This window comes from Enorma timonensis (assembly GCF_000321165.1).
GTDB lineage: Bacteria > Actinomycetota > Coriobacteriia > Coriobacteriales > Coriobacteriaceae > Enorma.
Map to the genome: position 1 here is coordinate 1 of NZ_CAPF01000022.1, position 55,445 is coordinate 55,445.

General features: G+C 54.3%; 39 protein-coding genes, 3 tRNA genes and 1 pseudogene. 15 read left to right on the forward strand and 28 right to left on the reverse strand.

The genetic code is table 11. The features are described from left to right. The 6 genes and pseudogenes from BN423_RS10625 to BN423_RS11080 all read right to left on the reverse strand — a co-directional run. A pseudogene (locus BN423_RS10625) lies at positions 1-194 on the reverse strand (CCA tRNA nucleotidyltransferase); the annotation flags it as partial. A gap of 110 nt (positions 195-304) precedes the next feature. Continuing rightward, entirely contained in the window at positions 305-1,654 is a 1,350-nt protein-coding gene (locus tag BN423_RS02610) for a C1 family peptidase (protein ID WP_019238720.1), read from the reverse strand. A 151-nt stretch (positions 1,655-1,805) separates the two neighbouring features. Further along, entirely contained in the window at positions 1,806-2,729 is a 924-nt protein-coding gene (locus BN423_RS02615) for a 1-phosphofructokinase family hexose kinase (protein ID WP_019238721.1), read from the reverse strand. A gap of 180 nt (positions 2,730-2,909) precedes the next feature. Then, complete coding sequence (gene ptsP, locus BN423_RS02620) at positions 2,910-4,622, reverse strand: phosphoenolpyruvate--protein phosphotransferase (RefSeq protein WP_019238722.1); 1,713 nt, start codon at positions 4,620-4,622, stop codon at positions 2,910-2,912. A gap of 121 nt (positions 4,623-4,743) precedes the next feature. Next, positions 4,744-5,007: an HPr family phosphocarrier protein gene (locus tag BN423_RS02625; protein ID WP_019238723.1), complete on the reverse strand. Its 264-nt coding sequence runs from the start codon at positions 5,005-5,007 to the stop codon at positions 4,744-4,746. Positions 5,008-5,331: 324 nt separating this feature from the next. Then, a complete protein-coding gene (locus tag BN423_RS11080) occupies positions 5,332-6,090 on the reverse strand; it encodes an Abi family protein (protein ID WP_157196230.1) in 759 nt (252 codons plus the stop codon). 220 nt (positions 6,091-6,310) lie between these two features. Here BN423_RS11080 and BN423_RS02630 point away from each other — a divergent pair, with 220 nt between their 5' ends. The 4 genes from BN423_RS02630 (at position 6,311) to BN423_RS02640 (ending at position 8,122) form a co-directional block, all read left to right on the forward strand. Then, entirely contained in the window at positions 6,311-6,580 is a 270-nt protein-coding gene (locus BN423_RS02630) for a hypothetical protein (RefSeq protein WP_019238724.1), read from the forward strand. Beyond that, positions 6,573-6,656: a DUF4160 domain-containing protein gene (locus BN423_RS11910; RefSeq protein WP_143758282.1), complete on the forward strand. Its 84-nt coding sequence runs from the start codon at positions 6,573-6,575 to the stop codon at positions 6,654-6,656. Before BN423_RS02630 ends, BN423_RS11910 begins: the two co-directional genes overlap by 8 nt. A 58-nt stretch (positions 6,657-6,714) precedes the next feature. After that, positions 6,715-6,791, forward strand: a tRNA-Arg gene (locus BN423_RS02635). Between the two features lie 194 nt (positions 6,792-6,985). Then, positions 6,986-8,122, forward strand: a complete 1,137-nt coding sequence (locus tag BN423_RS02640; RefSeq protein WP_019238725.1) for an AAA family ATPase — start codon at positions 6,986-6,988, stop codon at positions 8,120-8,122. A 21-nt stretch (positions 8,123-8,143) separates the two neighbouring features. On the opposite strand, the gene BN423_RS02645 is transcribed toward BN423_RS02640, so the two are convergent. The 7 genes from BN423_RS02645 to BN423_RS02675 form a co-directional block, all read right to left on the reverse strand. After that, entirely contained in the window at positions 8,144-8,902 is a 759-nt protein-coding gene (locus tag BN423_RS02645; RefSeq protein ID WP_019238726.1) for an ABC transporter ATP-binding protein, read from the reverse strand. A 9-nt stretch (positions 8,903-8,911) separates the two neighbouring features. Next, a complete protein-coding gene (locus BN423_RS02650; RefSeq protein ID WP_019238727.1) occupies positions 8,912-9,727 on the reverse strand; it encodes an ABC transporter permease in 816 nt (271 codons plus the stop codon). Positions 9,728-9,820: 93 nt separating this feature from the next. Continuing rightward, on the reverse strand, positions 9,821-11,059 hold the full coding sequence (locus tag BN423_RS02655) for a glycosyltransferase family 4 protein (RefSeq protein ID WP_187367795.1): 1,239 nt from the start codon (positions 11,057-11,059) through the stop codon (positions 9,821-9,823). Positions 11,060-11,148: 89 nt separating this feature from the next. Beyond that, positions 11,149-12,165: a glycosyltransferase family 2 protein gene (locus BN423_RS02660; protein ID WP_019238729.1), complete on the reverse strand. Its 1,017-nt coding sequence runs from the start codon at positions 12,163-12,165 to the stop codon at positions 11,149-11,151. Between the two features lie 5 nt (positions 12,166-12,170). Beyond that, positions 12,171-13,262 carry a glycosyltransferase family 2 protein gene (locus BN423_RS02665; RefSeq protein WP_019238730.1) on the reverse strand — a complete coding sequence of 364 codons (1,092 nt, stop codon included), beginning with the start codon at positions 13,260-13,262 and terminating at the stop codon, positions 12,171-12,173. 59 nt (positions 13,263-13,321) lie between these two features. After that, on the reverse strand, positions 13,322-14,377 hold the full coding sequence (locus BN423_RS02670) for a glycosyltransferase family 2 protein (protein ID WP_019238731.1): 1,056 nt from the start codon (positions 14,375-14,377) through the stop codon (positions 13,322-13,324). A gap of 41 nt (positions 14,378-14,418) precedes the next feature. Then, positions 14,419-15,534: a glycosyltransferase family 2 protein gene (locus BN423_RS02675; RefSeq protein WP_019238732.1), complete on the reverse strand. Its 1,116-nt coding sequence runs from the start codon at positions 15,532-15,534 to the stop codon at positions 14,419-14,421. A 111-nt stretch (positions 15,535-15,645) separates the two neighbouring features. On the opposite strand from BN423_RS02675, the gene BN423_RS02680 reads away from it, so the two are divergent. Next, a complete protein-coding gene (locus BN423_RS02680) occupies positions 15,646-16,764 on the forward strand; it encodes a glycosyltransferase family 2 protein (RefSeq protein ID WP_019238733.1) in 1,119 nt (372 codons plus the stop codon). Here BN423_RS02680 and BN423_RS02685 read toward each other — a convergent pair. Genes BN423_RS02685 through rfbA form a run of 4 tightly spaced genes read right to left on the reverse strand, consistent with a single transcriptional unit; the run spans position 16,761 to position 22,699 of the window. Continuing rightward, a complete protein-coding gene (locus BN423_RS02685; RefSeq protein ID WP_232385476.1) occupies positions 16,761-19,229 on the reverse strand; it encodes a glycosyltransferase in 2,469 nt (822 codons plus the stop codon). The two genes, BN423_RS02680 and BN423_RS02685, sit on opposite strands and share 4 nt — an antisense overlap. Positions 19,230-19,253: 24 nt before the next feature. Continuing rightward, the gene (locus tag BN423_RS02690; RefSeq protein WP_019238735.1) at positions 19,254-20,729 is read right to left on the reverse strand and encodes a sugar nucleotide-binding protein; all 1,476 of its coding nucleotides are present in this window, start codon (positions 20,727-20,729) and stop codon (positions 19,254-19,256) included. Between the two features lie 23 nt (positions 20,730-20,752). Then, positions 20,753-21,775, reverse strand: coding sequence for a dTDP-glucose 4,6-dehydratase (gene rfbB, locus BN423_RS02695; protein ID WP_019238736.1), 1,023 nt, complete (start codon positions 21,773-21,775; stop codon positions 20,753-20,755). Between the two features lie 24 nt (positions 21,776-21,799). Further along, positions 21,800-22,699, reverse strand: coding sequence for a glucose-1-phosphate thymidylyltransferase RfbA (rfbA, locus tag BN423_RS02700; protein ID WP_019238737.1), 900 nt, complete (start codon positions 22,697-22,699; stop codon positions 21,800-21,802). An 859-nt stretch (positions 22,700-23,558) separates the two neighbouring features. Here rfbA and BN423_RS11500 point away from each other — a divergent pair. Then, entirely contained in the window at positions 23,559-25,997 is a 2,439-nt protein-coding gene (locus tag BN423_RS11500; protein ID WP_074431650.1) for a glycosyltransferase family 2 protein, read from the forward strand. A 573-nt stretch (positions 25,998-26,570) separates the two neighbouring features. Here BN423_RS11500 and BN423_RS11090 read toward each other — a convergent pair. Continuing rightward, entirely contained in the window at positions 26,571-28,634 is a 2,064-nt protein-coding gene (locus tag BN423_RS11090) for a DUF2142 domain-containing protein (RefSeq protein WP_157196231.1), read from the reverse strand. Between the two features lie 441 nt (positions 28,635-29,075). On the opposite strand from BN423_RS11090, the gene BN423_RS11505 reads away from it, so the two are divergent. From BN423_RS11505 to BN423_RS11515, 3 genes are read left to right on the forward strand one after another with little or no spacing between them, the layout of a single operon-like run. After that, positions 29,076-30,623, forward strand: coding sequence for a glycosyltransferase family protein (locus BN423_RS11505; protein ID WP_154820278.1), 1,548 nt, complete (start codon positions 29,076-29,078; stop codon positions 30,621-30,623). A 55-nt stretch (positions 30,624-30,678) separates the two neighbouring features. Then, positions 30,679-31,575, forward strand: a complete 897-nt coding sequence (locus tag BN423_RS11510) for a hypothetical protein (protein WP_154820279.1) — start codon at positions 30,679-30,681, stop codon at positions 31,573-31,575. Between the two features lie 36 nt (positions 31,576-31,611). Beyond that, the gene (locus BN423_RS11515; RefSeq protein WP_154820280.1) at positions 31,612-32,445 is read left to right on the forward strand and encodes a hypothetical protein; all 834 of its coding nucleotides are present in this window, start codon (positions 31,612-31,614) and stop codon (positions 32,443-32,445) included. A gap of 276 nt (positions 32,446-32,721) precedes the next feature. Here BN423_RS11515 and BN423_RS02730 read toward each other — a convergent pair whose 3' ends face one another. Next, positions 32,722-33,219: an ATP-binding protein gene (locus BN423_RS02730; RefSeq protein WP_187367796.1), complete on the reverse strand. Its 498-nt coding sequence runs from the start codon at positions 33,217-33,219 to the stop codon at positions 32,722-32,724. A 562-nt stretch (positions 33,220-33,781) separates the two neighbouring features. Between BN423_RS02730 and BN423_RS02735 the strand changes: the two genes are divergently transcribed. Next, complete coding sequence (locus BN423_RS02735) at positions 33,782-35,071, forward strand: IS30 family transposase (RefSeq protein WP_019238743.1); 1,290 nt, start codon at positions 33,782-33,784, stop codon at positions 35,069-35,071. A 457-nt stretch (positions 35,072-35,528) separates the two neighbouring features. On the opposite strand, the gene BN423_RS11915 is transcribed toward BN423_RS02735, so the two are convergent. The 3 genes from BN423_RS11915 to BN423_RS10990 all read right to left on the reverse strand — a co-directional run bounded on the left by BN423_RS11915 (position 35,529) and on the right by BN423_RS10990 (position 37,807). After that, on the reverse strand, positions 35,529-36,410 hold the full coding sequence (locus BN423_RS11915) for a DUF2142 domain-containing protein (protein ID WP_071784299.1): 882 nt from the start codon (positions 36,408-36,410) through the stop codon (positions 35,529-35,531). Positions 36,411-36,743: 333 nt separating this feature from the next. Further along, on the reverse strand, positions 36,744-37,109 hold the full coding sequence (locus BN423_RS02740) for a DUF2304 domain-containing protein (protein WP_019238744.1): 366 nt from the start codon (positions 37,107-37,109) through the stop codon (positions 36,744-36,746). 5 nt (positions 37,110-37,114) lie between these two features. Continuing rightward, on the reverse strand, positions 37,115-37,807 hold the full coding sequence (locus tag BN423_RS10990; protein WP_052317232.1) for a glycosyltransferase family 2 protein: 693 nt from the start codon (positions 37,805-37,807) through the stop codon (positions 37,115-37,117). A gap of 230 nt (positions 37,808-38,037) precedes the next feature. Between BN423_RS10990 and BN423_RS11100 the strand changes: the two genes are divergently transcribed. Beyond that, complete coding sequence (locus tag BN423_RS11100) at positions 38,038-39,009, forward strand: glycosyltransferase (protein WP_071784298.1); 972 nt, start codon at positions 38,038-38,040, stop codon at positions 39,007-39,009. A gap of 58 nt (positions 39,010-39,067) precedes the next feature. On the opposite strand, the gene BN423_RS11105 is transcribed toward BN423_RS11100, so the two are convergent. Together BN423_RS11105 and BN423_RS11110 are read right to left on the reverse strand one after the other, a co-directional pair. Beyond that, positions 39,068-40,315, reverse strand: a complete 1,248-nt coding sequence (locus tag BN423_RS11105) for a lipopolysaccharide biosynthesis protein (protein WP_074431651.1) — start codon at positions 40,313-40,315, stop codon at positions 39,068-39,070. Then, complete coding sequence (locus tag BN423_RS11110) at positions 40,312-41,328, reverse strand: glycosyltransferase family 8 protein (RefSeq protein ID WP_071784296.1); 1,017 nt, start codon at positions 41,326-41,328, stop codon at positions 40,312-40,314. The genes BN423_RS11105 and BN423_RS11110 overlap by 4 nt, the downstream gene beginning before the upstream one ends. A 170-nt stretch (positions 41,329-41,498) precedes the next feature. Here BN423_RS11110 and BN423_RS11115 point away from each other — a divergent pair, with 170 nt between their 5' ends. Then, positions 41,499-42,542, forward strand: a complete 1,044-nt coding sequence (locus BN423_RS11115) for a glycosyltransferase (RefSeq protein ID WP_074431652.1) — start codon at positions 41,499-41,501, stop codon at positions 42,540-42,542. Positions 42,543-42,660: 118 nt separating this feature from the next. Here BN423_RS11115 and BN423_RS11120 read toward each other — a convergent pair whose 3' ends face one another. Together BN423_RS11120 and BN423_RS11520 are read right to left on the reverse strand one after the other, a co-directional pair. Beyond that, a complete protein-coding gene (locus BN423_RS11120; protein ID WP_154820281.1) occupies positions 42,661-46,545 on the reverse strand; it encodes an N-acetylmuramoyl-L-alanine amidase in 3,885 nt (1,294 codons plus the stop codon). 143 nt (positions 46,546-46,688) lie between these two features. After that, on the reverse strand, positions 46,689-49,910 hold the full coding sequence (locus tag BN423_RS11520; RefSeq protein WP_187367797.1) for an NlpC/P60 family protein: 3,222 nt from the start codon (positions 49,908-49,910) through the stop codon (positions 46,689-46,691). A 363-nt stretch (positions 49,911-50,273) separates the two neighbouring features. Between BN423_RS11520 and BN423_RS02760 the strand changes: the two genes are divergently transcribed. Continuing rightward, on the forward strand, positions 50,274-52,019 hold the full coding sequence (locus BN423_RS02760; protein WP_019238746.1) for a glycosyltransferase family protein: 1,746 nt from the start codon (positions 50,274-50,276) through the stop codon (positions 52,017-52,019). Between the two features lie 11 nt (positions 52,020-52,030). On the opposite strand, the gene BN423_RS11525 is transcribed toward BN423_RS02760, so the two are convergent. Next, positions 52,031-52,708, reverse strand: coding sequence for a hypothetical protein (locus BN423_RS11525; protein ID WP_154820283.1), 678 nt, complete (start codon positions 52,706-52,708; stop codon positions 52,031-52,033). A gap of 457 nt (positions 52,709-53,165) precedes the next feature. Between BN423_RS11525 and BN423_RS02765 the strand changes: the two genes are divergently transcribed. After that, positions 53,166-53,239 (forward strand) — tRNA-Gln (locus BN423_RS02765). A gap of 4 nt (positions 53,240-53,243) precedes the next feature. Then, positions 53,244-53,320: transfer RNA gene (locus BN423_RS02770), tRNA-Glu, on the forward strand. Between the two features lie 259 nt (positions 53,321-53,579). Here BN423_RS02770 and BN423_RS02775 read toward each other — a convergent pair. Beyond that, positions 53,580-55,196: a VgrG-related protein gene (locus tag BN423_RS02775; RefSeq protein WP_019238747.1), complete on the reverse strand. Its 1,617-nt coding sequence runs from the start codon at positions 55,194-55,196 to the stop codon at positions 53,580-53,582. Between the last annotated feature and the right edge of the window lie 249 nt (positions 55,197-55,445).

Consider the following 55,445-nt stretch of genomic DNA (forward strand, 5'->3'; position numbering starts at 1 on the left):
CAGCAGATGTCGACGTCGTGGCTCGGCGCGCCGAGGAGCGCGTCGCGCACCCAACCGCCCACGATCCACGCCTCGAGCCCGGCGCCCTCGAGGGCGGCGAGCGCGGCGAGCGCGCCCGCGCTCGGACGGGTTCCGTTCAGCGCGGGCGCCGGCACGGAGGCGGCCCCGGCTGCCTGCTCGAGCTTCGCATCCATCGCGCGCCTCCTTACCTCTCGCGGCGACCTGGCACCCGCGCCGGCCAGCCGCCTCCACAACCTGCAAGATGGCAGCCAGGCATGCGTCCGGGCCGCCGGCCACGCCCGTGCTAGCAGGCGAGCGTGCCCATCGGATCCCACGGCGCGAGCACGGTGGGCTCGGCCTCATAGGCCGCCAGCTCCTCGTCCGTGAGGTACTTCTTATCGACGACGACCTGGTAGACGTACTCGTCGAACCAGGCATCGGACGCGACGTCGTAGCCCTTCTTGCCGTGCTCGTCGCTCCAGCTGTTCTCGATGCGCCAGCGCGTGGGCACGCCGGCCTCGTTCAGGTTCACGCCCTGCAGCGTCATGGCGTGCGTCATGACGGACTCGCCGTAGTCCAGGCGGGCGGCCTTGTCGAGCCCCGTCTCGATCGGCAGGCCGAAGAGCGTATCCACGTCGAGCGCCGCGGGGTCGAGCACGCCGTCGGCGGAGAGGAAGCCCTGGTCCACGTCGGAGCCGAACCACACGGGCAGCCCGTCCTTCAGCTGAGCCACCGCCACGCGCTTGAGCGCGTCGATGGGCAGGTTCACGTAGCGCACCGTGCCGTCCTCGACCACGTTGCCCAGGTACTTGACCGTGTACGAGCGCAGGTAGGGCTTATCGGCCGTGGGCGCGCTGATGATGGAGACGTAGTCGTCGAGGTTCATGTCGACGAACTCCGCGAAGAACTGCTGGGGCGTGTAGGTGCCGCTCGCCTTGAGCTCGTTCTTCTCGTCGCGGATGCGCACCTCGAAGCTCGCCGGCGGCTCGCCCAGGCAGATGGCGAGCATGCGGTAGACGCCCTCCATGAGCTCCTGCTTCACCGCTCGCGCCTCGTCGGCGGTCGCGGCGGCGGCGAGGGCGTCGCGCAGCCGCTTGGCGCCCGCGCGCAGGTAGCGCGTGAGGTACTTGTTCATGTCGCCCGTGTTGCTCGAGCAGACGGTCTCCGGCATGGCCTCCTTCGGCACGACGCCGTACTTCTTCACGAGCGAGCGGAACATGTCCCACTGGCCGCCGTCGCAGAGCGGATCGGCGAGCAGGTAGGCCACCTCGCGCGAGGTGAGCTCCTCCCCCGCCGTGGCGATGATGTTCTCGAAGAACCAGTTCGCGCGCTCGTACTTGTCCCAGAAGAGCGGGTAGGCCTGGGAGAGCTCGAAGGTCTTGATGCCGAGCTTCTTCATGATGCGGTAGCGCATGGTGTTCAGGCTCGCGAACATCCAGCAGCGGCCCGAGCGCTTCTGATCGGTGATCTCGCCCTGCTCGAGCTGAATGTCGAACGTCGTGGTGGCAAGCGCCGCCACCTCGGCGTCGCGGGCTGCGGCGCGCACGCCAGAGGAGGTCACGGCGTTGCGGGCGATGCGGGCGCAAACATCCGCCTCGAGCGCCTCGCGGCAATCGGCGGTGAACTCAGGCGTCAGAGAAACACGTTGATCCATAGGAGCTGGTTCCCTTCCTTGCTCGAACGTACATATCGACCCCGCTAGCATACCCTCATTGGGCGCACAGCGACAGCAAAAAAGCGCCGCGCCCCCGAATCGAGGAGCGCGGCGCCCGTCTTCGGCATTGAGCCGAGGCTACCCAGCGGAACTAGAGCTTGCGCACCGTGACGCGCTTGCTGTACTCGTCGACGTGCGCGAAGTCGCCCAGGCCGACGCTCTCGGCCACGTTGGCGCCCGTCGCCATGGCGAGCTTCATGGCCTCCTCGACGTTGTCGCGGTCGTGGTACCACTTGAGCAGGAACGCGGCGAGCGTGCAGTCGCCGGCGCACACGGAGGACACGAGCTTGATGTTGAAGTCGCGCTTCGCGTACCAGATGTCCTCGCCGTTCGAGAAGTAGGCGCTGCCGCGGCTGCCCATGGTGAGCAGCACGTTCTGCACGCCGGCCTCATGCGCGAGCGCGAGCGCGCGGCGGGCATCGTCGTCGGTGTCGATCTGCACACCGAAGATCTCGCGCATCTCGTGGTGGTTCGGCTTGATGAGCAGCGGGTGCGTGGCGCAGAGCGTCTTGAGCTTATCGCTCGAGAGGTCGAGCACCACGTCGGCGCCACGATCCTGGGCGTGCTTCACGACCTGGTCGAGGAAGTCCTTCGAGGCCTTGCGCGGCAGCGAGCCGGAGACGATGAGGCACTCGAGGTCGCCCGTGGTGTCGAGGATCTTGTAGAGCTCCTGCTCGCCCTGGGGCGTGAGCACGGGACCGGGGTTCAGGATGCCGTACTCGTTCTCGCCGTCGTTGAAGTAGGAGTTGATGCGCGTGACGCCGTCGATCCAGACGGGGCGGCACAGGCAGCCGGAGTTCATGGTCTCATCGACCACGTACTTGCCGGTAAAGCCCGCGAAGAAGCCGAGCGCCACCGAGTCGACGCCGAACTTCTTGAGGGCGAACGACACGTCGAGGCCCTTGCCGTTGGCGGTGTAGCTCGCGGACATCGAGCGGACGTTCTCGTTCGGGACGAGCGAAGGGCAGGACACGGTCATGTCGACGGCGGGATTAGCGGTGAGCGTGTAGAACATGAACAGCCACCTTCCTTTCACAAGAAAACTGCACGGCGCAAAGGATAGACGCGCCGTGCAGCGAATGCAAGCGAAGTTGCGAGAGCTTTCCATTCGCTAACAAAGGAAATGCCCTCGCTCAGAACCGGGGCGCGGGCCGAACAACCTGTCCGCGCCCCGGTCGCGAAATGCGCTGAACGCCTACTTGCGCGCGGCCTCCTCGAGCGCAGCCTTGACCTCTTCGGCGGTCTTGAGCTGCATGACCTTCTCCTCGAGGGCGTCGGCGTCGGCCTTCGTCCACTGCGAGATGGTCTTGCGCGTGCGCAGGACGCTCGGGGCGGAGACGGAGAACTCCTCCATGCCCCAGCTGATGAGCAGCGGCGTGAGCAGCGGGTCGGCCGCGGCCTCGCCGCACATGCCCACCATGATGCCCTTCTCGACACCGCTCACGATGATCTTCTTGATGGCGCGCAGCACCGCCGGGTAGTACCAGCTGTAGAGGTAGGCCACCTTGTCGTTGCCGCGGTCGGAGGCCATGGTGTAGCCGGTGAGGTCGTTCGTGCCGATGGAGAAGAACGCGGCCTCGTCGGCGAGCAGGTCGGCGATGTTGGCGGCGGCGGCCGTCTCCATCATGACGCCGACCTCGATGTCCTTGTTGTAGTCCACGCCCTCGGCGTCGAGCTCGGCCTTGCACTCCTCCACGAGCGCCTTCACCTGGCGGAGCTCCTCCATGCAGGTAACGAGCGGCACCATGATCTTGATGTCGCCGAACGCGCTCGCACGCAGGAGCGCGCGGAGCTGGACCTTGTACTCATCGGGGTTATCGAGGCAGTAGCGCACGGCGCGGTAGCCCATGAAGGGGTTGTCCTCCTTCTGGAGCTTCAGGTACGGGATCTCCTTGTCGCCGCCCACGTCGAGCGTGCGGATGATCACCGGGGCGCCCTTGAGGGCGAGCGCCACGTTCTGGTAGGCCTGGAACTGCTCCTCCTCGGTGGGCAGCGAGGTGGCGTCCATGAAGAGGAACTCGGTACGGAAGAGACCGATGGCCTCGCCGTCGTGCTCGAGCGCGGCGGGAACGTCGCCCGGACCGCCGATGTTCACGGCGAGCACCTTGTGCACGCCGTCGGCCGTGGTGGTCTCCTTGCCGCGGAAGGCCTCGAGCGCGGCCTTCTCGGCCGCCATGGTCTCGGCCTTGGCGGTGTAGTCGGCGAGCGTGGCCTCATCGGGGTCGAGGATGACCTGGCCATGCGTGCCGTCGACGATGGCGCGGGCGCCGGGGCGCATGGCGGCGCAGCTGTTCACCACGGAGAGGACGGCCGGGATCTCGAGGGCGCGGGCGATGATCGCGGAGTGCGAGGTACGGCCGCCGACCTCGGTCACGATGCCGGCGACGTTGTCCTTGTCGATGGTCGCGGTCATGGACGGGGTGAGGTCGTGCACCACGATGACGGACTCGGGCGGGAGCGTGGAGAGGTCGACGACCTCCTTGCCGAGCAGCTCGCACAGAAGGCCGGTGCGGATGTCGGCGATATCGGACGCGCGCAGGCGGAACATCTCGTCATCCATGGCGAGGAACATGTTCTCGAACATGGTGCTCGCCTCGACGAGGGCCTGCTCGGCGCAGACGCCGCTATCGATGAGGTTGTTGATCTGATCCGTGAGGCCGGGGTCCTTCGCCATGGCGATATGGCCGACCATGATCTCGGCCTCGTTCTCGCCCACGGTCTCCTTCATGCGCTCGGCCTGGGCCTCGGTCTTCTTGCAGAAGGCGCCCAGGGCGAACTGATAGCGCTCACGCTCGGCGGTGCGCTGATCCTCGGGGATCGTGACCGGCTCGAACGTCAGATCGGGCTCGACCGCCACGACGACGGTACCGATGCCGATGCCCTCGGATGCGTTGACTCCCTCGAACATTGCGTGTCCTCTCTCCGTGCATTGCTGCCAAGGGGCAGCTCAAAAAAGCGCAGGCACCCGCAAAAGGCACCTGCGCTCACCTGATGAACTACTTGCTCACGACGCCAGGCGGGGCAGTGTGCTACTCGCCGAGGCCGCTCTTGATGAGGTCGATGGCGGTGGTGAGGGCGTCAGCCTCATCGGCACCGTCGCAGCGGATCTCGACCTCGGTGCCGCAGGGGATGCCGGCGGCCATGAGCGCCATGGGGGACTTGCCGTTGACCTCCTTCTCGGGGGTGACGACGGTCACGTCGCAGGCGAACTTGCCCATGGTGGACGCGAACAGACCCGCGGGACGCATGTGAAGACCCTGGGGATTGATAAGGGTGACCTTCTCAGAAACCATAGCTTGTCTCCTTCTGTTCTACACGCCAGCGACGGCCGACCCGTCGCGAGGCTGACATACGACAGGCTTAGTGTACCTCAATCGTGTGCTAAAAGTAACAGAATACGAATGATGGCAGGTGTTTGGACGAGACGGAAACATAGCGGGCGGAGGGCGGAGTGAATGCGGCAACGGAGGTGCCGCTCCGCGGCCGCGTGGAGGGGCGGTATCGAGGTACGATGCCGGAATCATACATAGGATACGGTTCGAGATGCCTGGTCGCAGCCGCTGACGAAACGCTATTCATCTCGCCCCCTCCACACGAACCAACTACAGGCTCATTATTTATAGCCTCACCTTGGCGGGAGCAGGGTGCTCTTCGCGGAACCGTTCCACAGGGGTCGGCTCGTCGCCATACAACCGCTCTGCGGCCTCCGGACAAAGAGCGCGCAATAATGCAACGGCATCTTCATCCGCAGCGAGCGGCGATGGCCTTCCATTTTGTGGATCAAACAGGCGCTCAGCGTGAGCAACCCGGTTGCGCACGCGAAGAATACCGTCCAGGCGCGGCTGAAGATTCCGGCGATTAGTCCCCTTCGGCCATGCTCGATAGAGGAAGGTTCTCCAGATAACCGCTTCACGGGAACGATCCGAGAGATGAACCCAAAACCCCAGCGTAAGGTTAGATACAACCGAACCGGACGTTGCGCCACTTGGCAGTCGCCCGATCACCGCGTCGATCGCCTTCCGGTTAATCCGGTTCGCGTCGAGTTCTCCGCGCTTCGACCTCCGCATAACAGGCCTGCGCGCAGGCGATGCGTCGTCCAGCAACCAGTGCGCATCACCATGCCAGCCCTCACACATCACCCTGTCGTAGGCGTTGCGCAGCGCAACCTCAAAGTGGGAGATATCGCGCATGAGCACTTGCCCGAGCGCAACGTTCCATTCATAGAGCGCAAGTGCACGATCGATGTCGCCCTCGCAATCCGCAAGATAGGGTGCAAGGCGCTCGGACGAAAGCCAGCGTTCCGCCCATGCCCTAGTCGAGCAGTCCGAAATGTTGTCGCCTTGATGGAGAAGAGACTGTTCGGACGCGAATGCCATCGAACACCTCCAATAGATATGATTGAGGCCCGGTGACTTGCGTGCAGAGGTCATTCCCGGGCCCATCGCTATATATCGTACCCATTTTCACGAAAGCCGACAAGCAAAGTTAGGGGAAACACGCCTTACACCGCAACCGTCGCACAAGCCTCGTCGAAGTAAACTATAAGCGGTTCCGAGATATGCAGCTCACGCACGCGCCAAGAAGGTGATTCCCGTGATGTACCCGTATATGACCCTCGAAGACGGGACGGAAGTCGTCCATTCCCAGATCCTGCACGAGGATGGCCTCGACAAGGTGCTTGTCCATTTTGAGCGCCCGAACGAGCACGGGTTCGACTCCGCTCGCTGCGAGCTGCCCTCGTATACATGGACCGCGTGGGAGGGCGCGTTCTCAGACGCGGAAGTCGAACGGTTCGAAGAGTTCCTGCGCGACAACGCCCACCTCCTGTATCGCTACGCGTCAAACGGAGGGCTGAAGGTTGCCTAGCCTGTTTCTTGTCGGCGGATACCGGAGCTTCTTCTGGTCGAACGAGAACAACGAGCCCGTTCACGTTCATGTTTAAGTGCGGGCGCGGCGGGGTTCGTCTATAATCGGGGGCACGGCAGCATAGTCCGTCACATGCGCCCATAGCTCAGCTGGATAGAGCAGGAGACTTCTAATCTCAAGGTCGAGGGTTCGAATCCCCCTGGGCGCACCAACCGCACATGAGCGCGACCCGGATGGCAGCATCCGGGTCGCATTCGTTATGGGCGTCCGCTCCCATGATGCAACACCTTGCGAGCATAATTATGCTATTGCTGATGCGGGTATACTAAAACCGTTAAAAGAAATAAAAGATGCTAAAAAAGTTAAAAGCTGCTAAAATAAATAAAAGCATCGAAGGAGCGAAGCATGCAGGCATCAGATACCTCGATCCTCAAACCGTCAAACCCCTTCACCCCCATATTCGGCAAAGTCCCCCCCTATTTCGCCGGCCGTGAATCAATCATCGACGAAATCAGCTCGGTATTCCAAGATCCGGACAACAATCCAGACCGGTGCACGTTATTCGTGGGAGCGCGCGGGACGGGCAAGACCGCACTCCTCACGCACCTCGGCCGCATCGCCGAAGCATCCGGATGGATCTGCGCCGATGTCACCGCCTCGAATGACATGCTCGAAGAAATCCGAGCACAGGCAGAGCGCGCGGCGCAACACCTCATCTACAAGGAGGACCAACGCACCATTACCGGTTTGAACATCGCTGGCATTGGGGGAATCTCGTGGTCTAAGGAAAATCACCGACCAGAAACGTGGCGTATCACAATGAGTGACCTGCTCGAAAAGCTCAGCGAGATGCACTGCGGCCTGCTCATCACCGTTGACGAGGTCGATCCGGACCTTGAGGCGATGGAGCGCCTCGTCACCACATACCAGCACTTTGTGCGTGAAGACCGAAAGGTGGCCCTCTTCATGGCCGGCCTTCCCCACCGCATCAATTCCCTCGTCTCCGGAGATTCAACCTCGTTTCTCCGCCGCGCTGCGCGCTATCAGCTTGGCTCCATCCCTCGGTATGAAGTGGTGGAGGCGTTTCGCCTCACCGTTGAGAGCGGCGGCAAGACGATCGACGATGGGGCGCTTGCGTACGCAGCGGACGCGATCGAGGGCTTTCCCTATCTCTTTCAGCTCGTTGGCTATCGCTCATGGAATGCGTCAAGCGACCATGGAGCCATCTCGCTTGAACATGTGCAGCAAGGCGCGAAACTCGCCCGCGAAGAGCTTGCGACGCGCATCTTTGACGCAACGTATTCGGAGCTCTCCGAACATGACAAGGCATTCCTCATCGCCATGTCCGAAGATGAAGCGCAGTCGAAACGCTCCGATTTGATGCAGAGGCTGCAGAAACCTTCAAGTCATATCACGGTCTACAAAAAGCGCCTCATCGAACAGGGCATTATCGAGGAGACACCTGGCGGCGCGTTCCGTTTTGCCCTGCCCGGATTCAAAGAGTATATCCGCGGGCAGGCGAGAGACGAGGCGAGCGACTAGCTCAGGAGCAGCTACACCCCACTACTGGTTGCGGTATGCCTCGCAGACCTCGGCGACGGGGCCCTCCATGCGCTTGACGCCCTTCTCGATCCACACGGCGGTCTGGCACAGGTTCTCAACCTGGTTGATGTCGTGGCTCACGAAGAGCACCGTGACCTTGCCGGTGTCGATGAAGCTCCGGATGCGGTTCATGCACTTCTCCTGGAAGAACACGTCGCCCACCGAAAGTGTCTCGTCGACGATCAGGATATCCGGCTCGGTCACCGTCGCGATGGCGAACGCGATGCGCGCCACCATACCGCTTGAGTAGTTCTTGAGCGGCATGTCCATGAAGTCGTGCAGCTCGGCGAAATCGATGATGTCGTCGATGTGCTCGTCGATGAACGTCTTCGTGTATCCCAGGAGCGCACCGTTGAGGTAGATGTTCTCGCGCGCGGTGAGCTCGATGTCGAAGCCGGCGCCGAGCTCGATGAGGGGCGCGATGTTCCCGCGCACGACGCACTCGCCCTCGGTGGGCTCGAGCACCCCGGCGATGATCTTGAGCATGGTCGATTTGCCCGAGCCGTTCGTGCCGACCAAGCCGACGACGGAACCCTTCGGCACGTTGAAGCTCACGTTCTTCAGCGCCTTGAATTCCTTGAAGAAGAGCTCGCGGCGCGCAAGCGCGATGAAGTACTCCTTCAGGCTGTTCAACTTGGCGCTCGCCATGTTGAACACCATGGTCACATCTTTGACCTCGATGGCATATTCCTGCTCGTTTGTCGCAATCTGCTCAGACATGGCCCCGCCCTAGATGTAGAGGATGAACTTGTGCTCGGTCTTCTTGAACACGAAGATGCCGATCGCGATCATCACAACCGCCCACACCACGCAGAGCGCGACCGTCTCGAAGGACGGAACCGTCTGCCACAGCACGATGTCGCGCATGAACTGGATGTAGTTGTACATGGGGTTCAGCCGGACGACCGCGAGCACGAACCAGGGCGCGTGGTTGTCGACGAGCATCTGCGCATCCCAGAACACCGGGGTGAGGTAGTTCCAAGCGGTGATGACCACGCCCCACAGGTGCATGACGTCGCGGAAGAACACCGCGGCGGCCGATAGCAGCAGACCCAGCCCGCTGCAGAACACCACGAGCAGCAGGAGGCAGACGGGCAGCAAGATGAAATGCCAGGTGGGTACCACGCGGAACCACAGCATGACCGCCAGGACGGCGACGAACGAGAAGGCGAAGTTCACCAACGCGAAGAGCACCTTCTGCACCGGGAAGAGGAAGCGGTCGACCTTGATCTTCTTCAGCAGCGAGGAGGCGTTGATGATCGAGGTCATGCCCTGATTCGTGGAATCGCTCATGAAGGCGAAGGTGATGTTGCCGATGATGAGGTAGAGCGGGTAGTTCTCGATGTTGTATCGGAACATGTACGAGAACACGACGCTCATGACGATCATCATGAGCAGCGGGTTGAGCACGCTCCACACCACACCCAAGATGCTGCGGCGATACTTGAGCTTGAAATCGGTCGAAACCAGCTGGCGAAGAATGAAGCCGTCCTTCGAGAACGTGCCCGAGACGTAATTCGAATGATTCGCTGAGCTATCTGCCACGATCGCTCCCCTACCTAATCTGTCGGTTCAGACATCGGATAATCATACCTGTTTTGCTTCGCGCAGCGCCGCGCACGCACCAGGCAACACATTTCATCTGCCATGCTTGCCCTCGCGCACCAGATCGTCGATGAGCTGCACCGTCGATTGGTACGCCACCCTGCGCGCGAACTGCTGCTCGGCGATGCCCCGCGCCCGCTTCCCCATGCGCTCGCGCGCCGCGGCGTCCTCGATGAGGCGCACGAGCGCGGCGGACAGCGCCGAGGCGTCGCCCGGCTGGACGTTGACGCCGAAGCCGTCCTCCTCGACCTTGTGGCGGAACTCCGCGCCCACTGCGGCGTTGATGAGGGGCTTCCCCGCGGCGAGATAGTCGCCAATCTTGGTCACGATGCTCTGCGCCGCCTTGCCCACCAGCGAGTTCACCAGGATGTCCGAGGCACAGAGGTACGCCGCCATCTTCCGGTAGGGCTGATACCCCAAAAACTCGACATCGCACCCGGTCTCGGACGCGGCCTCGAAGAGGTGCGCTCGCTCTCCCCCATCGCCCAGCAGTTTCAGCTTGGCCTCGGGGTGCGTGCGCTGCACCTCCGCCATCGCGCGGATGAGCGTGTCGATGTCGTAGCAGGCGCTCAGCGTGCCGGCGTAAGTCACCCAGAGCTCGCCGGCGGGCTTTTCGATCTGGCCGGCGAACTCCCGGGCACCTTCGTCAAATTCGTCGATGTCGTTGCCAACGTAGACGACGACCTTCGGGATGTCCTGGCCGCGATCCTTGAACGCGCGCGACGCGTACTCATCGGAGGTGCCCACCACAGCGTCTGCCAGGGCATAGGCCTGCTTCGCCTGCCGGTAAAACGGAGCGAAGAGCACGTCCGACAGCACGGGGACGTCCAGCGCCACGCGGAACGCCTCCGGCCAGAGATCGTTCACGTCGATCACGAACGGGATCCCGTAGCGCTTGGCGGCTCGCCCCGCCGCGAGCGTCGCGTCGTTGGGCGGGATCTGGCAGTAGATGAGGTCGTAATCGTGGTGCTGCTCGAAGTACGCCGTGAGGTTCTTCGCGGCGATGCGGTGCGACCAGATGCGCTGGGGGCACATGTTCGCGGGGTAGCCCGGCTCGTCGATGAAACGGACGGCGTAGGCGTCGGTCGCGGGGTCGAAGGATGCGTCGCGATGGCGTTTATCCCAATGCTGGAAGCGCGAGGTGATGAAGTCGACCTCGTAGCCGTGCTCGTGCAGCAACTGGGCAAGGAAGGTGTAGCGCGTCGCGCCCCTGACCTCGTCTCCGAGCTTCGCATCGATGCTGAACACCGCTATACGGCCTCGCGACGGCATCTCTCCCCCTTCCTGTAGCCCGGTGCCATATATCTCAAAACGTCATTGTATCGGAACGCGGGCGCGCGCACGCCGCCTACGCAATACCCCTACACGTGCCGGCGTCCGTGCAGCCGACCGACGGTATCGTATCCGATGCCGAGCCGGTTAAGCACCAGCGCCTGCCGGTAGCGCCGGTTGCCCCAGCACCACTGCTCCTCGTCGATTCGCTTGAGCTCGGCGCGGAACGCCCGGGCTCGGGCGCGGCCGCGGCGGCGGTCATCGTCGAAGAGCAGGGCGATGTTGTAGTGCGTGTCGATGATGAGGTGCACCTTGTATGCGAGGTAGGCAAGCGACTCGGACGTGAAGTCGTCTGCATGGGCACGACATGCGCGCAGGTAGCGCAGGAGCTCGAGCACGACGCGCTCGTGGTCGTCCCAGCGCTTCACGTAGTTCGCATGGCTCACGCTCTGGTTCGCGTTGCCCACGAGGTACTGGTAGACCTCGAGGTCGAGGAACACGATACTCTCCGCCGGGACGGAAGCCTTCACCACGTACTCGTAATCCTCGTAGAACGTGTGCTCGAGCAGGCGCACGCTCGCGTCGCGCATGAGCTGCGTGCGCACGGTGAGCGTGTGAATCATGATCTGGGACGAGATCGCGGGGTCGCGGCATACGGTCGAGAACGGCAGCACCTGGCCGGTGACCGTCCCTGCTACCAGCGGGAACAGCTTACTTGCGCCGGTCTTCATGTCGACCTCGCGCTTCTCGTCGACGACCAGATCCGCATCGAGCGAGCGGAGCTGCTCGATCAGGCGCACGAGCCCCTCGGTATCCACCCAATCGTCGCCGTCCACGACGCGGAAATACGTGCCGGTCGCGACGGCGAGCCCGGTATTGATGGTGGAACCGTGCCCGCCGTTCTCCTTGGAGACGAGCTTGAAGATGCGCGGCTCACGGTCCACGTAGCGCTGCGCGATCGCGGGCGTGGCGTCGGTGGAACCGTCGTCGACGACGATGACCTCAAGCGCATCGGCCAAGCGCTCATCGCACAGGGAACGCAGCCCACGCTCTAGATACGTCTCGACGTTGTACGACGGAACGACGATGGAAAGCACCTTAGCCATGTGGTTTACCTTTGCCTCTTCAGTTTTGCGTACAGCGAACCCAAGCGTGAGCGTACCACATGCACGAGCCTGCCCAGGACGAGCATGGGCGCGGGGCGGCCGGTCTTGATGAGGGCAAGGCACGCCTCTAGCGCGACGCCTCCCCGGGAGTGGGCGCCCTGCACGAGCGTCGTGAAGAGCGAATCGTCCGCGAGCGCCCGGCACCAGGCCACGCGGTCGGCATGGGACATCTCGGCACGCTTGTCGCAGTTGCGCTCGAGCGCCGAGATGATGTAGCGTCCGTAGAGCGAACCCAGACGGGAGCGGGTCTCCGCGCTGTCGAGCCCCCAGCGAACCTGCTGGTAATAAAGCGCCTCGATGCGCATGCGATGCTCGGAATAATAGTTCTTGTCGAAGCGGTTCGTAAGGTTGGCGCGCAGGCGCTTCTTGTAGTGATAGAGCGGCTGCTGGATGAAGACGGCACGGGCAACGCGGTCGAACACCTCGACGTTGAACAGGAGGTCCTCCGCCAGCATGACATCTGGGAACCGCGCGGACCCTATGGCCTCGCGGCGATACACCTTGTTCCATGCGTAGCCGTAGAGGGTGGATTCCTCCAGGTCGAGTACGGCGCGATGGAGCGCGTCGCCCGCGAGGACACCGGATGCCGGCGGCAGCAGGTCCCGCGTCGCGCGCAGTGCACCCGCGGCGTCGTAGGTCTCCTCCCGGCAGCCGAAGACCGCGACGTCAGCGCCTGATTCCTCGAGCGCGCCGAGCGCCTCGGGCAGCAGCGCGGGTTCGAAGTCGTCATCGGGGTCGAGAAACCAGATGTATTCGCCGCATGCGTGCGCCAGGCCGGTGTTACGCGCTGCGGCAGCGCCGCGATTGCGGTCATGGTGGACAGGTTTCACGCGCGCATCTTGCTGCGCCGCGCGAGTGAGAGCCTCAGCCGTCCCATCGGTCGATGCGTCATCGACCGCGATGAGCTCCCAGCCCCCGAACGGCTGAGCCCGCAGGCTCTCGATCACGGAACCGAGGTACTGCTCGACGTTGTAGCAGGGCATGATGATGGAGAGCGACGGCTCATAGGAGGCAGTGCCGGCATCTGCACCAGCCAAATCAGCGCTCCCGCTATTACCCCTCACCTCAGTCAAGCCCAACCCCCAAAGCTCGCACATTAGTCGCCAAAGGCCGCTGTTGCTCTAAAGGCAACCTCGCGCATGAGATATAGCATACGCCCCACCCGTGGAATACGGGGGCACGGGCGACCGAGAACTTGGAAGTAGAAGCGCTTGCGCTTCGCGCTCAGCATGGGATGCTTCAGCACCAAATCGCCGCGCATAGCAGAGAACATCGTCCGCACGTGTTCAAGCAAAACCGGATGATTCCATCCAACCGTTTCACCCATGAGCGTTGCGTAATTGAAGCCACGCACGCAGTGGGCGGACAAGAGCTTGTCCGAGTCCAAACCACGTTCCTTCATATGGTCAAGCATGGTCATCCATCGCTCGAATGGCATGGCGACCCGCTCATCCGAAAGCGCAGAGCCCGCTTGTTTGGGCAACTCAAGTCGGTAGTGGTAGTAGGCCCTATCGAGATAGACGATCCGCGCGCTTGCAAGTGAATCAATCAAAAATGGGTTGTCTGCCCAACCCGCCCCAGGATACGGAATGAATCGGACATCTCGCTCCAAAAGAAACTCACGTCGATACAGGCACGACCAAATCGCAGGATGCGTTTCGAGAAGCATCGGCGCATCTTCCAGCGCAAACGGACGCGAGCTGGTCTTCATCCTTCGGTGAAGCCGACATGGCCTCTCTGCCATGGTGTCCGGATTATCCCAGAACGCCACTTCAAACCAAGGCGTTTTCACCACATCGACGCCGGCATCGAACGAATCCGCGAATGCGACCATGTCGGCAAACATGGCGGCGTCGATCCAGTCGTCCGGCTCAACGATCGCAACCCATGTGCCGCGCGCCAGCTGAATCCCACGGTTGCACGTGGCGCCGTAGCCTTCGTTCTCTTTGTCGACAACCACGATGCGGTTATCCCGGACAGCGTGTCTTCTCACGATATCGAGCGATGCATCGCTGCTGCCATCGTTCAGACATATGATCTCAAGATCGCGCAGCGTCTGCCCCTCGATGCTGTCCAGGCATTGGTCTAGAAACGCCTCGACGTTGCAAATGGGGACAACTACGGAAACCAGCGGTGTGGGACGGTCACTCATGAACTCGATTCCTACTCTCACATTTCAGGCGCGGCGCGCCCCTACTCGTCCGTCATCTCTTTCCTTCGTTCGCGCCCGGTACGAAGGCGCCCTATAATCCCGCCGATTCCCTCAGAGCGGAACAGCCCCCATGCCTCGCCCAGCAGATACCTCGTGCGATTGGGCGTTTTGAAATCCTCTATCGGCAAGTCCATAACCTTGGCGAAGAGCTCGCGGCGACGCGGGCTGATTGCAGGACACGCGAACACGCGCTGAGCGTCCATGCGCGAGAACATGCGCTTCATGCCTTCCTGAACGACCGGATTATCCCAGCCGTCATCGTGAATTGCCCCCTCGGCGTATGCGAACGCCCTCATATAGTGGGCATCCCATATCCCGCCATCCGTAACCGCAAGGCGCTCCATGATGTCCGTCATATCGCACCAACGGTCAAACGGCCGTCTGATCGCCTCGACGGAGCCATGGTTCAACGTGGAGCCGGGAAGGTCCGCGCGGTACTGGTAGTACGGTTGATCGAGGTAGATGATAGCCTTCGCTTGGCAAAACGTTTCAACCAGGAAGGGGTTATCCGCCCAGCCCGCCCCGGAATACTCGGGAAACCGTATCGAGCATTCATTAAGAAAGCCCCTACGATACAACGCTGACCAGATAGACGGATGCAAAGTGATGAGAATCGGCTCATCGGCCAGCACGAAAGGATGCGTCGACGTCTTGATGCGACGCGCAAGGGGGCTCTCCGTCGAGTACTGTTTCTCGGGATCATCCCAATCCTGAACGTTGAACCAAGGCGTTTTCACGATATCGATCTGCTCGTCAAAACGCGAGGCAAACGCAAGCATGTCGGCATACATATCCGGTTCGATCCAGTCATCGGGCTCGACGATGGAGATCCATTCCCCGCGCGCCTTATCAATTCCCAGGTTGCAAGCGGCGCCATATCCTCCATTTTCTTTCGAAATGACGTGAATTCGCTCATCCCGCGCGGCGAAACGCTCCAGGATGTCGGGTGAGCCATCGGTGCTGCCATCGTTGATGCACAGCACCTCAAGCGCGCGGTGACTTTGGGCAAGAATACTCTCGAGGCATTCAACAAGATATTGCTCGGCGTTATAGATCGGAACGATCACGGAAACCATCGAGTCAGCGTCAGTTCGCATGCCGAACCGCCTTTCAATGCAGCCATACAGCTTAGAAATTCAAACGATACTATACTAACAGCGACGCTTTTTCGTTCGAACCGGTACGCCATCGTTTCATCGGAGGTTCCCGTGCCCCGTGCCTCGGTCATTATCCCCTGCTTTAACTGCGAGACCTTTATCCGTAACACGGTGCGAAGCGTCCTTGCGCAATCGTTTCGCGACTTCGAGCTCATCTGTATCGACAACAATTCAACAGACGACACGCCGAAAATCCTGAGCGAGCTAGCTCACATGGACGCTCGAATTCGCGTGATACCCGAGGCGGAGCCGGGCGAAGGACCAGCGCGCGATGCGGGGCTCGATGCAGCAACAGGCGAATGGCTTTACTTCCTTGACGCTGACGACCTCATGAAACCCGAGCTGTTGGAGCGTGCAATCAACCGAGGTGAGCAAACCGGCGCGGACATTGTCATCTTCAAAACCAGATACCTCGATAACCAGACGGGAGAACAGCGCCCCTGCCCTGAGTGTTTCGAGACTACGTGGATCGACGAATGGGTGGAGCCCGGTGTCTTCACGCCTCGCCAAAACCCCTCCCGCATCTTCAATTCATTTCAGAACTGGGTTCACAACAAGCTGTACCGCTCGGACTTCATCCGAAAAAGCGACATTCACTTCCAGCATATCCACCGCATGGCCGACATCCTCTTCACCTGCCGCGCCCTTGTGGAAGCACGGCGTATCGCCCTCCTCGATAAGGAGCTCCATCTGTATCGCACGAACAATCCGCGCAGCGCTTTATTCACCGCCGACGAGCACCCCCTCGATTTCTACGATGCGTTCTTGGCGCTCAAACGCCGTCTTGAGGCATCGGAGACGCTTGGGCTCTACAGCGACTCGTTTGTGAATTGGGCAGAGGAGGCCGTCGCGATGAATCTCTACCGCAGTTCATCATTTGAGGCATTCTCGACCATCGTCGATGAGATGAAGCGAAGCGGTCTAGAAGAGCTCGGCATCGCCGACTTCCCCCGCGAACGCGTCTATCAGCCGCTCCGTCACGATTGCTGTATGGCCATCAAAGACCTGTCACCCGCTGAAATCGCTTTCTATTACTTCGTGCTCGAACGCCGTCACATGAACCAGCTTGAAACGGAGATCTCTCGCATCAAGGTCTCGGCCACGCACCGCGTCGGCAAGCTCATAACGAAACCGCTCGTGAGCATGCGCAGGTTGGCCATGCGGAGCTAACGGTTCACGTCGGGCAATTCCCACCAATCACTCATGCGGTCGAAGTTAGGGTTGATCGCCGGATCGCCTTCGCAGAAGAATACGGGATGTTTGGAGATGATGTAGCTCTTCTCTCGCAGCATACGGGTTCGCGTCCGAACATCCTCCGCCTCGCGGGCGCGCGTCGAGAACTCTCGGTGGTACAGCAACGCGTACGGCTGATAGACAACCTTGTACCCGCCCTCTCGTACCGACAGGCAGAAGTCACCGTCGTTGAATCCGACAGCAAACTGCTCATCATATCCGCCGACCATATCGAAGGTGTCACGCGAAACCATCTGGCATGCACCCGTAACCATCGCATATTCCTGGGGGAACCCCGCAGAGTAGGCGTACCCGAGCTCCCTTCGTGAGAGGTTGCGGTTCACATGGGCGAAATCATGACGGGCGTTCGCGATCATGCCCGCATGCTGAACCAAGCCATCTTCAAACAGCAGCTTTGCACCCACCAGCCCCACATCGCTCATCTGCAGGAAGCCAAGCATCTCCTCGACCCACGCGGGCTCGATAACCTCGGTGTCGTTGTTGAGGAAAACCAGAACCTCTCCCGCGGCCTGCGCAGCACCGAAGTTCACCAACGCCGAGTAGTTGAACCCGTTTTCAAGGGGCGTGCCTTCTGGAAGCATCTCGGCATTCCAGTAGACGACATGCACGCGCGCATCTTGCTCGAGCTCGCGATAGCAATCAAACGTTTCCATCTGGACGCTGTTGTTTTCCACAACCACGACCTCAAGGCGAGGATATGTCGATTTGTCCAAGATCGACGCCACACACCGTCGCAACAGGCTTGCGTGATCCTTGCTCGGGATGACGATGCTTACGAGCGGGAGCTCCTCGGGCAATGCGTATTGGACGCGATACGTGCACGAAAGCGGTCCATCCTTAACGCGACCGGCCTGTCCGACGCGCGCGAGATGGCGCTCGAGGGCGATGCGCCCCGCGGTATGGGCATACGGCTTTTGCTCCGATCCGCCTGCCGTGGAGCCGTCATGCTCTCTCCAGTGATACAGAACACGTGGAATATGCCGCATGCCTCGCGCGACTTCGAATGCCTTGAGCGTCAAATCATAGTCTTGCGCGCCTGACACATCGGCAGCAGACCGCTCGGTATGGTTGAGCACGTATCGACTCACCATGAGGAAACGGTTGACATAGTTATACGACCTGAGCTTTATGATATCGGGCGCGGACTTAAACGCCGGATTGACGAACCTGTCGTCGCAGAAACGATCCTCGTCGCAATACAGAACATCAACCAGCGGGTCGGCTTGTATCTCGCGGATGTACCACCACAGGGCATCCGGCTCTAAAAAGTCATCGTGATCGAGGAAAGCAACGAAATCTCCGGTAGCAACCTCAATGCCAACGTTGGTGTTATCGGAAATGGACTGATTGGCAGCCTCGACCACCTTGATCCGGGCGTCCTGATATCCCGCAAGTACACCTTGAACCCTGACATCTTCGGGACTTGCATTGACGAGCACGAGCTCCCAATTGGGATAGGACTGGGATAGAACCGAATTGATGCAATCGCTGAGGTACCGGGGATTCGTCTTAACCACGGGCACAACGATGGAGATGTACGGCCCCCGCATAGAGAGGCACGCGACGCGCTGCGCTTCAACCTGCTCACTGGTCGCACGATGCTCATCAAACCATGCACCATAGGTACGCGAAGCAGCTTGCCCCGTTGCACGGCACCGCGCATCATCGAGCATCACATTCACAGTACTCGGGAACCCGCAGGCAAAACCAGAACAAGTCGGAAGCCCCTCAAGTGATACGCTGGCGAGGAGATGACGCATTTCATCTGGAACAAGCACCGAGAACGTGATGATGCGCTCCATCCCATCGGTTGTTTTCGAGGGGACAACGTGATCTTCCAAGACCGCGTAATCGAGCTCGATGGGATTCAGTCTGCCATCCTCGAAAGCAACCCGCAAACTTGCCGCATCATCTGCCGTTGGGAAGCTCGCGCGAAAGCGCCATACGTTTTGTCGCTCCTCGCCCGGCCAGACCTCGACGAGTTCGGCTCTGGTTCTCGAGGCGCCCCTACGGCGCTCAATTCCCCGCATGAATGCGACGAGCTCTGGCCTTCTTGACGAAAGCATGCGAGACGCCACAGCAAGCATGCGCGGTGAGTGAGCCACCGTAGCAATCACCTGTCCCTCACCATCGATCATATCGATAGAGAGAGCCCGATCTAGCAGAGGGAATGCTACGACGACGATGCGGCGATCCGCACCAATGCCCAGGTCGAATTCAGAAGCCGAAGAAGAGTCATAGAGCGCACATGGAACAGGCCTGCGGTTAGGACGAGCATGCACTTCCGCCCTGATACCGCAACCAAAAGGAGCCTCGAAGGCTGCGTAGCCTAAGCCGTTCCTGCCTCTGCATGAGCCGATGTGCTTGCACCGTTTGTCCATGACACTACCCTATTGCTCTTCGGCTTACCCCATATACGCAGCGAGCGACTCGCGCCAATCCCTCGGAGCGAACCCCACCGCTTTGATCTTATCGAGCGAGAGCGTGCTGTACACGGGGCGTGGGGCAACCGGACCCGCCGCAGAGGCGTAGTACTCCGTGGTGCTCACCGGCTGCACGGCATCGCCGTTACCATGCGCGCGCTCGAATACGAGGCGCGCGATCTCTGCCCAGCTGGCGGACTCGCCCGATCCGGTAACGTTATACGTGCCGAATGCCGCCGGTTCGAGGGGGATCTCGGAACCGTCGCGATAGCCCAGGAGCCAGAACGCAGCCTTCGCCATCTCGTCGGTAAAGGTCAAACGGCCAATCTGGTCGTTCACCACCGTAACGTGATCGAGCCCGTCGGCAGGATCCGCCACGCGGTCGGAGAGCCCCTTCATGGTCTTGATGAAGTTGCGCCCGTCGCCGATCACCCAGCTTGAACGCAGGATGTAGTGAGCCGGACAGCTCGACACGGCGATGTCGCCCGCCGCTTTAGACTGGCCATACACCGAAAGCGGGGCGAACGGCTCGTCCTCATCGTGCACCTCCACCGTGCCATCGAACACGTAGTCCGAGCTCACATGCACGAGCGTGATGCCGTGCTCTGTGCACGCGCGTGCCAGCAGCGCGGGACCCGTAGCGTTCGCCTTCCACGCAAGCACGCGTCCCTCGGGCGTCTCGGCGCGGTCGACCGCCGTGTAGGCGCCGCAGTTGATCACCGTGCCGTACAGGCTCCAATCATATGCATCGTATGCGGCGGGATCGCTCATATCGAACGTATCGATATCGCAGTAGTCGAAGCTCTCCCCCAGCCCGCACTCCTCCGCAAGCGCTCGCACAGCGCGCCCCAGCTGTCCGTTCGCACCGGTCACAAGTGTGCGCTTAGGCTGCATGGGGGCAACATCGGCAAGCATGGGGTGGTTCTTGTCCGCCTCCGAGATCTCGCATTGGTCGAGCGGGATGGGCCACTCGATCGCCAGATCGGGATCCGCAAGGTTCACGAACGTATACGTCTTCTTGAGCTCGGCAGACCAATGGGCGTCGACCAGATAGGTGTATGCTGTACCGTCTTCGAGCGCCTGGTACGAGTTACCCACGCCGCGCGGGACGAAGATGGCCTTCGAAGGGTCGAGCACACAGGTGTACACGTGCCCGAAGGTGGGGCTTCCCGCACGGAGGTCGACCCACGCGCCGAAAACCGAACCGGTTGCGATAGAGATGAACTTGTTCCAGGGCTCCGCATGGATGCCGCGGGTCGCGCCGCGCTCAACGTTGTAGCTGATGTTGTTCTGCACCCAGCGTAGATCGGGCAGGCCGAGGCCGCCGACCATCTTCGCGCGCTGCCAGTTCTCCTTAAACCAGCCGCGCGCATCGCCATGGACAGACAGGTCAACAACTACCAGGCCGGGAATACCGGTCTGCTGCACGGAAAGCTCTTTCTCGTATTCAAGCGCCATGTTGTACCGTTCCCCCGATCGTCCTACTGCCCCTGCGCGGCATACCTGGCTTCGGTGGCCTCCTTCGCGGGGCGCCACCAGGCCTCGTTGTCGCGGTACCAGGTGATCGTCTGGTCGAGACCCTCGATGAAGTCGGTGTGCCTGGGCTCCCAGCCCAGCTCCCGGCGGAGCTTCGAGGCGTCGATGGCGTAGCGGCGGTCGTGGCCGGGACGGTCGCGCACCCAATCGAAGTCGTCCTCCGGCAGCCCGAAGGCGCGCAGGATCGCGCGGAGCACCTCGATGTTGCTACGCTCGCCGTCGGCGCCGATAAGGTACGTCTCGCCGATCACGCCCCTCGTAAGGATCGTCCACACGGCGCTGGAGTGGTCGTCCGTGTGGATCCAGTCGCGCACGTTCCTGCCGTCTCCATACAGCTTGGGGCGGATACCGCACAGGATGTTCGTGACCTGGCGCGGGATGAACTTCTCCACGTGCTGGTAGGGGCCGTAGTTGTTCGAGCAGTTGGAGATGGTGGCGCGCACGCCGAAGGTGCGGTGCCAGGCGCGCACGAGCAGGTCGGACGATGCCTTGGTGCTCGAATATGGGCTCGAGGGGCGGTAGGGCGTCTCCTCGGTGAAGCGCGCCGGGTCGTCGAGCGCGAGGTCGCCGTAGACCTCGTCCGTCGAGATGTGGTGGTAGCGGGTGCCGTACTTGCGGCACGTCTCGAGCAGGCGGTACGTGCCCTCCACGTTCGTGCGCAGGAACGGCTCGGGGCCGGCGATGGAGTTGTCGTTGTGGGACTCCGCCGCGTAGTGGACGATGGCGTCGTGCCCGGGGACGAGTTCGTCGAGCAGGGCGGCGTCGCAGACGTCCCCCACCACGAGCTCCACGCGGTCGGCGGGGAGCCCGGCGATGTTCTCCGGGTTGCCGGCGTAGGTGAGCTTGTCGAGGACGGTCACGTGCACATCCGGGCAGTTGTTCACCACGTAATGGACGAAGTTGCTGCCGATGAAGCCGCAGCCGCCGGTGACGATGATGTTGGTGGGCTGGAAAACCTCTTGCGTCATGCTAATCCTCTTCAATCGCTAGAGTTACTCAATCGGGTGCTTGATGAACATGCCGGCAGCAACTTTCTTGAGATGCTGCCCATACACGCTCTTGCCATAGCGCTCCGCGCACACCTCGAGCGTCGCGCGGTCAATCCAACCGTTCTCGTAAGCAATCTCTTCGAGCACGGAGACGGGGGTGTCCTGTGCGCGCTCGACGGCACGGACGAACTCACCCGCCTCATACAGGCTCTCCATGGTGCCCGTATCGAGCCACGCGTAGCCACGGCCGAGCGTCACCACGGAAAGCGAGCCGTCCTCGAGATACATGCGGTTAAGGTCTGTGATCTCCAGCTCACCGCGCGCGGAGGGCTTCACCTGTTTGGCGAGTTCGCACACGCGGCTGTCATAGAAGTACAAGCCGGTGACAGCATAGGAGCTCTTAGGGTGAGCAGGCTTTTCCTCGATGGAAACCGCCTTTCCCGCCTCGTCGAACTCCACGACGCCGAAACGCTCGGGATCGTCCACGTGGTAGCCAAAGACCGTGGCGCCGCCGTTCTGCTCGGCGTTTGCCACAGCGCGGCGCAGATGGCGCGAGAGGCCGTTGCCGTAGAAGATGTTGTCGCCCAAGACGAGCGCGCACGGCTCGCCCGCGATGAACTCCTCGCCGATGATGAATGCCTGAGCAAGGCCGTCCGGTGAGGGCTGCCCCGCATAGGAGAGGTTGATACCAAAATCCGACCCATCGCGCAGCAGACGCTCGAAGTTGGGCAGGTCTGTAGGCGTCGAAATGATAAGGATGTCGCGGATGCCCGCCATCATGAGCACGGAGAGCGGATAGTAGATCATGGGCTTGTCATAGACGGGCAGGAGTTGCTTACTCGTGACCGTGGTGAGCGGATACAGGCGCGTGCCCGATCCACCTGCGAGTATGATGCCTTTCATGAGAGTTGGACGCTCCTTAATTCGGGTGCACATTTATGGAATAGAGTATCACCAGGAAGAGCGGTAACTGGGCGCGAAGCCTAAGCATCAGAAGGATTGCAGACGAGAAGTGATTAACCACTCTCACTTTAGCTTTCATGTTCATAGCCGAGAATCATAACCGAGAACTCTTGAGCAATTATTACGATGCTATTCCACACGTCACTCGGATTCGAGCGAAACGGACAAATAACAACATCATATTTGCGAAGTGATAGTGTTATCGCATAGCCCATGGATGATGCTTAAAGGCTTCTTTATCTCTCCTATGATGAAGATTTTCATTTATCCAAGAGAGAGCTCGGTTTCTCCTATTTGAAGCCTATACCCAAGCACTCGTTCATTTTTGCCTCCAGGAGCGCACTAAAAACTTTCTGACGGTCTGCTTTGCGCCGAGAGACTACCGACGCTCCCGGGCGCGTTGTCGAATAATCAACCACTTGACCGTATGCTGCGTGAATTATCTAACAATCTCAACTCCTCATAATTCATTGAATGCATAGAAAATCAAGGGTATTTCTATTGAGATTTCACCCGAAATAGCAATAGCGACCCTCCGAAAAGTAAACTGCTCAAACAATAGAAATCTTCATTTCTAGTATAGTAACCTGACCATTACATGGCTAAATTGAACTCAAGCCGCTCGATCGGCTGACACTGACATAGGGAGCTCTTTGCACTTCCCGTAGACTTTTATTCGCAAGTAGCCCAAACATCTGTCCATTGCATGCGAATAGCTTGTGTCCACCGAGCATCTTCTATAATGACCAGAAATCTATCAATAGATGATATTGAATTTAATTCACATAGGAGCCTAAACATGAAAATCTCGATTGATGGGACGTGCCGAGGAAACGGAAAAATCTATACACGTTTTCTAGTGCGAGGCCTCGATCCTAATCACACGCTGAACATCCATGGACGTGAAACGCCCAATGGAAGTTCACCTTGTTCTATTTATGAATCGCTGAATTCTAAACGATCGCCATCAGTTCGACAATTCGTTGGGGTTTTTCCAATAATTGAAGCATGGGTCAACAATTTTACCATCACGGAAATCGACGATGCTGGGCGTGTCATCGAGTCGCAGGCTTTTCGCCTAAATTATGAAATAGCAAAATGGCAGTCTCGAATTAACTACCGCATAAACAAACCAATGTGCTCCGAAATCCGTGACTATGACCAAATTGCCGCCTACGATAGAGCAGACATGGAGTTCTGGTCATGCGTTGAAGACGGCGAAGAAATGATAATTCGAGGGGCAGTTTATACCCCCTATCGAGACGATACAAGTCTCACCATTACCTGCAAAGATAGCCGCCTCTCCCCCATTAATATTGAAATTGTTCCTCTAGGCACCGCAAAGCTGAAAACAAAGTTTTCAGCTGAACGAGCGCGGAGAGAATCCCAATTCTCCATCCGTCTCCCCCATGCCATGCGGCGCCACATTTTTCAAATTGAAGACGCCAATCATCCAAGCTTCTCCAATTTCGCAGTATTGGATATCCCCGAGCTCCAAAATATGATTGAGCATGATAGGTACCTGCGCGAGAACGCCCAAATCGACCATAACTATCCCAAATGGTTCGACTCACATAAAGCAACCCTTGGCGCCCTCTCCAAGCAGAGGGATATTACATTTACCATCCAGCCATTCTTCAGCATTGTTGTGCCGCTGTTTAACACCCCTATCGACTTGTTTCATGAGATGGTATCTTCTGTCCTATCTCAAACATATCGAAAGTGGGAGCTTGTGCTTGTCAACGCAAGCCCAAAAGATAATGAACTTGCAGATGCGATAGCTTCTGTCTTGGCTATCGACAGCCGAATTTTAGAGATTAGGCTTGAAGATAATCTAGGTATCTCGGAAAATACAAACGCTGGAATCGCAGTCGCGCACGGTGACTTTATCTGTTTCTTCGACCATGATGATGTTATCGAGCCTAATCTACTATTTTCATATGCTGAGGCCATTAATTCTTACAACGACATCGATCTTCTCTACTGCGATGAAGATAAGCTGATGCCTGATGGCACGTTTGCCCAGCCATTCTTTAAGCCCGATTTCGATCTCGAGCTGCTTCGAAACAACAACTATATTTGTCATATGTTGGCGATTAGAAAGTCGCTGCTTGATCAGCTCGAAGGCAATACAAAAGAATTTGATGGCGCACAAGATCATAATCTCACTCTTCAGGCAGTGGAAAAAGCGCGCAGGGTCTTCCACGTCACATCCATCCTATATCACTGGCGAATTAGCGCGACTTCGACCGCGGCAAACGCCGACAGCAAACCTTACGCTTCTGCAGCCGGAATTCGCGCCGTCCAGTCGCATCTTAACCGTATGGGCATTAAGGCAAATGTCGAACTCTCAAGGAGACCATTCACGTACAAAGTGACGTATCAGATTCCGGAGGAGCATCCACTCGTTTCGATAATTATCCCAACAAAAGATCAAATAGATATCCTCGATACATGCATTCAATCCATTCTGAAAAAAACAACCTATGATAACTATGAGATCGTATTGGTTGAAAACAACAGCACAGAAGAGGAGACGTTCGAATATTACGGCAGCATTCTAAAGGAATATCCCGAGCGCATTAAATTTATCACCTGGGATAATGAGTTCAACTTCTCCAAGCTGGTGAATTTTGGAGCTCAATCCGCCAATGGAGACTACCTGCTTTTACTAAACAACGATACAGAAATAATAACTCCAAAATGGATTGAAGCTATGCTTGGGATCTGCTCCCAGCCGGATGTGGGAATTGTTGGAGCAAAGCTCTATTACCCAGACGAAACTATTCAACATGCCGGTGTCACTATTTCTGGCGGAGTTGCCGGGCATCTTGGCCGCCATCTTCCACGTAATGATTGGGGCTATTTTGCCCTACTCGACGCCCAGCGCGAGCTCAGTGCTGTGACAGCGGCATGCATGCTGACCAAGCGTTCAATATTTGAAAGCGTGGGCGGCTTTACCGAAAAGCTTCAAGTCGCATTTAACGATGTTGATTACTGCCTTAAGGTACGCGAACAGGGACAGAGGGTTATATTTACACCAGAGGTAGAGCTATATCACTACGAATCTATTTCTCGCGGCGCTGATAACATTAGCATGGAGCGACAAGTTAGATTCCATAAGGAAGTTGCGTATATGAACTATCGCTGGGCGCCCTACTACGTTGAGGGTGATCCATATTCAAATCCAAACTTTAGTCGCCTGGAGCCGAACAACTTGTATTTCAAGTTATCGTAGAGCTCCGATATGTAAGATCCCTCTTAATTTGCTGAAACTGTCAACAAGTATGGCAGAGAGGCGGGGGTCAACGTATCTTAGATTAGCCCAGCAGAAATCTTGAAACGAACCTTGAATTCAGCGAATGTATCATGCTTGGCCCCGTCCGCCCGACTCGAACGCTTTGGGCTATTCAAAGAGCCTCTCATCGCGTCGTTGCTGAGCGACCCCTCCCTTTTTTTGATAGCAACCTGCTGACAACAAGCTGCCAGTACCCAGCGGCATAGTCTGACAAATTGCACCGATTTCCGATTGTACGAATTCCACCTGTAGCCCACTCCGGCCTTCCGGCGGATTCGCTCTTCCTTCCCGCGTCATCGGCGCAAGTTCCACGTAGTACCCAGTTGCACACGAGCCACGATCCGAACATCCCGGTATCCAACTACTTCAAATCTTGAATGAAATCTTCGGTGGACTAAAACTTATCTAAACTCATACCGATGAGCAAACAAGGAGCCTATAGTAAGCCGCTAAGAAAGACATACAACAAGTGGATGCCATCGGATTGGCGGTACTCAAGCAATATTCCAGTACTTATATAAACTTTACGGTTACAAGCGTCACAATTGTTGCCGCTAAAATCGTTGTACTTATGATCAAAAACAGCGAGCTCCAGTTTACAGACATTTTTCTAAAAGCCTTCGAAAAGAACTTGCTATTAAACCCAAAAACAATCAACGGAATCAGCCATGGAATAAGGTATCTCCCTTGACACCCGTTAATTGTAAAATAGCCAACAGGAGTGAAGCCGATGTAAAGAGCTGAAGCGAATAAAGCAAATGAGAGCACGAATGTGAAAAACGACCAGAGTGACGGAAGAAACCCGGCAGACTTTTCACTATTTTCGTTTCCCTCAATCAACCCGGAAAAACAAAGAAGAAGCAATGGGAGTAAGTTAAATACCAAAGGCATAATCCAAGAACTATAGTCCCAGCCCAAACGTCCGAGATATGCAAAATTTAATATATAGTCCGCCCTCCATGGATTGAAATAATCGACGAACAGGAATCGGAAAAGTATTTCAAAATAGCGCATTGGGTTAGACAAGATAAAGCCAAATTGTTCTGTGGCATTTACACTTGATCCACCACGCGAATCGGTTGTTCCTTCTCCCCCACTAGAGAGAAATGGCACAGAAAATGAAGAAAGTAGGAGTATGCCGATCGCTATAACTACAGCATAGTAGAGCCAACGCTGCCGATTAGTGTCGAACTTCTTTTTCGGCATAAGAAAATATAGTCCGAGAACGGGACAATATACAGCCTTTACCATTATTCCGGCAGTCATGAGAACCAGACTCAACACAATCCATCTCTTGCTAACATGCAGCCCTTCACCCCACATCTCACGCATCAGTATTGCCACTCCACAAGCAACGAGTGAGGTTATCCACGGATCATAGCTATAGTTGCTTGCAAGAAAGATATTGCCAGGCATGATTCCGACAACAAAGAAAAGCGTCTTTTTCGTCGGAGCGATCTTGATTGCAAAATAAAAGAGAACGGTGTATGCAAGCAGATTTCCAAGCCGTCCCAGCACGATAAGCATGGAAAACGGAACATGGAGTAAGCGCCCAAACCAAAGCCCGACGGCTGAAGGTATATAGCCGATAGCACTCATCGACAAAACGCTAACCCCAGACCCATTATAAGAAACAGTGCCCTTGGATCTTTCTGCCTCATAGCTGCTATTAAGTTCTTGTTCAAATTTCTCAGGTGCCTCATTGCCCCAATCTGAAATCGAAAGAACATCTTCACCTGCCGCCCTACTATAAGCAAGGTTACTAAAGTACTCCTCGGTTGGAGTTAGCTTCGCGTTCAAAACATATGAGATATCCGAAGCATTCTTAAAATGTATTTGATCGTCCCAGGCAATTCCCGAAGTTATTGGTAGAACAACACAAAGGTATATGCCGAACAGCAGCGCGATGGCTGCAAATACATTCTCAAGCGCTAGCGATGGTTCTTTATATTTAATGAAAATGACATAAGCAGAAACTAGAACACATGTCACAATTCCAAACACTGCAAAAAAAGAAATATTCGATAAGAAGTAAATCATAATCGAAATAGCAAGGGACAGCAGTACCGAAAGGGCAATATCGCGGCATGTCCTGCAAACTACAGCGCGTCGAGGTCGGAGCTGATGTCCCGTGTGAATCCTATGTTTCTCGCGAGCAAACAAGCACATTACCCCGGATGCTAAAATGTAACCGATCGGCACAAACGCAACCAAGCGCCTTTTTGACCAACATGCAATTGAAAAAACATTGGCACCCGGCGTTCCAATAACTGTGCCCGCTTCAAGAAGAATCGCAACAAAAAGTCCCGCGCATGCCGTGATAATCATCAATCGGATGGGTGAGCTTCGGAAAATCCTCTCTGATGAAAAGCGCTCGAAATAATATACCGAGACAATTACGGCAAGAAAGATAAAAACGAGATAGAAGAAAAACGGAAAGAGACGGTCTAGAGAAACACGAGGTACCAGTACGCACAAAACTAAAGATGACAGAATCCAATATATTAACGAAACGCCGAGCATTAGCTTATGATCCGCCGATTGAATCGAGGGGAATCGAAGCTCGTGAGTGTTCATCATACATCCCAATCGATTAGTCAACCAAAATTCAGAACTCAAATGGTAGCAGAAGTAGTCACACAAGCTATCTCTGAGCGAAATAGGAGCAGGGAGGAATGCAGATCTTTTTTCAACCTCCTATTATCTCCAAACAGAGACTTTATGTTGACCAAATAAGGATCCCATGCCACAAGACCCACTCATCCCCGGCCAAAGAGCACCCCCCTAGATGCAATTCCACGATATGCGGTTCTTGCGCCAGAACTACTCGCTCGAATTGTCAAGATCCTGGAGGACTACGTCGCTCCTTGAGGCAGTCAGCCTCTATTGCTTCAATTTCAACAACATCTAATGCAATATTACCGCACCTTCATCTGCACCATAATCCGCCGCTTTGGAATCCACGTTAGGCTTTACAATGATTCTCGATCATTGTTGCTGACGAGATCTGGATTGAACATGGACGTCACTAGCGCCAATCAAAAGCCATCTATTCTATTCACCAATCTTTTCTTGGCTGCACGTAGTGGATCGGAATTACACATCCTCGAGCTAGCTAAGGCTTTTTCAGCAAAGGGTTGGAACGTAACCTGCTACACGCTCGTATTGGCCTACCCGCTACAAGATCAATTTGCACAGGCGGGAATTAAAGTGATTCGCTTCGGAGAAGAGAGGCTGCTTGCAGATCATTATTCCGTACTATACGCCCAGCATCATATTGTCTCCGACTACATATGGAACTGCACTCCGGTAACCTTTGATAAGGTCATAGTTGCATCTTTAGGTCCCCAATCTGAGCATGAAAAGCTCCCGTCCTTTTCTCAAGAGGCCGACTTACAAGTATTCGTAAGTTTCGAAACACTCGAGCATAATCAGTTGGACAATTCGAAAATACCGACATTTGTTTTCCCGAATTCTGTCGATAAGTCTTGGTTTGAATGCGCTAGATATAGCAGCCTGCCAAAAACGCCAAAACGCATTGCAGTCATCTCTAATCACGTTGCTCAGGAGCTGCTGGATCTTAAGAGAATCGTCAGTGCAAGCTGTCATATCGATTGCTATGGATATGAGGGATGCTCTGTAGAAATTACCCCGAGCCTCATCACTTCATACGATCTCATCATCTCTATCGGTCGCACAGTCCCTCTCTGCTTTGCTGCTCGTGTTCCACTATATTGCTATGACGTACACGGAGGCCCTGGATACATCAGCCCGGATACCGTTGACCGTGATGCATTCTTCAACTTCTCAGGCAGGTCAAATCCATACAGACGCAGTGCACAAGACCTGCTCGACGACATAATTTCCAACTACGAGAGTGCAACACGTCATCTTGATGTGTTGCACAGCTATGCGCAGGAAAATTCAGATTTTTCGAACAATTTCGAACGACTGTACCACACAGTAGCTACAACAAATCGAGCTTCGGCTCATATGAAACATAGGCAATGCACCGAGCTAACAAAAATCAATTGCAAAAACCAATGTGAAACATTCGTCGAAAGCTATTCCAAAACACTCGGAATAGCCCAGCTCTTCTTCTCCTCCCACGGGGAGCCTGCCAATGAGTCAAATTCGATAACATTTCCCTACTGCTACCACACGGAAATTGATGCCTCCAATCTCATACAGAGCCGCGCACGCAATGAGGTATGCATTCGATTTGACCCTGACATCCACCCTGTAATCTGCACAACGTCTGCCAAGCCAAACATTTCTGCCTTAAATAGAGAGCGCTCCACACAAGAAGGCGACCTATTCATAACCAGCGATCCAATTTATCTAGGAGAGATTCGAAGGTTGCAATTTTATAGCTCCCCACTCTCGGATGTTGAGCTCTGCCTGGAATATTATCGTCTGAAAACAGCCAAGGAGGAGAGCGAGCACCTGATTACAGAACTTGAAGGTGACTTGGAAAAAGGCGGACAAATTGTTCGAAGCTGTAAAGATTTGACACCAATAAAGGTACTTAAGAAGATTAAATCAAGAGTGCTGGGCTGCAACTGATCGACAGTACTCATCACGGTTACGGAAAACCAGAGAGACGTCCCTGAGAGGCACAATGACAGCGGTTTATCTAATTATTTCGTATATTGTACTATCTTCAGCCATCTCCAAATTTGCATCCTTGTCTTTGCAAGGCTCAAGTTCCAACGTACAGCTACTGTTTTTTCCAGCACTGGTATTCGTTTTTCTCACAGACGTTCTTATCGCCGGATTGTTCACCACGCTCAACATCCCGGTGCTTAGAGTTGCAGCGGTGGGAACGGTCCATCTTGTCTTTGCTGTTCTTTTATTTTGCCTCATTCATTGCTTGCATCGTGGGGCTTTGCAGAAACCCGCTGAGAAAGACGTCCGCGATTTTCTAGGTTATATTGTTATAGTCGGCGTTGCCGTCGCTTGCGGTTTTGCGCAATTTGGCATGAGCCTCAATTTGAATTTCTCGTCAACCGATCCGGCAACTCATTTCGCTAACACATTGGCAGTCTTAGATTCAGGCCGAGTCGAGGGCATGTATTTCACATATTACATCACCTCCCTCGTCATTGAGGCACTTCAATCCTTCACGGGTATTTACGGGACTTACAAAATTTTTATTATCGCTGAAATTGGATACTATGCCCTTGATGCTTGCGTATTTTATTCATTGCTTCGGATCATCGACAATAAATGCGCTACATCTTTGTGCGTAACCGTCCTCTACATGCTTGGCTATCCCTTAAACAATATGGTGTTCGGGTTCTCCTATCTTGGGGTCGGAACTACGCTATTTCTCACATTTACCTTCATGTGGACGGCCTTTTGGAGAACATGCAGCTGCATTAAATTACTGCTGATTAGCCTTATTTTTATCTTTGGCTGCGCAGTCTGCTACTCTCTTTTCGCACCAGTTATCGCATTGTCTCTCGCGCTATTGTCAGCAGCCCGTTTTCGCACTTTTGTTTCTGGCCATAAATAATTGTGTAGTCTACTGGCTGTTTTTATTACTGCCGCCATGGCCTGCCTTATCAAATACATTATTCAGACTGGTCTCGTAAGTGGTTTAAGCACCCCGGGCTATACATACATCGAGCTATACGGTTCCTTCATTCTCATAGCGCCCTGTGCTATTTTTGGGCTCATTACATCAATACGGAACTATCAAGATAACGCTGGTTCGCTCCCTCCTGCCTTGATTTCAATTGCTGTAATTGTCACCGTCGCTGTTGCCTTATTTTTATACAATTCAGGCGTATTTTCTGCATATTATTATTATAAATTTTATTATCTTCTATGGGCTTTTGCATTTCTTTGCACCGCAAGAGGCGTCACCCTTCTCTTCGAGGAGTCGAAGACGTTCTTAATTTGCTACCTTGCTTGCCTCGCTACAATCTTCATTCTGTCGATTAGTGGATTGGACAAAAAAATCTCGACAACACATCCTGATTTATCCCCCTCAATAGCATCTGAATCCGTTACGGGGGTGTATAGTTTCAATTATAATGAGATGAAAACACCCAAAATATCCGATGAGAAAACTGAGTTGTGGATTGCCGCTGACCGCCTAAGAACATCAGCAAACCAGTACATCCCACTCCTTGGTTCAAATATCGATGTCTACTGGTACCAAGCGCAGACAAGACAACACTATGTCCCGGATTATCGCTACTTCTATTTCTGGCTCTATAATACCGACGATTGGGGATCCGAACTGATTGACCGCCTGTCTGAAGCAGACTATTGCGCCGTTCTTTTTTCGCAGGATCTGCCGGATTCAGTAAAGCAATTTCTTTCTAGCAAAGAAGTCGTTTATCAGAACGCTGCTGGTTATATCGTTAGGTTGGATTAAAGATAGGGCAATGCATGAGGTTAACCATCCCGACGCTATCGAGATAGCTTTGAACCAGAAGCTAAATCTACTGGCGAATCTTTTATTTTATACCTGAAAACGGGAAAGAGTCCCACCCCTAACCTCGGGTACCGTCAAGATTTATCCTGATTTCGGTAGCCACGCGTGACTCCATAGCGTGGATAGCCTTGAGCATGACAACAACTCCCGGCCGCTTGGACTCGGAAAACTCTGTCAGCACGCTGCAGTGGAGGCAGACCGCGCGGTGCCGGTAGCCTACCACCGGGAATACATCCTTATTGAGCCGGCAATGCCACCCGCCATGTCACCAGTGAATATCCCCACGCCGTGCAGACGCGCAACATACGCTGCAAGAGGAACGCCCGCCAGCAATCCGAGGACCCGGTTAACCCAACGGCGGCTGTGTTTGGTCAAGCTAATCTTTCGGGAATAGGCATGCGCTTTTTTGAGTTTGGCTACAAAGCTATTTCTGATTTCGGCGCGAGCAAGCCAATAGATCCTCGACTTACCTAGCATGAGAGACTCCTCGCGCCGATGGCCGGGATTATCAAACTCTACAAACCTGCTGTAATGGACGACGCGACCCACGATCACGGCAGCGAGTTTGTCGTCTGCAAGAACCATTCCCCGCTTCGAGGTCTCTGTGTTAGCCATGAGCACGACGTTCCTTCGCCCGCATGAATCGGAAATGACCAGATACAGCAGGCGCACTCCATCGACCTTGAAGGGAGCATAGCCGATCTTGCCGAGCACAACCAGCAAAAACCCTGCCAATCTCCGCCATCAGACTGTCAAAAGCAACCTCACACTTCAACTTTCCCAGTTGAGGCACAAGCGATACCGTCTGATAAAAGCGCACGAGAATGCGCCGGCGGGTCACCCCGATGCTGAGCGCCGTGACCGTGTGAGTCTTGATCCCACCCATGGAATCATGGAGCACAGAGCTCCGGGGCGTCCGACGAAATCGGACGAGAGCACCTCCTCGCGACCCCAACCGTCCGAGAACTGGATGTGGAGCAAGTCGAATCCTTCGAAACCTTAGGTGCAGAAAATCTGAAAACCCTGATGCTACTCGGAATGAGGAAGGAACGTGTCAACGCAAGCACGTTCCTTCCATCTTATATGGGATTGGCAAAGGCAGCGGCAATTAGCCCAATTAAATAAAGAGTGTTTAGCACACTCATCGAGACCCTAGAGTTTCAACCTCAGCGCAACGGAGCGGGGAGCTTCCAGAACCCAGCGCAACGCGTTGCGCTGGGTTCTGGAGTCCTTGGGGCGTGGGGCCGGTCGGCGGCCCCGGCAAGGAGGCAGGGAGATGAGTAAAGCGAAGAGGGCGAAGGCAGCCCCGCCAGCCGCGCGGCGCGCCTACCCGAGGCTCACGCTCGACGACAGGCGGGGCATCGAGCGCGGCCTGGACAGGGGCGAGAGCGCCCGCGAGATCGCGCGCAGGCTCGGCAGGCAGCCGTCCACGGTGACGCGCGAGGTCAGGAGGAACCGCGTCTACGCGGCGCCGAGGGAGCTCGCGGGCGAGCGCTTCCCCGGGGAGGCGCCGGAGGGCGCCTGCGACAGGGTCAAGGGCTCGCCGCGCGTCTGCAACGGCTGCAACAAGAGGAGGTGCGGCTGCTCCAGGAAGCCCAAGGCCGTGTACCGGGCGGTGAGGGCGCAGGCGCTCGCGGACGAGGAGCTCCGGGAGGCGCGCAGGGGCGTCGACGAGACCGAGTCGAGCATGGCGATGAAGCTCGGGGTGATACGCTCCGACCTGGCACGCGGGCTGTCCCCGGAGCAGATCGCGGCGACCAGGCCGTCGCTCGGGGTGTCGAAGTCCACCATCTACCGCTGGATCGAGGCGGGCTACGGGGGCATGGGCAACATGGAGCTGCGGCGCAAGGTGGGCTACAGGCCCCGCAGGAGGAGGGCGCCGCGGAGGGCCGCGCCGCACTCCGACCGCAGGTCGCACGCCGCGTTCGCGGCGCTGCCGGGGGACGAGCGGGACGGCTGCTGGGAGATGGGCACGGTCGAGGGGCGCGCCGGGGACTCCGCCGTGCTGCTGACGCTGCTGAACCGGGCGACGAGGTTCCAGCTCGCGCTGCCGATGGCCGCGCAGACGTCGGCCGAGACCGTGAGGGCGCTGCGCGGCCTGCTCGGGCTGCTCGGGGAGGGCGGCATGCGGCGCGTCTTCGCCCGCGTGCTCACCGACAACGGCCCCGAGTTCGCCGACGAGGCCGGCATCGCCGCCGCGCTCTGCGAGCGGCCGGGCGAGACGAGGCTGTTCTACTGCGACCCGATGCGCTCCGACCAGAAGGGCGCCTGCGAGCGCAACCACGTCGAGATCAGGAAGCTGCTGCCGAAGCGGCGGGGCATCTCCTTCGACCGGCTGGCGCCGGCCGACTGCGCCCTGCTGATGAGCCAGGTGAACTCCGAGCCGAGGGGCTCGCTCGCCTTCATGTGCCCCTCGGGGATGCTGCTGGCCGCCTACGGGGGCGACGCCCGGGCGCTCCTCGACGGGCTCGGCGTCGAGGTGCTGGGCCCCTCGGAGCTCGACCTGACGCCCGGGTGCATCGAGCGCGCCCGCGCCGAGAGGGGTGATGCGCCGCTGGCCGGCTGAACCCCTGGGGGACAATCCGGCGGCCCCTCTTGAGCCCGTTGCGCTGGGTCCGGGAAGGGCCGCCGGCGGGCCGATGGGGCATGCCTCCAGGAGCCAGCGCAACGCCCGTGGGGCCCTCCGCGGGGAGGGCCGGCCTGCGCTTTCCCCGCCGGGGGCCGCGTCGGGGCGTTGCCGTGACCTCGGGAAGCGGCATCTCATGGCAGGGTGTTGCACTGGGGTTGGAATTCAACCAGAGCAAACAAATACAGCGAGTGATGAAACCCTGATTATCAAAGGGAATTCAAATGGATCAGATTCTGTTTTCTGTGCCGCTAAAAGCAATATGAGCAGATAAATGAAAACGAAAAGTAAGGCGCCGCAATATTTGATTGAAACCAACCAAGAGATCCGCCAATCATAGAGCTCAAGTAAAAATCGCCATTAACAAAAAGAGATCTAATGAACAACAGGAGAGTTCCTAACGGATCTTGCAACACGTTAGACAGGGAATAAAACGTCCCCTCTTCGATTCCCCTATGGTCGAGGCCGCCAGATAGAGCGGCCAAAGAAACAACGCCAGGCAAGCGCAGCAATACAATTGATGCAATAACAGATACAAACAAGAGCAAAAGAAATGCAGCTTTGTTTTTCTTGAGCCAAATCTATTAATTGGAATAATGAATGCAAACAAACATACCGATATATAGATAAGTTTACACGGAGCAAGACAAGTGGCACATATCGTAATCGATGCCACTTCTCTTCGGGATAGTTTATCTTTTGATTCAATCAAACGACAAAAAAGGGGAAACAGCAGTAGCGACAAGCCGATTATTCCAGAATCATATGAATATGATGCCGCCAAATGTAGGGTCATTGGCAGCAGCGAGACATAGGTGATTACATTTTTAGCATGCGGCATATTTCGATATGCCGCGACTGCTAGAACAATAAACAGGGCTGAATTCAATATTCTTCCAATATAGAAGATAGGATATGGACCGAGGTGCATTGCTTTTCCAGCCAGTATGGCCAAAACGGTGGGAATTTTAACCACGACACCCCCCCCGATGGAGAAAGAGAAGCCGGAAACCTCATGAATCGAAGTCGTTGAGGACGTGAATTGGAAGTAGGTGGCTATGTTTTTAAAGCTATCATGACTTATGGCATTCGAGGACCATTCACTGACCATCTGCCAATCGTCTAGACGAACCGGAAAACTTTCTGAGTTATTAAATGAAGATTCGCCTTGTAAACAATCTGCAAGCCAATACGAAGCCAGATAGTGGTGCGTCTCATCAGGAACAGACATGGGTGGAAATGCAAACGAGAATACAACGCAAAATCCAGCAAGAAGCATGCTGAATTAAAATGAGCTCATCCTGTTGAGCAGACCCTTGTAATATAAAAAACTAAAAGCGCTATTACCACAGAGCCGACAAGCGAACAAACAAGCAATGCTCTAGAGTGACAAGCGGTAAAACAATATATTGAATAAAAGATGGCTAGTAAAAACGCGAACAATGCAAATAAACATGGCCCACGAACACTGGCACGCTCCTCGGCCATCCATGGTTTCCCAAAACTACTAACGCCCGCAAGCTCTCTCTTCCTTAATCCGCGTCTATTAAAATAGGAGCAGCAGTTTAATTTGCTTAACGGATTGCTATGAAAACCCACCGACATTCGTAAATTACAGTCCATCATGAAGCTTTTTTTCGTGATCTCTTAAGGCTAGATCCCTTAAGGCTATTTCCTGAATCAACGCTGTCAGTTTTTCTCGCTGCTGTGCATTTTTAACCGTCGATGTAAAGTCGCGCACGAGCAAAACCGCGATCACGTACAGAAAAACAAAATTGACTGGCGCCTGAAAACCCAAAAAATGCGAGAGAACGTAGGCGATTTCTGGAAATACCGCTAAAACCACCAGGCTTAACGAAAAGAGCAACCAGAAAACCGAATCCATGACCTGAATCTGAGCTTTGCTCAGTCTTCGCACAATGAAAAAAAGAACAACAACGGCACAGACAACCAATAGAACGCGAAGCGATGCATTCACGTCGTTTACCTCCTAAACCATTGGCTAAACATGATGGCGGTAAATGCTCTCACCATGTAGGCAATAGACTTGGTGAGGTTTAAATAGCTCTCCCCTGCCAAACGCTCACGCATGGATACTTGAACTTCACAAACCTTAGCGCCCTTGCGAATCAGATATGCAATAGATTCCGGTTCGGGATTCAGAGCATTATCTTGCGCGAATCGCCCAATCATGCGACGGTTATACAATCGCATGCCGGAGGTTGGATCCTTTATAGTACATCCTGTCGTAAGCTTAATCAGCGCAGTAATCAACCTTGATCCCATCATACGAGCAGAATGTTCTTTCTTTGCAGTTACAAAACGAGAGCCAATTACTATGTCGGCATCGTTCTCCCTCATGCAATCAAGCATGCATTTAATATATTCAGGACGATGCTGTCCATCGGCATCAAACTGAACGGCAAAATCATAGTCGTGTTGAAGCGCGTATTTCATACCTGTTTGAAAACCGACCGTCAAGCCACAGTTTACCAACATATCGAGCATCGGATAACCATTAAGAATGCAAATGTCGCGCGTGCCATCTGAAGACCCGTCATTAATGACGATATAATCGACTTCTGGAGCGACGACACTAAGCTCTTCGATCGTTTGCCGAAGGCACTTTTCCTCGTTATACGCGGGAATAATTGCCAGAACCCTCTGTGATGACAATATAGTTCACTCCTCATGGACAAGTTCAATCCATCAAATTATACGATGCAGCAGACAAAGCCAACCCAAGCTGCAGAACTATTACACCTTCATCGGATAGAACTTGCCGAGCGAATTCATTCTGTCAATTGGTACGGAATTGAAGGAAGCTCGGTAATCTCTCGTAATTAAGAGTTTGTTCCATCCGTGCCGTCTGCATTGGAATTGTTTTGTTGCACAATAGGTGAAGTATGGTTTTACACGTGATGATTCGCCCTTTGGAGGATGTCGTGAATTCGCCACGCCGCGTTGCAATTGCCTTGTCTACGTACAACCCAAATCTCACCTATTTAAATCAGCAAATTGACAGCCTCTTGGCACAAACGTGTAAACCTATCATTAGCATTAGGGATGACGGTTCGAACGACCAGAATGTCCTTGACTATCTTCGCAAAATTGAGGAACGTTCCGATTCATCGGTGCAGGTTGTCTTTGGCCAAAATGAAGGATTCGTAGCTAGCTTTATGGATGCGCTTCGTGCCTGCCCTCCTTGCTGCGATTATTTCGCCTTTTCCGATCAGGATGATTACTGGGAGCCAAATAAACTCGAACGAGCTGTAGCCATGCTCGACAAATCTAACGCGAGCACATCTGAAACCCCATTCCTTTATTACGGGCAGTTTGTATCGTGCGACAACAAGCTTAAAGCAATCGACGCACCCCAAAGTCGCTCACTCGACCAAACTTTTGAGAACGCTTTAGCTGAGGCGTCGATACCAGGAATGGTTATGGTGTTCAATGGCGCCATGAGAAACGCTCTGCTTAAAGCCAATCCCCATCACCTTGCAGGCCATGATTGGTTTGCTGCAATGATAGCCACGGGTTTTGGAAAGACTGTTCGAGATGACTCCGTGGTGCTTCGATACAGACGCCATCAGGGTAATGTATCTGCTGGCAATCTTTCTGCAATCAGCCTGTTCGTATTTCGCTTTAAAACATTTATTCTCGGTTCGCAACTTAATCTCATAAGAACAATGGCAGAGGAATATAGTGCGCTATTTGCCGATAAATTAAGCAACGAGAACAGGGAGCTTATTTCTCTTTACGTTCGGCCGAACACATTAATCAAGAAACTCCGTAAACTATTCTGGAAAAGGCGCTTCCGCGAATCTATACCAGATGAAATCGCCTACCGACTTCTATTTCTATTTGGCAAACTCTAATCCAGCTAGATTAGTTTAATTTTGCCTTGTGCTGCATACCAAGCAACACAAGGCAAAATTACTTTCCCTCAACGCTATTCAGCAAAATAAAAAAACCACCGACAGAGAACACGAGCAACGCAGCAATATATGAGAATGTAGCTCCATTCAATCCAAACACGGAGATGAGATAAAAGCTTAGTGCACAGGAGACTAGAAACGAAACGATACTTAGCACTAGCTGAGCAACCAGTTTGCGAACAACCGTCAAAGCTGCTGACAAGAACCAAGAAAGCGCTACGAGCACACTACAAAAAATGAGCGGGTTCAATAAATACAGATAAGGAACAATTGAATCGCCGAACAATAGCGCCATGACAGGTTTTCCTGCTACCCCGAAGCCGATAAAAGCAACTATTGATATTACAACGATGGCGCCGATTGCTTTCCAGAACAACCTGTAAAACTCCTTCACATCGTGTCGAGCAAAACACGAAGCCAGGGGTGCGGTTAACGGAGCAAATAAATAATTAGCTGAAACCTGCACCAGGGTAACAGGCATCGCCACTGTCGTATATATCCCGAGAGCGTCTTCATTTTTAAGCAGCTCGAGAACATAACGAGGTACCTGACCCATGGTGTTAAAAAACAGGCCATACAGCGCCACTGGAAGGCATACAAGAATAAGCTTCTTTACTTGACGCAAGTCCCGATCAAACGAAAGAGCTGCTGCAGTGTTCGAAGCGAAATTCTTCGCCTCACGACGCTCATAGCAGAAAACCACAATTAAGGAGGCGCAGCACAAAGCGATAATGGCTGTCATCAAATCCGATGTGATGAATAGGACGCCAAAAAAGAAGCTGAAGTCTAGCATTGCTTTGGCGATATAAGCCTTTCCTATATAGTCCATTCGGGAAGCGCGCTGAAATATAGCCTGATACACGTCCGAAAGAGCTTCAGATATTTTAAAAACCATATAGAAAGCGATGCAGAGAAAGGTTTTAACAGGGTACTCATTGAATCCGCAGAAAGCTAAACAAGCAATAAATGATATGAGAGAGGTCACATATCTTGATATAATGTACTGATTATCAGAGTATTCACCCTCGATATCAGATACTTGGAAGTTTCGCATTGTGTATGTCGCGACTGCATTTAGGGAATTGCCGACTGACATGGCGAGCGAAAAAATACCGGCAGGCCCATATCCCTGGATCCGAACAACTACATATGTCAGCAACCATTGGCTAATTAGGTAGATAAAATTACCCAAGGAATTCCAGATCACATTCTCCCGAATGCTCAATGACCTCATGTTGCTACTCATGCTTTCAAGCACTTTCTATTCTGCTCCCTCATCCAAAAGGTAAGCACGAATTTATGAATATGCCAATATATGGCCATCGGAAGATGCTCGTAGGCAAATCGCTGAGCGCGGAACACAAATGTACGCCTTACATATAGCTTGTCGCTATCATTCCAATCGGTAAGCGAAAGGTATCGATCAAACAGCTCGTTTTGTGGATGAATACTATTATGCTCCCAAGGGCGACCAGTCATTGCGCTCATGCAATGATTAATAAGCGGCTCTTCTTCCATTACGCTCGTAATTTCATCCCGAGGGATATAAATGTCGTCGTTTAAATCATATATTTTATATACATAATCAATGCCATATATATAAAAGCAGCTATTAAAGTTATATGAAGGGCTCATATATTTGATTTCATGCCGAAAGAGCAAATTAACAATATCTTGGTCAACAACAAAATAGCGACTTCTGACATTCGACAAATGATTGATTATTCTTTCGGTGCAATGATATTTCTTCCAGTTTGATATGCTTATCAACATGACACCGCAATTGTAATAATACTCATCTTTTGGAATGCCTAGGGTGCCCTTGTAATCAGTCAGCACGCAATCATAAGTTGCGGCGCAAACCGATTCACCCAAATCCATCTCAATTATCTCGTCTAGTGGGCCATTTATTATCGTATCGCCATCAATTTGAAGTACGCGATCAGTGGCGATGTTTAACTCGGCAGCGGCAAACAATTTGTAATATGTAGTATATGTTCCCCGCCACGGTTGCACATTCAATTCGATTAGTTTGTTGCGTATCGGCTCAGAATCCACGTATATTAGGTTTCGACCATATTGACTGCATATTTTTTCAATCTTCTTTTTATTAGATGGTGCGATACCATCATCGATGAGATAAAAATTAATCTCATCTAAATGCTGATTATTTTCGCACATTGATACAATGGAAACCCCAGTAACCATTGCATAGTTATCGTCAGATTGATAAAGCACGTTTAATATCTTTGGGTTCATTTCATCTCCCCCAACAGCGAAATAACGAAAATGTCCTAAATTACGTGGATAGATTTTGCCATCATTCCACCTTCTGTGTTCCGAGTTTTATCTAACACTTATTACTCTTCATAAATTGCAATGTATAGTATCTTTTGTCTGTCATTAATTGATGAGAGCGAAGGATGCATATGTCGAAAATTGCGCTGAGCATTATTGTCCCCTGCTACAAGGTCGAGCAATATCTCCCTGCCTGCCTGGATTCTCTTATGAATCAAACGCTAAAAAATATTGAAATTCTCTGCATTAATGATGGGTCTCCTGATTCGTGCATCGACATCCTCCATAGATATGAACAAGAATACCCAGGCAAAATTGTCATCATCGACAAAAAAAATGAAGGTGTTTGGCGCGGAAGATTTGACGGGATATGCCTTGCCCGTGGCGAGTACATTGGCTTTGTTGATAGCGACGATACTGTAGCACCTGATTTTGCCGAAACACTATATCGAACCGCTAAGGATAATAATGCGGATATTTCCGTCTGTGGATTTCAGCGAGTAGACTTGAAAACAGGAAAGACCCTTACGCATGAGATGTGCACAGAGCGACCGAGCTTTAATGTCGTTGAAGAGCCGGGGAGACTAATCGAGCTGAACGGCGCCCCCTGGAACAAAACATTTAGGGCATCGTTGCTCAAGAACATGCGTAATCTTGAAGAGCCACCCTCCGTTCTTGATGATCTCATTTTTCACCTTCTGGTCTATTTAGATTGCAAAGGGACTATCGTTTTTTCACCCAAGCCTCTTATAAATTATATGGTTCGCGAGGGATCAATTATCAATACTGTGAGATCAGAGCAGGTTGACTCCATCTTCAATGCCTTTTCTGCAGTCGCTGAGTATTACAACGAAGCGGGTGTGAATGAAAAAGCAGAAGAGGCGCTGAGTTCGATTGCCTTCCTTCACCTCGGCGTGTCGTTGCTATTTCGACTGTCTTATGATCCGTCAGCCAATCTCGGAGCGTATATAACGCAATGTACTAAATATCTCAATAAGACCTTCCCTTCCTGGAAGCATTCGTCATACACGGGGCTATGCTATGCTTTAAAAGAGGGCGGAGCTTTTCTGAAGCTTTGGGTTGCCCGCCTGTTTTATAGGGCTCATCTCATGCGCCCATTCCTTGCTATCTACCGATTTGTTATCGATAAAATGCATTTCGATATCAAATGGTAAGGCACAACCCCATTGGATATATTCTTGAGCATCTTTCAAGAGTCAGGCGTCTTGCCGAGCAACGCATTCGACATGGCGCCTGACTTTTTCTGTTTCAGCTGTAAAAGTGAACGTTGTATTATTGCGAAATCATCTCGTTAATCATTACCAAAATGGATTCACCGTATCCCACTCCAGGAACCGCCCAACGGCCATCGAGATCCTCCAACTTAGGCGCAATGCCACGCTCTATCAAATCAAAGCGCGGATCTACGCATGTAGCATTAAGCGGCGCAGTGGATGCATAAGCTTTGAGATGCTGTGCTTGTGCTAGCAAGCCAGTGTACACATCACCAAATGATGCGCCGGACACTCCATCGCCCGTCGATCCAAGGCCGCCGAAATTGCACTGTTCGGGCTTCACCGCGCCGCCAAATTGTAACCAGCCAGTTTCTTTCATCGCCTGGCAGAAGAGAACGTCTGCTCTTACACCCTCAGCGTTCGCAGCATTCTCAACTAAGTTGCAAAATTCTGTAAGGGTGGGAGCTCCCTTATCGGAATAAACAGAAGCTGGATAATCGTATCCTGAACTCTGAAAATATGAAACCATTTGACTAACCGAGGCGAGCGAGTGTCCCATTATGTCTGATGGCGTTCTAAATGCCGTTTCGGTTGAACCCGGTGCATCGCTCCCCTTTTTAACCAATTTAATCTGAACAGCCTCAATACCAAAACCAAACCCTTGCGTTCCAGCACGTTCACCGTTCTTCGCCCAGTCTAGCCATCCAATCTCAGAAGAATGAACGCGGTAGTATACGTCGTACTCATCTGCCACGTCACCCTCGAGTTCGATGCACAACGCTTCAATCTGCCTGCCTTGCCCCACGGTTCCCGCATACACTCCCTGGGAAACGTCAACAGGGTCAACCCACCCCAAATCCTGAATATGAGCAGAAATCTTTACTGTCCCATCAATGCTCGGCACATACGCCTCAATTGCCTGAACCGAGTGGCTTTGACCCGTTGTGCCCGCCATTGCGCCGTCGCCCACAAAACTTTGCCAACCAATCTCTGCGACATGGACTCGGTAAGAAATGCTCGCCGATATGAATGGTTCATCCGTCTTGCCAGGTGCCTTCGTTGTCCCATCCTCTTCTTTCTTTACCAAATCAATCTGTATTGCCTGAATGCCGTAACCCAAGCCTTCGGAACCGGCGCTCTCTCCATTTTTTGCCCAATCAAGCCATCCCACTTCTGCTGAATGCACGCGATAGTAGACATCATAATTATCCGCCATATCGTCAGTTAGCCTGATTTGAATAGCCTCGATCTGCTTTGATTGGCCGGTACTCCCTGCTTGGCCAGTAGTCCAATCCTGCCAACCATCAGAGGTATAAAATACGCGCGTCTGAATAGCGCCCGGCTCATCAGCATCTTGATTCGATAGAGATACGTTCAAAGCTTCCACTGACAGCCCGCGACCAGTGGTACCCGCAGTGGCACCACCAGATACGTTGTTCTGCCACCCAAGTTCCGCTACGTGAGCGCGATACACGACGTTCGTAGGCTTCTTTCTAAATACGTCCGTAGTTGCAATTCCCGGATTCGCTGGGAGCGTATCCTCCCCTTTTTTCTGAAGGACAATCTGTATAGCCTCGATTCCTAAGGAATACCCTTCAGTACCTGCAGGCTCTCCGTTTTTAGCCCAATTCATCCAGCCGATTTCGGAAACATGAACGCGATAGTAGATGTCATAGAAATCAGCTACAGAGCCCGATAGTGAAATTTTCACAGCCTCGAGTTCTTTTTTCTCACCCGTCGTTCCTGCAATGGCACCACTTGCGACCGCACCGCGCCAACCATAATCTTGACAATGAGCCTCGATAGAAACGTCGCTATCGGTGTTTGCATACTTGCCTAAATCAAGATTGAGCACCAGCGCTTCCATGCACCTTCCCTGCGCCGTAGTACCAGCAATCGCACCGCTGTTTACAGCACCCTGCCATCCCACCTCCTGGACGTGAGCCCGGTAAGTTACAACAGGCTCGGCGGTAGCCTTATCGCGGAAAGCATCCGATGTAGATCCTGGTGCGTCAGCGCCCTTTGCGACCACCACAACCTCTATAGCTTGAGCGTCGTATCCATAACCGATGGTGCCGGCACTTCCACCGTTCTTCGCCCAACCTAGCCAACCAACCTCGGCTGAATGGACGCGATAGTAGATATCATAATTTTGCTCAGCGTCACCAGTCAATTGAATCTGAACTGCCTGGATAGCAGTGCTCTTGCCCGTGGTACCGCTTTCTGCACCATCCTTTACCCAGTCCTGCCAAGACCCGTTAACATAAGAACGATATTCAACGCCTCCTGAAGATGCAGCATTATTTAATAGATTGAGTTTAAATGCCTCGAGATTCTTACTTTTACCAGTCGTACCCGCCACTTTGTGGTCGTATACGATATCCTCCCAGCCGAGATCTGAAACATGAGCCTGCACTTCAACTGATGCCTGCGCACGCGCCACAGCATCTTTGCCCAAGTTATACTGTTGCGCAATGCCCGTCGCGTCGGCCACGCCCAAATCACGCTGACGATTCGCAAGGTAATTTGCATCACTCGAATTAGAAATAAAAGCATGCTCAACAATGATGGCAGGAATACCATACTTTCGGCAGTTCCTAATTACGCCATAGTAGTCCGTTCTGCTTCCATCCGGATATACTGGGTCTCCTCCATCAGCTGGATAATCTTTAAATTTAACACCGCGGTTGTACAGCCCAAGCGAGGAAAGCTGAGCCAGGATCTTGTTGCCCAAGTCGGTTCCAATGGTATGGGCATCGCTATTATAGGAGCTGCTATTAGGTGCCCAGACCTCAGCTCCATTAGCGCTCGCGGTGGCAGAATTACAATGTACACTAATGAAGACATCTGCGCCAATTGCTTTGGCACGATCGGCGCGCGCCTGCAGGCTCACTTCTTCATTTTCAGACCTTGTGAGATAGGCAGTAACCCCAGTGTATGAATCCAGCTCATTTTTTAGATTCTGGGAAATCCCCCAATTCACCGTGGCCTCCTGCAAGCCATTGCCCACGGCGCCAACATCGCCGCCTCCGTGTCCGGGGTCAATAGCAACGATGAGATAGTCTTCGCGCGTGGTAGATACAGTAGAACGAGACCGTGCGCCGGAAACACTTGGAGCAGTGGCATTATCTTTGCTTTCTTGAACACCTGAGGCATCAGCGATTTCTATAGCATCATCGACGGATGCAGCCGACTTGAGCTCACCGTTTTCTCCGATGGTCATCGCTGTCACGCCACCTTCGGTTCCGCTCTCGTTCAGCGCGTTAGCAACATCTGCAGTAACAACTTCAAATGAATAATCGTTATTCTCGTTTGCATCATCCGAGAAATTAATCACATAGCTCGTGTCAACATTCTGCAGGGTTAAGGTAACGTCAGAAATTGAGTACACATCCGCCTGGCCGTCCTCAGAAAACTCAATCTCAAACAGAGCGGCATCGTCGATAACTTTTGATGAATTCACAGTGATTAATTCATGCTGTGTACTGCGTAGTGAGATTTGCGCAGCAGAAAGACTGTCACAAAGTCCGTTAAATCCAATAACTATATACTGCGTGTCTCCAATCGCGAGCACACTTTGATCGACATAAACATAGGCTACCGAAGAAATGTCCATCTCTTCCGGCTGCGGTGCAGAGACCTCGTCCATTTCGCCAGCATCGTCCAAAGCCGAAGAAGTGTCCTGATCGGTCTGGTCAATTGCCTCTTGCTCAGAGGAATCCGCCACCAAGCTATCTGGAGCATCCTCGGTTGAAACGATTTCATCAGGAAGAGAACCCATCTGCTCGCTCGATGATATCGAAGACGAACCTGCAACCTCAGATGTTGGCGCGGTTCCCGTAGACTCAGCATAAACAACAAAGGGCTGCAAAACGGGCGTAAACGCCAGTAGGGCGGCTAAACAAATTGCTAATACGCGTTTTCTCAACATCTCTTTTTCCACCGTTCACTAAGTTGCCATTCAAATCAACTTTATCTAAGTCTAACGAAAAGACTTCACTCACATCTTCGATAGTACATGAGCGAAAAGAAAAGGAGCTATTGACTTTCGCCAATAGCCCCTCTCGTCATCATCCTTTCAACTCATTAAGGAAATGGTCGAACTACTGCTAGCACCGGAACGAGCGGCGCGATGGATCCGATAGTACGAACCCGAGGAGGAGTCGCCTCAATAATAGAATTGTTGCCGATATAAATAGCAACGTGTCCACTATAGAGAACCAGGTCGCCACGTTGAATCTGTGAGATATCAACATGCATAAAACGACTGTTACTACGCATGTCGTTAGCATAGTGGTCATGTCCCGGAGTATAATAATGATCCCAGGGATTCATTGGGCTCAAATCCATCCCCGTAGCATAAAGGGCTTGCATAACCAATCCGGCGCAATCAACACCGACTCCAGGTGCGCAAGCGTAGTCCCATTTATATGGCGTACCCATATATTCCATGGCACGAGTAATCATGGCATTGATGCATTGCTCGCGCGTCGCGTTGTAAGGAATGCGAGACTCAGTTCGATAGCCAAACTGATTGACACCCAGATTCTTTATATTCACGGATCTGTGAGAAACCTTGTAATATGAACCCGGCGTTTGGTACCCAATATATGGAAGAGACGATAGGCTGGGGTAATATGAGCCCGCTGTTGAACCCGGCGGCGTAGCTCCCTTGCGAACAATCACCACCTGAATTGCCTGAACTGCCAAGCTACATGATGTAGTGCCTGCAATGTCTCCATTTTTGGCCCATCCAAGCCAGCCGAATTCGTCAATATGTACCCGATAGTAGATGTCGAAATATGTATTCAGCTCACCGGTCAAACGTATCTTAATCGCTTCGACACGCCTACCTTGGCTAGTGGTACCCGCAATAGCTCCATTAGAAACTTCTGACTGCCAGCCTAAATCCTGCACATGAGCCGCATATGAGATGCCTCCACTTAGAGCGTCAACGTCTTCGGAGGAAACGTCAGAAATCGTGAATGCCTCCAACTGAAGACCTTGACCCGTCGTACCCGCAACAGCATTCGAGCCAACAGGTCCTCGCCACCCAAGCTCCGCCACGTGAACATTGACAGATAGCGAAGGCATTTGGATATATGAAGGCACGCTAGAAGATGGAACATCCTCACTTCCCTTTTTGACTAACTTAACCTGGACGGCCTCGGCCTGCAAGCTCAAACCACTTGTACCGGCAACTTCCCCGTTCTTAGCCCAACCAAGCCAACCGTATTCTGCCGAATGCACGCGATAATATATATCGTATTCATTTGCAATATCCCCGCTAAGTTTGAACTGGAGCGCCTGGATAGCAAGATTTCTATCGATCGTTCCTGCGAACTGATCGCCAGAAACATATTGTTGCCAACCATCTTCCGCCACATGGGCGCGCACCTGAACGAAACCGGAAACCGGCCCGTCCAGATGAACACGAAGAGCCTGGAGCGAATAACCCATACCAGTTGTTCCGGCGGTCTCCCCGTCTGTAACAGGCGCCAGCCAACTCACCTCAGCGCTGTGAGCTTGAACGACAAGGCTCGGGGAAGAATCCTGCAATACAAGATATGCGTCTTCCGTGCCTCCCGGGGCGGCAGCCCCTTTCTCTACAAGTGTAACTTGAACAGCACGAAGTGTAACGGATGCGCCCTCTGCGCCGGCGGGGTCACCGTTGCAAGCCCATCCGAGCCATCCTCGGTTTCCCTCATAAACACGGTACCATACGTCGTACTTATCTGAAAGATTCCCTATCAGCTGCATCCTGACAGCCTTCAATGGCAGCCCGTCGCTAGACTGAGCAGTCTGATTCCCCTCGGACGTCCACTCGGAAGGCCAGCTTGTCTCACCTGTTTTTGCCTGATACTGGATTGAACCTTCCGTAAGCTTATTATTCACAAAGACGGAAATGGAATGGAGCTGAGAGGTTCCATTTGGGTCTCCGAGAATCGTCGTTTCGCCTTGTGATGACTGTACCTTTGCCCCAGCAAGGGACATAGCAATACCCTGCACAGATTCGGTTGCGCCGATATAAGAATCACCATTATCGACTAGCTCATCGGATCCTTTTGGAAGAAGTCTGATCTCGATTGCCTGAATACCGTAACCCAAACCCGTTGTTCCAGCTGTTTTACCGTTGCAAGCCCAACCAAGCCAGCCGACTTCAGCAGAGTGCACGCGATACCAAATATCATATTGTTGTGCCGCTTCATCGGACAAGCACATCTGCACGGCCTCGAGTTGCTTATGCTGACCTGTAGTGCCCGCTTGATTGGTCGTCCACCCCTGCCATCCAAAGTCCTCAACATGTGCACGCATTTGAATAGAGCCAGAATGGCCGAACCAAGACAGCGATGCTCGTATAGCCTCTATTGATAGAGAACGACCGGTGGTACCCGCCATTAGACCATCCTCGACCGATGTCTGCCATCCAATCTCCTGCACATGAGCAGCATATACGACGCTCGCCGGATCATCAGCGCGGTCTTCAAAAGCCTGATCTATCGACTGACCAGACATGTTTGAGGGAACCTCCCCCTTTGGCAACACGGTAATTTGAATCGCTTCGACTGCATGACCGTACCCTACCGTGCCGGCATTTTGGCCGTCACAAGCCCATGTCATCCATCCAATTTCTGCCACGTGAACGCGATACCAGACAGAATACTTCTCACTCAAGTTGTCGGATAGCTTCATCCTAACAGCTTCAATTCGCTTGCTCTGTCCCGTAGTTCCGGCAAGACCACCGTTTCCTACCCACAGGTCATTAGATGGCCAGCCTATATCCTGCACATGAACCTGAATCTGCACGGCATCTTCTGGAGCGTTTGCTATAGAAACCCTGAGAGCCTCCACGTTTTTACTGTTTCCAGTGGTGCCCGCAGTCTCCCCGTCAGAGACCTCCTCTTGCCAGCCGATATCCTGCACATGGGTCTGATATGTCAAAACTGGAAGTTCATCTTCTGTTTCTCCGTCTAAAGGGATGGAATCGAGACTTTCTTGATCATCTATATTTTGGGTGGAGTCATTAAAATCAGAATACGAATTCCCTTCAACTTCTTCAAAAGCGCCTGGTCCATCAGCCAGAGACATGTCGCCCACATCTTGATCCATCGCGTTCTCCGCGCTGGAAGCATCCTCGTCTCCTTGGGAATTCACAGATGAATCTTCGTCTTGCGCTACATTCAGACCGCCTGATTCACCCTGTATGTCAAGCTGTGATTCCAGTGCATACAAAGAGACCGGCTGAAGAAACAAATAGGAGGGCAAGATCACCGTGAGTAGAAACGCTATGATTCGTCTTACTTTCATAACATCCGCCCCAATCATTCGATCCAGCACGTCGGGAGCTCGCGCATTCATATATTATGATAGCCATGGCGCGTTGGCCTTCAAATGAATTAACTGATTCGATTCCACGTCTTGCCTGTTCACTTACGCAACTATCCCCTACCCTGAAAATGCTCCAGCCAATTCCCCAACCTCCTGCTCCCCATCCCATCGCCTTTTTTGTCAGAGCTTCATTTGATGAAGTTTCATCTCACCGAGTATAATGTTCCCATGGATGATAAGCAGACTGGGCAGTGAATTAACTGCGCTGTTCTGCAATATAACTAACAGGGGCACCCTGAAAATCGAAGCATCACAATTTGATTGGCGAAGAGGATATTGGCCATGTCTGGAAACGCGAACCTTATCAAGGCGGACATATATCCAGATGAGCTCTGCGAGCAGGCAGCATGCATTGGCACGTCATTCTCCAATAGAATCGCCGCCGTTTTCATTGGCGTCGCGCTGTTCGGCATGGTATTTCTCTCTGCCACGATGAGCTATGCATGCAAGGCTGAATTTCCGCTCCCGAACTGGGCGCTCCTTCTACTCGCCCTTCTTATCCTTCTTCTGTTTATCAAATTCTCAGCAGGAAGAGCCGGGATGTGGTTCTCAAGAGCAGTTGACCGGAATCCGACACGCACCGACATACTGATCGCCGCAGCCTGCATCGTGCTATTGCTTCTTCAAGTGTTCGCCTGTCGCCGCTACGCCTTCGTTACGGGCTGGGACTCAGGGATTATTACCAATGACGCCCTAGCAATAGTGAATAGCGGCGATTTCGCTAATGTTAGCTATTACTCCATGTATCCCAACAATCTCTTCCTGCTGTGGATTGCTGTCCAATGCGGGAAGATCGCCCAATTGCTTGGAGCCGCATCTCCTTTGGGCATTGTTCTGGTCTTCTCGGCTCTGAACTGCGTTGCCTGCGCGCTCTCGCTTTGGTTCCTGTATCGTACGATGTCCCTGTTGTTTTCGCGCGCTTGGGGAGTTGTCGCTTGGATCACCGGAGTCTTAGTGATCTGGACCTCTCCATGGGCGGGAATTCTGTATTCAGACGCCATTGTCGTTTGTGTTCCCATCATGTTGTCCTATTTGTTTATTCGCTCTCGGAAGTCCTCGGGGCGCAAATTCGTCGCATGGCTGTTCTTGTTGGGTTTTGTGGGTATTCTTGGATACAAAATCAAACCACAGGTTGTCTTTGTTCTTTTTGCTGTGGCCGCGCTCCTACTTGTGGAATTCGCCTTCGAAGCTGTCGAGGCGCTTAAAAGCAGGGAAGCGCGCCTTTGCATTGAGCCCGCGAGCCGCATCGTCGCCCTCGTAGTAGGCTGTATCACTGCGCTCGCACTGGTTAGCGCTATCACAGCGCCCTGGTCTTCCCTCCTTGATCAGGATAACCAATTCGGGATCCCGCACTTTCTTATGATGGGACTGAATCCAGAGACCCGAGGTGTTTACTCCTTAGCCGATGTGGAGTTTTCCGCGTCCTTCGCCGACGTACAGTCTCGAACTGCAGGAAACATTCAAATTGCCACAGAAAGGGTTTCCGATTATGGGTTCTTAGGTCTGCTCTCGCTGCTTGGCGATAAGCTCATGACCAACTTCAACGACGGCACCTTCGCCTGGAGCGTTGAGGGGAATTTCTTCGCGTTTCTCCCTACAGATGCCGCAGGAGGCATTACGGGGTTGATCCGCTCCTTCTATTATCCGGACGGATCGCATTACAACCTTTGGAGAACGTACGCGCAGTTCATCTGGATAGCCGTGCTTGTTTGCTGCTTTGTCGGTCTCCTCGCGGGTGCAACGCATCGTGCAAAACAAAAGGACGGTGCCCAAAGGAACCTTTCCTCCGACTTCTCCCTGGTTGTTTCGCTCGCGCTTTTGATGCTTATCGTGTTCGAGCTAATCTTCGAAGCGCGGGCTCGATACCTCTATTCCTCGGTAACGCTGTTCATAGTTATGGCTGTTATCGGCATTCGCTGGCTTACGCAGCGCACCCGCGCGATGAAGACTCATAAAGCGCACGGCGCAAAGCCGCGGTACCGGAAAGCAAGGGTATGCGGGGACGCTGTGCCGCATCGCCTTTGCTAGCAGAAGAGGGATCATAGCCATTCCGGTCGATCCATCAATACATCCATCAGCTCCCAATCGCATTGCTCATCGAGCCACATTGAGACGTGCGGATCGATCGCATCGAGAAGCTCCCACATATCGCGATATCGATTTGGAACTTGGACGCCAAGCAAGCTGTCCCAATGGCAAACGCGATTGCGCAGAGAGGCGATTCTCGTTATACGAGAACCCACATATCCGCGAGGAGACTGTTTGCCACGCAGGCGCTTTGTCTTTGGGAGGTTGGGAAAGGCGTTCTGCAGGACCTCTTTCCAGAGCGCAGCGCATCTGATGTCCTGCCTCTTTAATGCATGCCACGAATTTAATTTGTTTGCATCTGCTGGCGGATTTGCAGAAATCGCTGAGGGATTGCCGAAAAAGTTGCGCCACGTCCCGAAAGATGTATTGGCGATTATATCGTCATGGGTAACGGGTCGTCCGGCAACATTCTGCTGCGCCCTGCGCCTCCAGCTTTCGCGGTGCACCAGCACGTCAAGCGATGGCTCGCAGCCAAATGCGCTTGCATCGGTCCATGCACCGTCATGCCCTTGCGACCGCCACCAATCACTCAGCGCGCAATCGATTGCGTTCCTCAACACAACCTCTGTGATGCTCAGCGGCTTCATGAGCGCTTGGTTGAGCGAAAGCCCCCATTCATAAGCGTTCAAGCTATTTGCGTCGCTTACGCCTGGTGCATGATATCTGGCAATGCGCGCGCTATCTAAGGTGTTTAGGATATGGTTTACAGGGGGTTATTGGTAGCATAGCAACTGCACCCCGTGGTAAACTTCAGCTAAGACGGTCGACAGACCGCGTTCGATAGACTGCGCCCAGCTAACCGCTGGGCGCAGTTGGTTTACATAGCCGAGCAGATATCGTCTAGCAGTTTTGTACTGCCGCCACACCTTGAACGGATAGCTCGACTTTTTATTATAAGCCCCCCACCACAACACATATCATCTAGGTTCTATAAATCCGATTTCTCGAAACCCTTTGCTCGAAACTCTTGGCTACCGGAGCCCTCCGTCTGAATTTGCTCACTGAATCAAAATCACCCCTTGCGCTCCTGGGCGTTGTACCGTAATATATCTACCTGCACGCGGCTTTGGCTGAGTGCGATGCCACTGGGATGTCGTCTAATGGCAGGACAGCGGATTCTGGTTCCGTCAATGGGGGTTCGACTCCCTCCATCCCAGCCATAATGGCCCGTTCGTCTAGCGGTTTAGGACGCCGCCCTCTCAAGGCGGAGATCACCAGTTCGAATCTGGTACGGGCTACCAAGAACGGTAACCCGGATTGCCCAACGCAATCCGGGTTTTTGCTTAGCTAGAGATGCAGCGGGCGGCATCGGAGTGCGAGTTCGCCCCGATATTTCTTACTAGAATGTAGAGCACGCAACGCAAAAACCCGCGCCGACCAGTCACCCACCTGCCCACATCCGATCCAAACACCAAAAGGGCCGCCACCGATCAACCCGGTAGCGGCCCTTCCCTCGCCTATGCATTGCGCGCGCCGCGCACACTCGCGCGATCCAGAAACCTATTCGTCCTGCTCGCCGCGCTCGGCATCGCCCTTTTTGAGGCGGCGCTTGCCCGCGTACACGAACGTCGCACCGAAGCACGCCGCGCTCGCGCTGGCGAACGTCGTGAGCATGATGAGGTCAGACGTCTGGGGCATCACGCCGTTCGGATGCGCGTCGGCGGTGGCCACCCCGCTATCGTCGCTCGTGCGAGCGGCGCTATCGTCCGTATCCTTGGGATCGGTGGACGTCTCATCGGTCTTGCCGTCCGCCTGATCCTCGTCCTCGGTCTGCTCGCCCTTGTCGCCCGTCTCGGACTCGGTCGTGACGTCATCCTTGCCAGCATCGTCGATAGCGTCATCGGACTCCGTCTTATCGCCAGAGCCTGCATTCTCGTCGTCCTCGCTCGGCACGTCGTTCGTGATGCCGCCGTTCGCGGCGGGCGGCGCGGGGCTCGGCTTCGGCGTAGTGTCGTTCACATTATCGGAATCGGAACCGTCGCCCGAGGTGTCACCAGCGTCGCCAGCCTCGTCATCAGCGGGCTCGTCGATCACGTCGCCGGGCGCCTCATCGCCCGAGCCGCTGTCGGCCTCAGGCTCGTCAGTCACAGACCCGTCCCCGGCGCCCTGCTGCGCATCGTCGCCCGGCGTGCCAGAACCTTCATCCTCGGGGGTGTCAATCACCGCGTCATCCTGGTCGGTCGAACCCTGATCGCCCGAATCGGGAGTCGTCGTATCCCCCGGTTGCTCCGGCTCAGGATCCGGCTGCACCTCGGCAGCCGCTTCGTCCTCGGCGATGTACTTCAGGCAATCCGCGAGCTCGTTGCGGTAGCGATCCGCCCAACCCTTGTAGTACTCCGTCTGCGAGCTGTGGTTCCGGATGTTATCGATCATCTCCCGCGCAAGCGCGGTCACGAACTCGCGGTCGGTCATGTCGTTCGAAAGGTTGGCCGCCAGGAGAACACCGCGGACGCCGCCCGTGCCCCACATGTTCGAGAGGCCCCACACCATGCCCTTCACGCAATCCGAGCGACCGGACATGTCGATGCCCTGGCTCGCGAGCCAGCGCTCGGTGGGCACGTAATAGCTGTTGTACGCGTAGGAATCCTGTAGCGCGGAGAACCCGGCCGGATCCGCATCGTACGCCGCGTACCAGGCATCCTGCACGAGCTGGCCGAGCGCGGTGAGCTTGCCGGCGCTGTAGTCGTACATCGGTACCGCGCTGCTCGACACCTCGCCCGCCCGCGCGAGCACGTCCTTGAACATGGCGTACTTCACCGGGTCGTAGTTGTAGACGGCGGTCATAAAGTCGATGAGCGAGTAACGGCGGTCGAACTGGTAGTAGCCGAGCGCGTTGTACCCGTCGCCGTAGCTGAAGCCCTGGCGGTAGTTGCCATGGCTCTCGTACTTGGTGAAGTACTTCATCTCCTCCGAGACGTACACGGACGAGAGGTTCGAGGAACGCGCCGACGATGCCGAACGTGTGGCTGCGGAAGCGGCCGACTCCTCGTAGAAATCCGCTTTGTCGTATGCAACGGCGGGATCGTCCGAATCGGCGAACGCCGTGCTGGCGACGACGGGCGCGCATGCGAGCGCGAACGCGAGGCCGGCGGTGATAATAGCGCGACGGGGTCTCATGGGCCCTCCTTGTCTGCGGCTCATTCGAGCGGCTACGGTTACGATTCATTTGCGACAGGCGCAAAGAAGGCAGTTTCAGTATTGCAGCGCCCGCGGGGGCATACAAGCGATTCACACCGAGTCCGCCGAATTCAATTAAGGTTCGAGTTGAGCTTGAACGGGTTTCGAGGCGTTTTTGCGGGAAGCGACCGCGCGGTTTGGGCGATTGCGCCGCCGAATCGAGCCCACTGCATCCCAAAGTGAGCGAAA

Coding starts and splice junctions, on each gene's coding strand:
- BN423_RS02610 (WP_019238720.1), bottom strand. CDS start 1,654: ATGGATCAACGTGTTTCTCTGACGCCTGAGTTCACCGCCGATTGCCGC.
- BN423_RS02615 (WP_019238721.1), bottom strand. CDS start 2,729: ATGTTCTACACGCTCACCGCTAATCCCGCCGTCGACATGACCGTGTCC.
- ptsP (WP_019238722.1), bottom strand. CDS start 4,622: ATGTTCGAGGGAGTCAACGCATCCGAGGGCATCGGCATCGGTACCGTC.
- BN423_RS02625 (WP_019238723.1), bottom strand. CDS start 5,007: ATGGTTTCTGAGAAGGTCACCCTTATCAATCCCCAGGGTCTTCACATG.
- BN423_RS11080 (WP_157196230.1), bottom strand. CDS start 6,090: ATGGCATTCGCGTCCGAACAGTCTCTTCTCCATCAAGGCGACAACATT.
- BN423_RS02630 (WP_019238724.1), top strand. CDS start 6,311: ATGTACCCGTATATGACCCTCGAAGACGGGACGGAAGTCGTCCATTCC.
- BN423_RS02640 (WP_019238725.1), top strand. CDS start 6,986: ATGCAGGCATCAGATACCTCGATCCTCAAACCGTCAAACCCCTTCACC.
- BN423_RS02645 (WP_019238726.1), bottom strand. CDS start 8,902: ATGTCTGAGCAGATTGCGACAAACGAGCAGGAATATGCCATCGAGGTC.
- BN423_RS02655 (WP_187367795.1), bottom strand. CDS start 11,059: ATGCCGTCGCGAGGCCGTATAGCGGTGTTCAGCATCGATGCGAAGCTC.
- BN423_RS02660 (WP_019238729.1), bottom strand. CDS start 12,165: ATGGCTAAGGTGCTTTCCATCGTCGTTCCGTCGTACAACGTCGAGACG.
- BN423_RS02670 (WP_019238731.1), bottom strand. CDS start 14,377: ATGAGTGACCGTCCCACACCGCTGGTTTCCGTAGTTGTCCCCATTTGC.
- BN423_RS02675 (WP_019238732.1), bottom strand. CDS start 15,534: ATGCGAACTGACGCTGACTCGATGGTTTCCGTGATCGTTCCGATCTAT.
- BN423_RS02685 (WP_232385476.1), bottom strand. CDS start 19,229: ATGGACAAACGGTGCAAGCACATCGGCTCATGCAGAGGCAGGAACGGC.
- BN423_RS02690 (WP_019238735.1), bottom strand. CDS start 20,729: ATGGCGCTTGAATACGAGAAAGAGCTTTCCGTGCAGCAGACCGGTATT.
- rfbB (WP_019238736.1), bottom strand. CDS start 21,775: ATGACGCAAGAGGTTTTCCAGCCCACCAACATCATCGTCACCGGCGGC.
- rfbA (WP_019238737.1), bottom strand. CDS start 22,699: ATGAAAGGCATCATACTCGCAGGTGGATCGGGCACGCGCCTGTATCCG.
- BN423_RS11500 (WP_074431650.1), top strand. CDS start 23,559: ATGAAAATCTCGATTGATGGGACGTGCCGAGGAAACGGAAAAATCTAT.
- BN423_RS11090 (WP_157196231.1), bottom strand. CDS start 28,634: ATGAACACTCACGAGCTTCGATTCCCCTCGATTCAATCGGCGGATCAT.
- BN423_RS11505 (WP_154820278.1), top strand. CDS start 29,076: ATGGACGTCACTAGCGCCAATCAAAAGCCATCTATTCTATTCACCAAT.
- BN423_RS11510 (WP_154820279.1), top strand. CDS start 30,679: ATGACAGCGGTTTATCTAATTATTTCGTATATTGTACTATCTTCAGCC.
- BN423_RS11515 (WP_154820280.1), top strand. CDS start 31,612: ATGGCCTGCCTTATCAAATACATTATTCAGACTGGTCTCGTAAGTGGT.
- BN423_RS02735 (WP_019238743.1), top strand. CDS start 33,782: ATGAGTAAAGCGAAGAGGGCGAAGGCAGCCCCGCCAGCCGCGCGGCGC.
- BN423_RS11915 (WP_071784299.1), bottom strand. CDS start 36,410: ATGCTTCTTGCTGGATTTTGCGTTGTATTCTCGTTTGCATTTCCACCC.
- BN423_RS11100 (WP_071784298.1), top strand. CDS start 38,038: ATGGTTTTACACGTGATGATTCGCCCTTTGGAGGATGTCGTGAATTCG.
- BN423_RS11105 (WP_074431651.1), bottom strand. CDS start 40,315: ATGAGTAGCAACATGAGGTCATTGAGCATTCGGGAGAATGTGATCTGG.
- BN423_RS11110 (WP_071784296.1), bottom strand. CDS start 41,328: ATGAACCCAAAGATATTAAACGTGCTTTATCAATCTGACGATAACTAT.
- BN423_RS11115 (WP_074431652.1), top strand. CDS start 41,499: ATGTCGAAAATTGCGCTGAGCATTATTGTCCCCTGCTACAAGGTCGAG.
- BN423_RS11520 (WP_187367797.1), bottom strand. CDS start 49,910: ATGAAAGTAAGACGAATCATAGCGTTTCTACTCACGGTGATCTTGCCC.
- BN423_RS02760 (WP_019238746.1), top strand. CDS start 50,274: ATGTCTGGAAACGCGAACCTTATCAAGGCGGACATATATCCAGATGAG.
- BN423_RS02775 (WP_019238747.1), bottom strand. CDS start 55,196: ATGAGACCCCGTCGCGCTATTATCACCGCCGGCCTCGCGTTCGCGCTC.